The organism is Streptomyces sp. HNM0575 (assembly GCF_012726265.1).
GTDB lineage: Bacteria > Actinomycetota > Actinomycetes > Streptomycetales > Streptomycetaceae > Streptomyces.
In genome coordinates this window covers 113,097-169,857 of the sequence record NZ_JAASAG010000006.1, presented here as the reverse complement: position 1 = coordinate 169,857, position 56,761 = coordinate 113,097, and the positions used below count along the sequence as shown (strand labels likewise).

The 56,761-nt window shown below is 73.0% G+C and carries 49 protein-coding genes and 1 pseudogene (2 of these 50 only partly in view); 26 read left to right on the top strand and 24 right to left on the bottom strand.

Annotated elements, in window-relative coordinates:
• Nucleotides 1–783, top strand: partial view of an aldo/keto reductase gene (locus HCC61_RS16325; protein WP_169136193.1) — the 3' portion only. The gene continues 213 nt to the left of window position 1, outside the view; the window shows 783 of its 996 coding nt (coding positions 214–996); its start codon lies beyond the left edge, outside the window; the stop codon is at nt 781–783.
• Between the two features lie 383 nt (nt 784–1,166).
• Here HCC61_RS16325 and HCC61_RS16320 read toward each other — a convergent pair whose 3' ends face one another.
• The 4 genes from HCC61_RS16320 to HCC61_RS16305 all read right to left on the bottom strand — a co-directional run bounded on the left by HCC61_RS16320 (nt 1,167) and on the right by HCC61_RS16305 (nt 5,379).
• Nucleotides 1,167–1,883, bottom strand: a complete 717-nt coding sequence (locus HCC61_RS16320; RefSeq protein WP_169136192.1) for a 2'-5' RNA ligase family protein — start codon at nt 1,881–1,883, stop codon at nt 1,167–1,169.
• Between the two features lie 99 nt (nt 1,884–1,982).
• The gene (locus HCC61_RS16315; RefSeq protein ID WP_169136191.1) at nt 1,983–3,218 is read right to left on the bottom strand and encodes a phospholipase D-like domain-containing protein; all 1,236 of its coding nucleotides are present in this window, start codon (nt 3,216–3,218) and stop codon (nt 1,983–1,985) included.
• Nucleotides 3,219–3,241: 23 nt separating this feature from the next.
• A complete protein-coding gene (locus HCC61_RS16310) occupies nt 3,242–4,552 on the bottom strand; it encodes an MFS transporter (RefSeq protein ID WP_169136399.1) in 1,311 nt (436 codons plus the stop codon).
• A 449-nt stretch (nt 4,553–5,001) separates the two neighbouring features.
• A complete protein-coding gene (locus HCC61_RS16305) occupies nt 5,002–5,379 on the bottom strand; it encodes a MarR family transcriptional regulator (RefSeq protein WP_240969062.1) in 378 nt (125 codons plus the stop codon).
• A 250-nt stretch (nt 5,380–5,629) separates the two neighbouring features.
• Here HCC61_RS16305 and HCC61_RS30740 point away from each other — a divergent pair, with 250 nt between their 5' ends.
• On the top strand, nt 5,630–5,917 hold the full coding sequence (locus HCC61_RS30740) for a BrnA antitoxin family protein (protein WP_240969040.1): 288 nt from the start codon (nt 5,630–5,632) through the stop codon (nt 5,915–5,917).
• Here HCC61_RS30740 and HCC61_RS16295 read toward each other — a convergent pair.
• Nucleotides 5,877–7,301, bottom strand: coding sequence for an NCS2 family permease (locus HCC61_RS16295; protein ID WP_169136189.1), 1,425 nt, complete (start codon nt 7,299–7,301; stop codon nt 5,877–5,879). The genes HCC61_RS30740 and HCC61_RS16295 overlap by 41 nt on opposite strands.
• A 401-nt stretch (nt 7,302–7,702) precedes the next feature.
• Between HCC61_RS16295 and HCC61_RS16290 the strand changes: the two genes are divergently transcribed.
• From HCC61_RS16290 to HCC61_RS16275, 4 genes are all read left to right on the top strand, one after another.
• Nucleotides 7,703–7,978 carry a DUF2530 domain-containing protein gene (locus HCC61_RS16290; protein WP_206322581.1) on the top strand — a complete coding sequence of 92 codons (276 nt, stop codon included), beginning with the start codon at nt 7,703–7,705 and terminating at the stop codon, nt 7,976–7,978.
• Between the two features lie 180 nt (nt 7,979–8,158).
• Nucleotides 8,159–8,866: an antibiotic biosynthesis monooxygenase gene (locus HCC61_RS16285; RefSeq protein WP_169136188.1), complete on the top strand. Its 708-nt coding sequence runs from the start codon at nt 8,159–8,161 to the stop codon at nt 8,864–8,866.
• Nucleotides 8,867–9,116: 250 nt separating this feature from the next.
• Complete coding sequence (locus tag HCC61_RS16280) at nt 9,117–9,410, top strand: ANTAR domain-containing protein (RefSeq protein WP_169136187.1); 294 nt, start codon at nt 9,117–9,119, stop codon at nt 9,408–9,410.
• A 21-nt stretch (nt 9,411–9,431) separates the two neighbouring features.
• On the top strand, nt 9,432–12,005 hold the full coding sequence (locus HCC61_RS16275; protein WP_169136186.1) for an HAD-IC family P-type ATPase: 2,574 nt from the start codon (nt 9,432–9,434) through the stop codon (nt 12,003–12,005).
• A 4-nt stretch (nt 12,006–12,009) separates the two neighbouring features.
• Here HCC61_RS16275 and HCC61_RS16270 read toward each other — a convergent pair whose 3' ends face one another.
• The 4 genes from HCC61_RS16270 to HCC61_RS16255 all read right to left on the bottom strand — a co-directional run bounded on the left by HCC61_RS16270 (nt 12,010) and on the right by HCC61_RS16255 (nt 18,336).
• A complete protein-coding gene (locus HCC61_RS16270) occupies nt 12,010–12,912 on the bottom strand; it encodes an aminoglycoside phosphotransferase family protein (RefSeq protein WP_169136185.1) in 903 nt (300 codons plus the stop codon).
• Between the two features lie 146 nt (nt 12,913–13,058).
• Complete coding sequence (locus tag HCC61_RS16265) at nt 13,059–13,703, bottom strand: dihydrofolate reductase family protein (RefSeq protein ID WP_169136184.1); 645 nt, start codon at nt 13,701–13,703, stop codon at nt 13,059–13,061.
• A 91-nt stretch (nt 13,704–13,794) separates the two neighbouring features.
• Nucleotides 13,795–16,938, bottom strand: a complete 3,144-nt coding sequence (locus HCC61_RS16260; RefSeq protein ID WP_169136183.1) for a molecular chaperone Hsp90 — start codon at nt 16,936–16,938, stop codon at nt 13,795–13,797.
• Between the two features lie 435 nt (nt 16,939–17,373).
• Nucleotides 17,374–18,336 carry a DUF3027 domain-containing protein gene (locus HCC61_RS16255; protein WP_169136182.1) on the bottom strand — a complete coding sequence of 321 codons (963 nt, stop codon included), beginning with the start codon at nt 18,334–18,336 and terminating at the stop codon, nt 17,374–17,376.
• 365 nt (nt 18,337–18,701) lie between these two features.
• On the opposite strand from HCC61_RS16255, the gene HCC61_RS16250 reads away from it, so the two are divergent.
• The 3 genes from HCC61_RS16250 to HCC61_RS16240 all read left to right on the top strand — a co-directional run bounded on the left by HCC61_RS16250 (nt 18,702) and on the right by HCC61_RS16240 (nt 21,866).
• Nucleotides 18,702–20,096 carry an MFS transporter gene (locus HCC61_RS16250; protein ID WP_169136397.1) on the top strand — a complete coding sequence of 465 codons (1,395 nt, stop codon included), beginning with the start codon at nt 18,702–18,704 and terminating at the stop codon, nt 20,094–20,096.
• A 148-nt stretch (nt 20,097–20,244) separates the two neighbouring features.
• Entirely contained in the window at nt 20,245–20,910 is a 666-nt protein-coding gene (locus HCC61_RS16245; protein ID WP_169136181.1) for a futalosine hydrolase, read from the top strand.
• Nucleotides 20,907–21,866: a 1,4-dihydroxy-6-naphthoate synthase gene (locus tag HCC61_RS16240; RefSeq protein ID WP_169136180.1), complete on the top strand. Its 960-nt coding sequence runs from the start codon at nt 20,907–20,909 to the stop codon at nt 21,864–21,866. Before HCC61_RS16245 ends, HCC61_RS16240 begins: the two co-directional genes overlap by 4 nt.
• A gap of 71 nt (nt 21,867–21,937) precedes the next feature.
• Here HCC61_RS16240 and HCC61_RS31225 read toward each other — a convergent pair whose 3' ends face one another.
• The 4 genes from HCC61_RS31225 to HCC61_RS16220 all read right to left on the bottom strand — a co-directional run bounded on the left by HCC61_RS31225 (nt 21,938) and on the right by HCC61_RS16220 (nt 25,618).
• On the bottom strand, nt 21,938–22,321 hold the full coding sequence (locus HCC61_RS31225; protein WP_070019891.1) for a cold-shock protein: 384 nt from the start codon (nt 22,319–22,321) through the stop codon (nt 21,938–21,940).
• Nucleotides 22,322–22,669: 348 nt separating this feature from the next.
• Nucleotides 22,670–23,356 (bottom strand): HAD hydrolase-like protein, encoded by a 687-nt coding sequence (locus HCC61_RS16230; RefSeq protein WP_277349065.1) that lies wholly within the window; start codon nt 23,354–23,356, stop codon nt 22,670–22,672.
• A 46-nt stretch (nt 23,357–23,402) separates the two neighbouring features.
• The gene (locus HCC61_RS16225) at nt 23,403–24,323 is read right to left on the bottom strand and encodes a carbon-nitrogen hydrolase family protein (protein WP_169136178.1); all 921 of its coding nucleotides are present in this window, start codon (nt 24,321–24,323) and stop codon (nt 23,403–23,405) included.
• 119 nt (nt 24,324–24,442) lie between these two features.
• On the bottom strand, nt 24,443–25,618 hold the full coding sequence (locus tag HCC61_RS16220) for a hypothetical protein (protein ID WP_169136177.1): 1,176 nt from the start codon (nt 25,616–25,618) through the stop codon (nt 24,443–24,445).
• A 96-nt stretch (nt 25,619–25,714) separates the two neighbouring features.
• Here HCC61_RS16220 and HCC61_RS16215 point away from each other — a divergent pair, with 96 nt between their 5' ends.
• Complete coding sequence (locus tag HCC61_RS16215; RefSeq protein ID WP_169136176.1) at nt 25,715–28,264, top strand: helicase-associated domain-containing protein; 2,550 nt, start codon at nt 25,715–25,717, stop codon at nt 28,262–28,264.
• The gene (locus HCC61_RS16210) at nt 28,261–28,632 is read left to right on the top strand and encodes a DUF4326 domain-containing protein (RefSeq protein ID WP_169136175.1); all 372 of its coding nucleotides are present in this window, start codon (nt 28,261–28,263) and stop codon (nt 28,630–28,632) included. The genes HCC61_RS16215 and HCC61_RS16210 overlap by 4 nt, the downstream gene beginning before the upstream one ends.
• A 93-nt stretch (nt 28,633–28,725) precedes the next feature.
• Here HCC61_RS16210 and HCC61_RS16205 read toward each other — a convergent pair whose 3' ends face one another.
• Nucleotides 28,726–29,217 carry a hypothetical protein gene (locus tag HCC61_RS16205; protein WP_169136174.1) on the bottom strand — a complete coding sequence of 164 codons (492 nt, stop codon included), beginning with the start codon at nt 29,215–29,217 and terminating at the stop codon, nt 28,726–28,728.
• 225 nt (nt 29,218–29,442) lie between these two features.
• Here HCC61_RS16205 and HCC61_RS16200 point away from each other — a divergent pair, with 225 nt between their 5' ends.
• Nucleotides 29,443–31,119 (top strand): DNA repair helicase XPB, encoded by a 1,677-nt coding sequence (locus tag HCC61_RS16200; protein WP_346777231.1) that lies wholly within the window; start codon nt 29,443–29,445, stop codon nt 31,117–31,119.
• Here the strand turns inward: HCC61_RS16200 and HCC61_RS16195 are convergent.
• The gene (locus tag HCC61_RS16195) at nt 31,047–32,282 is read right to left on the bottom strand and encodes a glycosyltransferase 87 family protein (RefSeq protein ID WP_169136395.1); all 1,236 of its coding nucleotides are present in this window, start codon (nt 32,280–32,282) and stop codon (nt 31,047–31,049) included. The genes HCC61_RS16200 and HCC61_RS16195 overlap by 73 nt on opposite strands.
• A 585-nt stretch (nt 32,283–32,867) precedes the next feature.
• On the opposite strand from HCC61_RS16195, the gene HCC61_RS16190 reads away from it, so the two are divergent.
• Nucleotides 32,868–34,904 carry an AAA family ATPase gene (locus HCC61_RS16190; RefSeq protein ID WP_346777230.1) on the top strand — a complete coding sequence of 679 codons (2,037 nt, stop codon included), beginning with the start codon at nt 32,868–32,870 and terminating at the stop codon, nt 34,902–34,904.
• 334 nt (nt 34,905–35,238) lie between these two features.
• Here the strand turns inward: HCC61_RS16190 and HCC61_RS16185 are convergent, their stop codons facing one another.
• From HCC61_RS16185 to HCC61_RS16160, 6 genes are all read right to left on the bottom strand, one after another.
• Nucleotides 35,239–36,729, bottom strand: coding sequence for an FGGY-family carbohydrate kinase (locus HCC61_RS16185; RefSeq protein WP_169136173.1), 1,491 nt, complete (start codon nt 36,727–36,729; stop codon nt 35,239–35,241).
• The gene (locus tag HCC61_RS16180; RefSeq protein WP_169136172.1) at nt 36,726–38,234 is read right to left on the bottom strand and encodes an L-fucose/L-arabinose isomerase family protein; all 1,509 of its coding nucleotides are present in this window, start codon (nt 38,232–38,234) and stop codon (nt 36,726–36,728) included. Before HCC61_RS16180 ends, HCC61_RS16185 begins: the two co-directional genes overlap by 4 nt.
• Before the next feature lie 92 nt (nt 38,235–38,326).
• On the bottom strand, nt 38,327–39,145 hold the full coding sequence (locus HCC61_RS16175; protein ID WP_169136171.1) for a carbohydrate ABC transporter permease: 819 nt from the start codon (nt 39,143–39,145) through the stop codon (nt 38,327–38,329).
• Complete coding sequence (locus HCC61_RS16170; RefSeq protein WP_240969039.1) at nt 39,135–40,115, bottom strand: sugar ABC transporter permease; 981 nt, start codon at nt 40,113–40,115, stop codon at nt 39,135–39,137. Before HCC61_RS16170 ends, HCC61_RS16175 begins: the two co-directional genes overlap by 11 nt.
• Entirely contained in the window at nt 40,112–41,461 is a 1,350-nt protein-coding gene (locus HCC61_RS16165) for a sugar ABC transporter substrate-binding protein (RefSeq protein WP_169136170.1), read from the bottom strand. Before HCC61_RS16165 ends, HCC61_RS16170 begins: the two co-directional genes overlap by 4 nt.
• 14 nt (nt 41,462–41,475) lie before the next feature.
• The gene (locus HCC61_RS16160; RefSeq protein ID WP_169136169.1) at nt 41,476–42,555 is read right to left on the bottom strand and encodes a glycoside hydrolase family 172 protein; all 1,080 of its coding nucleotides are present in this window, start codon (nt 42,553–42,555) and stop codon (nt 41,476–41,478) included.
• Between the two features lie 292 nt (nt 42,556–42,847).
• On the opposite strand from HCC61_RS16160, the gene HCC61_RS16155 reads away from it, so the two are divergent.
• The 7 genes from HCC61_RS16155 (at nt 42,848) to HCC61_RS16125 (ending at nt 48,793) form a co-directional block, all read left to right on the top strand.
• The gene (locus HCC61_RS16155) at nt 42,848–43,858 is read left to right on the top strand and encodes a LacI family DNA-binding transcriptional regulator (RefSeq protein ID WP_169136168.1); all 1,011 of its coding nucleotides are present in this window, start codon (nt 42,848–42,850) and stop codon (nt 43,856–43,858) included.
• A gap of 176 nt (nt 43,859–44,034) precedes the next feature.
• On the top strand, nt 44,035–44,826 hold the full coding sequence (locus HCC61_RS16150) for a VOC family protein (protein WP_169136167.1): 792 nt from the start codon (nt 44,035–44,037) through the stop codon (nt 44,824–44,826).
• Nucleotides 44,827–45,025: 199 nt separating this feature from the next.
• Nucleotides 45,026–45,751: a hypothetical protein gene (locus HCC61_RS16145; protein ID WP_240969038.1), complete on the top strand. Its 726-nt coding sequence runs from the start codon at nt 45,026–45,028 to the stop codon at nt 45,749–45,751.
• 313 nt (nt 45,752–46,064) lie between these two features.
• Nucleotides 46,065–46,676 carry an RNA polymerase sigma factor gene (locus tag HCC61_RS16140; RefSeq protein WP_169136166.1) on the top strand — a complete coding sequence of 204 codons (612 nt, stop codon included), beginning with the start codon at nt 46,065–46,067 and terminating at the stop codon, nt 46,674–46,676.
• Entirely contained in the window at nt 46,666–47,373 is a 708-nt protein-coding gene (locus tag HCC61_RS16135) for a hypothetical protein (RefSeq protein WP_169136165.1), read from the top strand. Before HCC61_RS16140 ends, HCC61_RS16135 begins: the two co-directional genes overlap by 11 nt.
• Nucleotides 47,374–47,737: 364 nt before the next feature.
• Entirely contained in the window at nt 47,738–48,301 is a 564-nt protein-coding gene (locus HCC61_RS16130) for a TIGR03086 family metal-binding protein (RefSeq protein ID WP_169136164.1), read from the top strand.
• 198 nt (nt 48,302–48,499) lie between these two features.
• Nucleotides 48,500–48,793 carry a hypothetical protein gene (locus HCC61_RS16125; RefSeq protein ID WP_169136163.1) on the top strand — a complete coding sequence of 98 codons (294 nt, stop codon included), beginning with the start codon at nt 48,500–48,502 and terminating at the stop codon, nt 48,791–48,793.
• A gap of 115 nt (nt 48,794–48,908) precedes the next feature.
• On the opposite strand, the gene HCC61_RS16120 is transcribed toward HCC61_RS16125, so the two are convergent.
• Together HCC61_RS16120 and HCC61_RS16115 are read right to left on the bottom strand one after the other, a co-directional pair.
• Nucleotides 48,909–49,187, bottom strand: coding sequence for a DUF4031 domain-containing protein (locus HCC61_RS16120; RefSeq protein WP_169136162.1), 279 nt, complete (start codon nt 49,185–49,187; stop codon nt 48,909–48,911).
• Nucleotides 49,188–49,251: 64 nt separating this feature from the next.
• Nucleotides 49,252–49,608 (bottom strand): hypothetical protein, encoded by a 357-nt coding sequence (locus HCC61_RS16115; RefSeq protein ID WP_169136161.1) that lies wholly within the window; start codon nt 49,606–49,608, stop codon nt 49,252–49,254.
• 167 nt (nt 49,609–49,775) lie between these two features.
• Here HCC61_RS16115 and HCC61_RS16110 point away from each other — a divergent pair, with 167 nt between their 5' ends.
• From HCC61_RS16110 to HCC61_RS16100, 3 genes are all read left to right on the top strand, one after another.
• Nucleotides 49,776–50,858, top strand: a complete 1,083-nt coding sequence (locus HCC61_RS16110; protein ID WP_169136160.1) for a MurR/RpiR family transcriptional regulator — start codon at nt 49,776–49,778, stop codon at nt 50,856–50,858.
• Between the two features lie 460 nt (nt 50,859–51,318).
• Nucleotides 51,319–52,275 (top strand): N-acetylmuramic acid 6-phosphate etherase, encoded by a 957-nt coding sequence (murQ, locus tag HCC61_RS16105; protein ID WP_169136159.1) that lies wholly within the window; start codon nt 51,319–51,321, stop codon nt 52,273–52,275.
• 98 nt (nt 52,276–52,373) lie between these two features.
• On the top strand, nt 52,374–54,128 hold the full coding sequence (locus HCC61_RS16100; protein ID WP_169136158.1) for a PTS transporter subunit EIIC: 1,755 nt from the start codon (nt 52,374–52,376) through the stop codon (nt 54,126–54,128).
• A gap of 100 nt (nt 54,129–54,228) precedes the next feature.
• Here the strand turns inward: HCC61_RS16100 and HCC61_RS16095 are convergent, their stop codons facing one another.
• Nucleotides 54,229–54,957, bottom strand: coding sequence for a TetR/AcrR family transcriptional regulator (locus tag HCC61_RS16095; RefSeq protein ID WP_206322578.1), 729 nt, complete (start codon nt 54,955–54,957; stop codon nt 54,229–54,231).
• A 140-nt stretch (nt 54,958–55,097) separates the two neighbouring features.
• Between HCC61_RS16095 and HCC61_RS30225 the strand changes: the two are divergent.
• The 3 genes and pseudogenes from HCC61_RS30225 to HCC61_RS16080 form a co-directional block, all read left to right on the top strand.
• Nucleotides 55,098–55,211 (top strand): annotated as a pseudogene (locus HCC61_RS30225) (ATP-binding cassette domain-containing protein); the annotation flags it as partial.
• Nucleotides 55,212–55,318: 107 nt separating this feature from the next.
• On the top strand, nt 55,319–56,347 hold the full coding sequence (locus tag HCC61_RS16085) for a virginiamycin B lyase (protein ID WP_240969037.1): 1,029 nt from the start codon (nt 55,319–55,321) through the stop codon (nt 56,345–56,347).
• A gap of 252 nt (nt 56,348–56,599) precedes the next feature.
• Nucleotides 56,600–56,761, top strand: the 5' portion of a protein-coding gene (locus HCC61_RS16080; RefSeq protein WP_169136157.1) for an MFS transporter. 1,056 nt of this gene lie beyond the right edge of the window; the window shows 162 of its 1,218 coding nt (coding positions 1–162); its start codon is at nt 56,600–56,602; the stop codon falls past the right edge of the window.

Genomic DNA, 56,761 nt, shown 5'->3' with positions numbered 1-56,761 from the left:
AAGGGCGGCGGCCGGCGCGAGAAGACCGTGCTGGCCACCAAGGTGTTCGGCAGCATGGCCGCCGAGGGCGACGCCACCCCGAACCAGGACCGTCTCTCGGCGCTCAACATCCGCCGCGCCGTCGACGCGAGCCTCAAGCGGCTGCGGACCGACCACATCGACCTCTACCAGTTCCACCACGTGGACCGCAGCACGCCCTGGGACGAGATCTGGCAGGCCATCGACGTCCTCGTACAGCAGGGAAAGATCATCTACGCCGGCTCGTCCAACCACGCGGGCTGGCACATCGCCCAGGCCAACGAGACGGCGGCACGGCGCGGCACATACGGCCTCGTCAGCGAGCAGTGCCTCTACAACCTCGCCGAGCGCCGTGCCGAGATGGACGTGATCCCCGCGGCACAGGAGTACGGCCTGGGCGTCATCCCCTGGTCGCCGCTGCAAGGCGGCCTGCTCGGCGGCGCGATCCGCAAGGAGAGCGAGGGCGGCGGCGCACGCAGCACCACGGGCCGCTCGGCGGACCGGCTGGCGGACCCGCGGGTGCGCGAGCAGATCCAGCGCTACGAGGACCTGTGCGCCGAACGCGGCCTCGACCCGGGCGAGACGGCGCTGGCCTGGCTGCTGTCACGGCCGGGCGTGACGGGTCCGATCGTGGGCCCGCGTACGCCCGAGCACCTGGACTCGGCGCTGCGCGCGGTGGAGTTGAAGCCCGACGACGGTCTGCTCGCCTCGCTCGACGAGATCTTCCCGGGGCCGGGGCCGACACCGGAGGCGTTCGCCTGGTAGCGGCGGCGCGGTGACCGGCGGCCACGACCGCGACCGCGGCGGTGATGCGCGGTCGCGGCAGCGGTCAGGACAGCGGTCGCGGCAGCGGTCAGGACAGCGGTCACGACAGTGGTCACGGCGGGCAGTGGGTGTGGCCGGGGCCGTGGGCCCGGGCCACGGCCAAGCCCGTCGGCCACGGCCGGCGCGCCGGTCATGACCGGGCCCCGCTCGTCCGCGGTCGTGGACAGTGGCCGTACGGGACGGTCGGTGGGCCCTCGGCCCCCGGCCGCCCTACGCTCCGACCGCTGCCGCGACGGCCACCACGATGAGCATCAGCACGAGCGCACCGCTCACGATGCGCGTCCTCGTCTTGGTATTCACGGCTCCAACGGTAACCAAGTCCGTCACCCGCCCAGCGGCCAGGCCGCGATCCGCTCATAACGGGGCTGTTCGCCCTGCACGCCGCCCTCCGGCAGATTGCTTCGTACGAGCGCCAGTTCACCGGCGGTCCACGGCTCGCCCGCGAAGGCGTCGAGGGCGGCGGTGTAGGGACGCAGATCCAGCCGCGACGACCTGGAACGGGCCAGGGTCAGATGGGCGCGGAAGCGGCGGGGCTCGTCCGTGCCGAGCCCGACTCGCCGCCCCGCGGCGGCGGTGGTCGCGGCGAGCCTGCGCAGCCCCTCCGCGGCAGCCTCGCCCCGCACCGGCCCGTCCGTACCGTCCGTACCACCGGCCCCCTCGTCGGCGGACCCGTGCCCGCGGTCCCCGCCGTCCTCGCGGTCCCCGCCGTGTGGGCCGTCCTCGCCGTCCTGGCCGTCCCCGCCGTGCGCGCCCTCGACCGCCGCCCACAGCGACGTGTGCCCGAACTGCCCGCCGCCCGCGATCCGCAGCCGCAGCGGGCGCGCCCGCCGGGCCGCGCGCGAGAGGCGCTCTCGCAGTCCGTCCAGCTGCCCGTCGCCCACCTCGCCGTAGAAGGCCAGGGTGATGTGCCAGTTCGCGCGGTCCGCCCAGCGCAGCCGCCCCGCACGGTCCATGGCCCGCAACTCCGCGACCTTCTCCGCCAGTTGGGCCGCTCCGTCCAGTACGTGCGCGGGCGGCAGCAGCGCCGTGAAGAGTCTCATGCCCCCAGCATGGCCCGTGCACGGCCGCCGGACTCCGCGGGTCACCGCACCCCCGGCCGCCCACGCCGCCACCGTCGCCGGCCGGCCGGCGAGCCACCGTCACATGAAGCGCCGGAACGGCCTGACCGCCGCCTCCTGCATCCGCTGCCCCAGCGCCCTGCCGCGCCAGCGCTTCGCCCGTATCCCCGTACTGTCCGCGAGGTCTTCGGCGAAGTGCTCTTCCAGCGTCGCCGTGAAGGACTCGTCGAGCACCACGAGCATCACCTCCTCGTCGTGGTCGAGCGAGCGGCGGTTGAGGTTGGTGGAGCCGACCAGCGACACCGCCCCGTCCATCGTGATGATCTTGGCGTGCATCATCGTCGGCTGGTACTGCCAGATCCGTACGCCCGCCGCCATCAGATCCGAGTAGTAGCGCTGCCCGGCCAGTTGGCACACCCGCTTGTCCGTGTGCGGACCGGGAAGCAGGATGTCGAGCTCGACGCCCCGCCTCGCCGTGGCGCACAGCAGCTCGATGAAGTAGTCGTCGGGCGCGAAGTAGGCGGTCGCCAGCTTCACATGGCTGGTCGCCGACTCCAGTACGACCCGGAGCAGGGTCTGCATGTCCTGCCAGCCGAAGCTCGCGGAGCCCCGTACGACCTGCACGACGGAGCGCCCCTCGGCCTCGTGGGCGACGGACCGGTCGCGTTCGTCGAAGAGTTCACGCCGGCACTCGGCCCAGTTCTGCGCGAACGCCGCCGTGATGCCGTCCACCGCCGGTCCGCTCACCCTTATGTGGGTGTCCCGCCACTCCCCTTCGTGGCGTGCGTCGCCGCACCACTCCTCGGCGATGCCGACACCGCCGGTGAAGGCCACGGTCTCGTCCACGACGAGCACCTTGCGATGGCAGCGGTGGTTCTGCTTCACCGGCGAGATCCACAGCGGCTTGCGGAACCAGACCACGTCGACGCCCGCGCCGGACATCCGGTCCAGCAGCTCCTGTTCGATGAGCCGGCTGCCGAAGCCGTCGAGGAGCAGCCGTACGCGCAGGCCGTGGCGGGCGCGGTCGGACAGCGCGTCGGCGAAGTCCCGGGCGATCTCCCCCCGCCAGTAGACGAACGTCATCATGTCGACGGTGTGCTCGGCCGCCCGGATGGCCTCCAGCATCGCGGGGAAGATCTCGTCGCCGTTGCGCAGTACGCGCAGTGCGTTGCCTTCGGTGGCGGCGACGCCGATCAGCCGTTCCAGCCGCCGGCGTATCCGCCGGATGTCCTCGCCGCCGCCGTCCGCGGCCCGCGGTGCGGGAACGCCCTCGACGTCCTGTGCACCGGGAGTCCCCACCGGCCCTGCCGAATTCATGTGCGGAGCCTACGAGTCGGCCGTCAGGCGGCAGAAGTCACCCTTTCCCGGTCCGCACCGGTCGTCGCCCGCTCGGGACCGGGCGACGGCTCCCGCGGTACGAACGTCACGTGCCGGTGCCCGCGCCGCAGGTCCACGCAGAGCCGCAGCCCACCGGCCCGCGCGAGTGCCAGGCCCACGCCCACGGCGACGACCGCCGAGATCAGCCCGCCGGACAGGAAGCCGATGCGGGCGCCGAAGGTGTCGGTGACCCAGCCCATGAGCGGCCCGCCGATGGGCGTACCGCCCATGAAGACCATCATGTAGAGGCTCATCACCCGGCCCCTCATCGCGGGGTCCGAGGCCGTCTGCACGCTGGAGTTGGCGGTGACGTTGAAGGTCAGGCCCATGATGCCGATGGGTGCCATCAGCGCCGCGAAGAGCCAGAACGACGGCGAGAGTGCCGCCGCGATCTCCAGCACCCCGAAGAGCAGGGCGGCCCCCGCCATCAGCCGCATACGGGAGGCACCGCGCCGTGCGGACAGCAGCGCCCCCACCACGGAGCCCACGGCCATGAGCGTGTTGAGCAGCCCGTATGTCCCGGCGCCCTCCTCGAAGACCTTGTCCGTGAACGCGGTGAGCCAGATCGGGAAGTTGAAGCCGAAGGTGCCGACGAAGCCCACGAGCACGATCGGCCAGATCAGTTCGGGATGGCTGCGCACATACGTCAGGCCCTCGCGCAGCTGGCCCTTGCTGCGGGGCGCGCGCTCGCTGGGGTGCAGTTCGCCGGTGCGGATCATCAGCAGACCGGTGAGCGGGGCGATGAACGAGAGCCCGTTGAAGAGGAACGCCCAGCCGCTGCCGACGGCGGAGATCATCACGCCGGCGATGGCGGGCCCGACGAGGCGGGCGCTCTGGAAGTTCGCGGAGTTGAGCGAGACCGCGTTGCCTATCTGGCCGGGGCCGACCATCTCGGAGACGAAGGTCTGACGCGTCGGATTGTCGAGCACGGTCGCCAGGCCGAGCACGAACGCGAGGGCGTAGACGTGCCAGACGTGGACGTTGTCGCTGAGCGTCAGCGCGGCCAGGACGAGACCCGTGAGGCCCATGACGGACTGGGTGATCAGCAGCAGCCGGCGCTTGTCGCAGCGGTCGGCGACGACTCCGCCGTAGAGGCCGAACAGCAGGAGGGGCAGGAACTGTAGGGCCGTGGTGATGCCCACGGCGGTCGCGGACCCGGTGAGGCTGAGCACCAGCCAGTCCTGGGCGATGCGCTGCATCCAGGTGCCGGTGTTGGAGACGGCCTGGCCCATGGCGAAGAGCCGGTAGTTGCGTATCCGCAGGGACGAGAACATCGACGGCTTCGAGGCGGGCCTTCGCCCGTCGTCCGCGGCGCCTTCGCCCTGCCCGTCTGCGTCGGCGGGACCGCGGCGCCGCTCGCCGCTCCGGTCGTCCGCCGTCCCGTCGTCGTTCAACGGCCCGTCGTCGTTCAACGGCCCGTCGTCGTGAAGTGCCTTGCCGTAGTGAAGTGTCTTGTCGTCGTGAACTGTGTCGTCGTCGTTCAACGGCTTGTCATCGGGTGCGGGTGCGGAATCTGCTCCGTGGCCCGTACTCAAATCGCCTTCGCCTCCTCGTCTGTCCGCGTCAGTCGTCCGCGTCGTCGTCTTCCTTCGTCCGTCCGTCCGCTCCGTGCCGCCGCTGCCGTACCGCTGCGGCCGTGGCATCGCCGCCGTGCACCTGCTGCCGTACGGCGGACCGCCGTACCGTCGCTGCCGTCCGCGCGGAGCCCCGCGGGGCTCCGCCGCTACGAGTGCGCCAGCTTCTCCAGCACCGGGGCCGCGGCCCGCAGCCGCTCCCACTCGTCATCGTCGAGCCGCCCCGCCAGCTCTGCCAGCCAGGCGTTCCGCTTCTCGCGGCTGGCGGCGAGCATCGTCTCGGCCCGCCCGGTCTGCGTGACCGTCTTCTGGCGGCGGTCGTCGGGGTGCGGCTCCAGCCGCACCAGACCCTTCGCCTCCAGCATCGAGACGATGCGGGTCATCGACGGCGGCTGCACATGCTCCTTGCGTGCCAGCTCGCTGGGCGTGGCCGAGCCGCAGCGGGCGAGCGTGCCGAGCACGGACATCTCGGTGGGGCTCAGCGACTCGTCCACGCGCTGGTGCCGCAGGCGCCGCGACAGGCGCATGACGGCGGTACGCAGCGAGTTCACCGCGGCGGCGTCCAGCTCGCTCGCGGTGGCGGCACCCGCTCCTGTGGGGGCGGGAACCTTGGCGTAACGCTCGGATGTCTCCGGCATGTTGTTAGCGTAACTCATTACCTGGCCTAATGAACAGGCGAGGGCCGGGGTCACGGTCTGTACGTCTGCTCACACATACGAGTGACTTCGCACGGAAATCTGAGGCATCACCCCGGGCCCGCCCGGGACCGTTGGACGCATGACTTCGACGACCTCGAAGGTGCTCAGCCTGCGGATGGACAGCGACCTGTTCGAGCGGCTGCACGCCCACGCCGGCAAGCGCGGCATGAGCGTCCAGGACTATGTGGTCCGTGCGCTCGTGCGCCACGACTTCGACGAACGGCTCCAGACCTCGGTCGAGGAGACGGAGCGGTTCTTCGGCTCGCCGCCCGGCGGGCGGGACGGCGGGGCGGAGCGTTCCGGCTCGCCGTCCGGCCCGCAGCGGGTCACTTCACGCCAAGTGCCTGCTCGATCGGGTCGAGCATGAAGTAGACGAGGAAGCAGGCGCCGACGACGCCCAGCAGCCACGGCACTTCACGGATCCGCCCGGTCACGGCCTTCAGCAGGAGGAAGGCGAGCACTCCGAGGCCGATGCCGTTGGTGATGCTGTAGGTGAAGGGCATCGCGATCACGGTGAGGAAGGCCGGCACGGCGATGGTGGGGTCGTTCCACTCGATGGAGCCGACGTTCGAGGCCATGATCAGGAAGCCGACGACGACCAGGGCCGGAGTGGCCGCCTGCGACGGCACGATCGTCGCGAGCGGCGTGAGGACGAGCGCGAGCAGGAAGAGCCCGCCGGTCACGATGTTGGCCAGTCCCGTGCGTGCGCCCTCGCCGACGCCCGCGGTGGACTCCACGAAGCACGTGTTCGCCGAGCAGGACCCGACGCCGCCGCCCGCGACGCCCAGTCCGTCGACCATCAAGATCCGGCCCATTCCGGGCAGTTGGCCGTTCTCGTCGGTGAGCCCCGACTCCTCGCCCACGCCGATGATCGTGCCCATCGCGTCGAAGAAGCCGGACAGCAGCACCGTGAAGACGAAGAGAGAGCCCGTCAGCGGCCCCACCTCCTCGAAGCCGCCGAAGAGGCTGACCTGCCCGACCAGCCCGAAGTCGGGCGTGCTCACCAGCGAATCCGGCGCCCTCGGCACATCGAGGCCCCAGGCCGAGTCCGGGATGTCCGCCAGCGCGTTGATGACGATCGCGACCACGGTCATGGTGACGATGCCGATGAGGATCGCGCCTTTGGCCTTGCGGACGATCAGCACGAACATCAGCGCCACCCCGAGCACGAAGACCAGCACGGGCCAGCCCTTCAACTGACCGCCCTGTCCCAGCCCGAGCGGCACGGTGGTGTGCGCGGCGTCCGGATTGCGGGTGACGAAGCCGGAGTCGACGAGGCCGATGAGCGTGATGAACAGGCCGATGCCGATGGCGATGGAGCGGCGCATGCCGCTCGGGATCGCGTCCAGCACGCGCTGCCGCAGCCCGGAGGCGACGAGGATCATCAGTACGAGCCCGGCCAGCACGACCATCCCCATGGCGTCCGGCCAGCTCATCTCGGGCGCGAGCTGGAGGGCGACGACGGCGTTGATGCCGAGCCCGGCGGCGAGCGCGATCGGCGCGTTGCCGACGACGCCCATCAGCACGGTCGTGATCCCCGCGATCAGCGCGGTCGCGGTGACGAGCTGTGCGTTGTCCAGCTGATGCCCGAACTTGTCCTTGGCGGAAGCGAGGATGATCGGGTTCAGCACGATGATGTAGGCCATCGCGAAGAAGGTGGCCAGGCCACCCCGGAGTTCCCGGCCGACCGTGGAACCGCGCTCGGAGATCTTGAAGAAACGGTCGACCGGAGTGGTGGCCGTGGAGGGCATGTGCGACCTCGATATAGCGGTGCGGCCCGCGGGGGCTGCGGGCCGCCGGAACGGGCGGGCCCCTGCGGCCGGACGGGCCGATGTGCAACAACGATCAAAACTGGACGCGAGGCGAGCGATTCCGGCCAGGTCCAAGTGCTTGCAGTATGGGGAAACGTGCACGAAGAGCGCCATCTCCGCGCGTAGATGCGTCCCTTGGAGCCCGCCGGAAGAGCCGCCGGGCACCCCGACCATGCCCACCCCGGACCGCGGGCGCGTGCCCCGGACCCAAGCCGTATGTGCGACCGGCACCGGCTCCCGCGCTCGCGCCGTCCCTCGATAGGCTGACCCGGCTGTTCACCCCTGCCCGACGGCGCACCCCACGGGCGCCGGCACTGCGAGCGCGAGAGGAAGCTGCGGCGATGGGCCTGATGAACCGCTGGACCGACGGCCAGCGCGAAGCCCCCGAGCCCCTCGAAGGCCCGGTCAGGGGCACCGTAGTGGTCGGCACCGGCATCTGGTTCGTCCTCTTCCTCGCTCAACTGCCCTTCTACGGCTGGTACGAGGACCACGGGCACACCTGGTTCATCTGGACATGCGGCGCCGGCGGCGGCCTCGGACTGCTGGGCCTCTGGTACGTGCGGGCACGCGAGCGGGCCATGCAGCGGGAGCGGGACGCGCAGAACTCCGGTGAGTGAGCGTCCACGCGTGATCGGCTCCGCCTGAGCGGACCCTCCTCGGCCCGCGCCCCCTCCCCCGAACTCCCTTGACTTCAACGGAGCTTGAAGTACGAGCGTGGAGCGTGACGACGGCACCGCGCACGAGGCGCCGCGCCCGTCCGTACGCCCCTACACCCGTGCATCCGGAGGCAGCAGGCCATGACCGCGACCGTACGCACCACCGACCACCCCGACCCGGCACGCGAGGACTCCCGCATCGCCTTCTTCAGCAGATGGCGCCTGCCGCGGCCCGGGGACCGGCAGGCGGCCCTCGACGCGATCGCCGGCGCCTGGGAGCCGGAGCCCTGGCCGTCGCCGGGCCTTCTCGGCTATCACCTCTACACGGGCGAGGACGGCGTGACCCTGCTGCACCACTCGCAGTGGACGGGCGAGGACGCGTACGCGGCCTACGCACGCGAGCACCGCGGGACGCGGAACGACGCGATCGACGCGGCCGTGCCGGGCATCGAGCGCCTCGCCCTCGGGAGCTACCGCCACTACCGCGGCGGCCGGGCGGAGGGGGACGCACGGGTGCCGGGCTGCGTCGTGATCGTGTCGGTGGAGTTCGAGGGGCCGGACCCGGTCCGTCAACGGGCCTGGGTGGACGCGGTGTTCGAGGCACTGGGGACCGATCCGCAGCCGCCGGGCGGCGGCATCGCCGCCCACTTCCACGTCTCCACGGACGGCGAGCGCGTACTGAACTACGCGGAGTGGGAGAGCGCGCAGGCCCACGTCGACGCCCTGGACGCTCCGGGGCGCGGCATCGGCGGTCCGACGGAGCAGTGGCGGCGGGTGCAGCAGTATCCGGGGCTGAAGCGCAGCACCGTCGAGCGCTACCGGCACGCGTACGGGCTCGTGCCCGGCTGACTGCTCCCTCGCGCTTGCGACGTCGGCCGCCGCGACCAGGGCGGCCGGTCGCGGCAGCCGTCGCGACGGCCGGTCGCGGCGGCCGAAGTCCCCGGCGGGCGCGCAGCGTCCGCCCGCTGTGACGTGCGACTCCTGCCACAGCCCCCTTATGCGATTTTGCGTATCATCCGTCGTCAGGGCCTATGCCCGAACGCCCCGCCGTGTCGGCGGTGCGCCACCGGTCACCCTGAGCTGAACAAAAGGGGCAGGAATGGGCGACGCGGAGAATCCGCTTACCGAGCTGGAACAGCTTCGCCGAGCCATGGAGACGCGTCCGGTCATCGACCAGGCGCACGGGGTGCTGATGGCTGCCTACCGCTGCACGCCGGACAGCGCCTGGGACGTGCTCGTCGAGGTCTCCCAGCGCGCCAACGTCAAGCTCCACAAGGTCGCCGCCGCCCTGGTGGCGACCACGCAGGGGGACGCGCTGCCGGACACGCTGAGCGCGGCGCTGCGTACCGCGCTGGGGACCACGGAGACGGACGAAGCGGGGCGGGGCACGTAAAACGCCCGTAACGTCGGATGCATGACGGAGCGGACGGGGACCTCCGCCGGGACGCAGCCCGGGGACGGCGCCGGGCGCGGGCTGAGCGCCGCGGAGGTGGAGGCGCGGACCGCACGCGGTGAGATCAACGACGTGCCCGTGCGCAGCAGCCGTTCCCTGGCGGACATCGTCCGCGCCAACGTCTTCACGCGCTTCAACGCGATCATCGGCGTGCTCTTCGTGATCATCCTCTTCGTGGGGCCGCTCCAGGACAGCCTCTTCGGCTTCGTGATCCTCGCGAACACCCTCATCGGCATCGTCCAGGAGCTGCGCGCCAAGCGGACCCTCGACAACCTCGCCGTCATCGGCGAGACGCGGCCCGTCGTACGGCGTGATGGGCAGGGTGTCGCCCTCCCCGCCTCGCAGATCGTGCTGGGGGACCTCGTCGAGATCGGCCCCGGGGACAAGTGCATCGTGGACGGCGAGGTCGCGGAGGCCGACGGCCTGGAGATCGACGAGTCGCTGCTGACCGGAGAGGCCGACCCGGTGGCCAAGCAGCGGGGCGACCGGGTCATGTCCGGCAGCTTCGTCGTCGCCGGCAGCGGCGCCTTCACCGCGACGCGGGTGGGACGTGCCGCGTACGCCGCGCAGCTCGCCGAGGAGGCCTCCCGCTTCACGCTCGTCCACTCGGAGCTCCGCAACGGGATCAACGACCTGCTCAAGTTCGTGACCTGGGTGATCGTGCCGACCGGGATCGGTCTCGTGCTCAGCCAGCTCGTGGTCGGGCACAACGACCTGGCGGGGGCGGTACGCCGCATGGTCGGCGGCATCGCGCCGATGGTGCCCGAGGGTCTGGTGCTGCTGACGTCGATCGCCTTCGCCATCGGGGTCGTACGGCTGGGGCGCAGGAAATGCCTGGTGCAGGAGCTGCCCGCGATCGAGGGGCTGGCGCGGGTGGACATCGTCTGCCTCGACAAGACGGGCACGCTCACCGAGGGCGGGATGGACGTGGCCGAGGTGCGCGTCCTCGGGGACGGGAGCGCGTCGGAGGACGGGGGCGGATCGGGGGACGGGAACGGGCCCGCGGACGAGGACGGGAGCGCGTCGGGGGACGGGCGGGACGGCTCGCGTCCGGAGCCGTACGCCGGGCCCGATGCGGAGTCGTACGTAGAGCGGGTGCTCGCGGCGCTCGGCTCCTCCGATCCGCGGCCCAACGCGAGCATGCGGGCCATCATCGACGCCTATCCCGTGGACCCCGGGGGCCCGCGCGCGGACGGGGGACCGTGGCGGACCGAGCGGTCGCTGCCCTTCTCCCCGGCCCGCAAGTACAGCGGCGCCACCCTCGTGGAACCGGACGGCAACCGCCGCACCTGGCTGCTCGGCGCTCCCGACGTCCTCCTGCCCCGCGCCCATCCCGCCACCGGGGACGTCGAGCAGCTCAGCCGCGAAGGGCTGCGGGTGCTGCTGCTGGCCGCGGCCGACGGCCTGCCGGACGCTCCGGAGGCCGCCGACGGCGTCCGCCCCGCCGCTCTCGTCGTACTGCAACAGCGGCTGCGCCCCGACGCCGGGGACATCCTGCGCTACTTCGCCGACCAGGGCGTCGCCGCGAAGGTCCTCTCCGGCGACAACGCCGTCTCCGTCGGCGCGGTGGCGGGCAAGCTGCGGCTGTCCGGCGCGCAGAACCCCGTCGACGCCGACCGCCTCCCCCTGGACGCCCCCGGGGTGGTGCGCGCGCTGGAGAGCGGCACCGTGTTCGGCCGGGTCACGCCGCGGCAGAAGCAGACCATGGTCGGCTCGCTACAGGAGCACGGCCACCATGTCGCGATGACGGGCGACGGGGTCAACGACGTACTGGCGCTGAAGAACGCGGACATCGGCGTCGCCATGGGCACGGGTTCGGAGGCGACGAAGGCCGTGGCCCAGATCGTGCTGCTCGACGACAGCTTCGCCGCGCTCCCGTCCGTCGTCGCCGAGGGGCGGCGCGTCATCGGCAACATCGAACGTGTCGCCAACCTCTTCCTCACCAAGACCGTCTACTCGGTGCTGCTGGCGCTGCTGGTGATCATCTGGCAGGTGCCCTATCCGTTCCTGCCCCGCCACCTGACGCTGGTCTCGTCCCTCACCATCGGCATCCCCGCCTTCTTCCTCGCGCTCGCGCCCAACCGGGAGCGGGCCAGGGCGCACTTCGTACGGAGGGTGATGCGGTACTCCCTGCCGGCCGGGCTCGTAGCGGGCGCCGCGACCTTCGTGATGTACCTGGTGGCCCGTCATCACTACACCGGGCCGGGGGCGCTGGCCGCCGAGACCAGCGTGGCGACGCTGACGCTCTTCCTGATCGCGATGTGGGTGCTCGCGATCGTGGCCCGCCCCTACAGCTGGTGGCGGGTGGGACTGGTGCTGGCGATGGGCCTGGCCTTCGTGGCCGTACTGGCCGTCCCGGTCCTCCAGCGGTTCTTCGCGCTGAAGCTGGTCGGTACGGCGATGCCGCTCACGGCGGTGGCCGTGGCCGTCGCGGCGGCCGCGGCCATGGAGCTGATCTGGCACCGGGTGAGCCGCTGGAACTCCGGTTCCGGGACCAGCACCGGCACCCGCACCGGGACCGGCTCCGGGACCTGAGCCGTCAGAAGGCGTACCAGCGCACCGCCGCGTTGTCCTCCCGCAGCGACGCGACGCGGCGCGCGAACTCCCGCCGCGCCGCCGGGTTCGCGGGCGCGTGCTGCGCCACCCACGCGCAGGCCGCCGTCTCGCGTGCCCCGCGCAGCACCGCACAGCCGGGCCATTCCCTCACGTCCCAGCCGTAGGCCCGTACGAAGCCGGAGTAGTCCGCCTCCTCCAGCCCGTACCGGTCCAGGCTCAGGGCGAGCACCACGAGATCGTGCTCGCGCAGGTCGTCGGAGAAGGTCTCCAGGTCGACCAGGAGCGGACCGTACGGGCCGACGTGGACGTTGCGCGGCAGGGCGTCGCCGTGCAGCGGGCCCGGCGGCAGCACGGGCGTCAGCTCGGCGGCCGCGGCGTCGAAGTCCGCGCGGCGCGCCCGCAGATAGGCCGCGTCGGCCGCCGGTACCGCGTCGCCCGCCAGCCGCAGCCAGCGCTCCACGCCGGAGAGCAGATCGCGCCGCGGCAGTTCGAACGGCGGCTCGGGCAACTCGTGTACGAGCCGCAGCAACGCCCCGAGATCGGCCGGCACCGCCTCCCGTACGGGCTCCGCGAGACGCCGCCAGAAGGTGAGCGGATGTCCCTCGACGACGGCGACGCCGGAACGGGCAGCGCGCACGGCGGGCACCCCCTGCCGCTCCAGCCAGTCGGCGACGCGCAGTTCGCGCTCGGCGCGTTCGAGGAGCGAGGGGTCGCGTCCGACGCGTACGACGAGGGGCTCCGGGGCGCCCGGCGGGCCCAGTGCGAAGACGGCGTTCTCGCCGAGCGCCAGCAACTCCGCGCCGTCCGCCCGCTCGCCCGCGGAGGCGAGCAGCCGCCGGGCCCTCGCCTCCGTGAACGGCGGCGCGGCCGCGCCCGCAGCGGGCACCGGCGCGTGATGCCGCCGCCCCCGATGCCGCGTCCCCGCGTCGTGACCGTCGTGACCTTGCCGACCGTCCTGGCCTTCCCGGCCGTGGTGACCCATCGGGGCAGCGTATGCGCCCGCCCCGCGCCCCATCCCGCCGTGCGGCGCCGTCACTTGTCGTACGCGGCGTCCTCGTCGGGCGTCTCGAACGATCCGTACTCCGGCCGTCCCGCCCGCTCGTAGGTGTGGATCGCGACTCCGGTGCCGGTGGTCCTGGAGTCGACGAGGTTCATCGCCGTCGGCAGCGCGCCCTCGGCGAAGAGCCGTCCGCCGTTGCCGAGCACGACGGGGCAGACCAGCAGCCGGATCACGTCGACGAGGTCGTGCGCCATCAGGGACCGCGCGAGGACGCCGCTGCCGTGGATCTGGAGCTCGCCGCCGGACGGCTCCTGCTTCAGCTCGGCGACGCGCTCGGGGACGTCCGCGTCGATGAGCCGGGTGTTGTACCACTCCGCGGACTCCAGCGTGGTCGAGGCGACGTATTTCGGGAGGGTGTTGAGCCTGCTCGCGACCGGGTCGTCGGGGTCGGTGACCCCCGGCCAGTACGAGGCGAAGATCTCGTACGTACGTCTGCCGAGCACGAAGCCCTCGGCCTCGGCGAAGGTCTTCGAGACGAAGGCGCCCAGGTCGGCGTCCGCGTAGGGGACGATCCAGCCGCCCTGCTCGAAGCCGCCCGTGCGGTCCTCGTCGGGACCGCCGGGGGCCTGCATGACGCCGTCGAGGGACACGAACGCGGTGAGCGTGAGAGTAGTCATGCCCGTAACGACCGGGGCCCGGCGCGGAATTCATCGAGCACCGGGGGGCGGCGGGGCGCCGTCTCTCCCCCCGGCTCCCGGTCGACGCGGCTCAGTCGAACCAGCGTGCCCGTTCCAGCTCGGCCACCCGTTCCGGATCCTCCAGCAGCGCCGCCACCTCGAAGCGGCGGCCCCAGCGGCCCGCCGCCCAGGCCAGCCCCGCGGCGACGCCCTCCAACGTCGCCGCGTGCAGCACGCCGTCCGGTGTGCGGCGCCACTCCACGTCCGTGCCGTCGACGATCAGCTCGTCGTGTTCGCGGTACGTGCGCGGCGCCTCCGGGAGCAGCAGGCGCACCGCGTCCGGCACCTCCCGCTCCGTGCCCTCGCCGGACGCCGCGGCGTCGACGCGTCCCGGCACCGTCTCGCCGAGCCGCCGCACCTCCAGCACCGACGCGAGGGCCGCGGCGTGCGCGGGCGCCACCGGCAGCAGCGCCAAGTCGCCCGCCACCGGCACCAGATCGGGCGCGTCGGCGATCACGGCCTCGTCCCGCGGCACGACGTCGACGGCGCCCGTCGCGGCCCGTACGCAGCGCAACTCTTCGGGCAGCGTGACCTCTTCGGGGTCCAGCTGTGCCAACAGGCCGTAGAGACCGTGCAGTTGAGCGTGGCCCACCTCGGATTCCGGGTCGGCGAGCCGGCCCAGCAGCTCGGCGGCGCCGCCCGGTTCCTCCAGCAGCGCGGCCGCGGACGTACGGATGCCGAGCGCCCGCAGCACCTGGGCGTCCCCGAAGCCGGCCTCCGCCTCGTCGTACAGGCCGTCCAGCAGCGGATCGCCGCCGGCCGCGCGCAGACCGGCGGGGCGCCGGCCGCCCAGCACGGGGTGGCCGCGCAGCCACCACGCGGTGTACGGGCGTACGGTCTCCGTCACACCGTCGGGCAGCAGCACCCTCATGGGCTGGGTGAGCGCGTCACGCAGCGGCGGGCGCGCGAGCATCGCCAGCGCCTCCGGCCAGCAGTCGTCGTCCACGAGGTCCAGGTCGCGCACCGCCACCAGCTCCGAGGCGACGGGCGGCACGGCGACATCGGACTCGGGCAGCTGATCGAGCACGTCCTCGCACCACACGTCGACGGCGTCGAGCAGGCCCGCGTCGTCGGGTTCGGCGAAGTCGCCCTCGCGGGGCTCCAGTTCGTCCGGGTCGAGCACGACGTCCGTGGCCCGTACGAGGGCGAAGTCCGCCTGCACGCCGACCGCGGTCAGCGGCTGCTCGCCCCAGCGCTCGGCCAGCTCCTCGTCGCAGGCGGCCAGTTCGCCGTCGCGGATGACGCGCTCGAAGTCGCTGCCGGGAAAGACGAGTTCGCCCGCCGGTGCCGGCTCCCCCTCCTCGTCGGGCAGCGCCAGCGCGCCGAGCCACGGCTCCTCGCCCGGCGCCAGCCCGGCGTCCCGTACGAGCCCCAGCACGACCTCCGCCAACTCCTCGGCGTCCAGCGGCCCTTCGTCCCCGTCCCCGGCGAGGTCCCAGGCGTCGCCCTCGTCGAGCGACGCCGCGACCGCGGCCCTCACCTGCGGAGTGGTCAGCACGGCGCGCGCCGTGGCGCCCGTCGCACCGAGCTTCTCCAGCAGCGGATGCACCGCGTCCTCGTGCGCGACCTTCAGCCCGAGCCGCGCCAGCCGCCCCGCGCGCTCCGGCTCCATCGACGAGTCCGGCAGCGGCAGCAGCACCTGCCGGGGGCCGACCGTCGTACGCGTGCCGGGGCCGGCGAGCGGCACCGGCAGGCCCGTGAGCCGGTCGGGATCCACGCCGGCGAGCGAGTCGTACAGCCTCCGCCACCAGTCCGGGGTGCGCACCACGCCCGCGAGCCGGTCGATCACCTCGCCCAGCGGCACCCGCGCCACGTTCAGCGCGCGCAGCTCCGCACGCCGCTCCATCCCGGCGGGCAGCAGGCCCGGGAACAGCTCCGCCAGCACGCCGACCGTGGCGCCGCCCGCGCCCTCCGCGATCTCCGCCTCGCGGGGCCGCAGCACGACGGGGTCGCCCTCCTCGTCCTTCGCGGCACCCGCGAGGAACCGCGCGCCCGGCAGCTTCGACAGCAGCAACTGCCGTAGCCCGCCGTCGAGTTCACCCTTGCCCAGGGGGCCGGGGACCAGGTCCACGACCTCGGGCGTCACGGGCCGCCACTCGCTCAGCAGCCGCACATACGCCTCCGCGGCCCGCTCCAGCAGGAAGTCCGTCAGCGGGCCCGGTGCGACATGGCGCCGCGTGGGCTCCAGGGGAAAGCTCGCGATCAACAACGCGGGCAGGCCCAGCGGTTCGTCCGTCGGCGTCGGCGCGTGCACGCACGGGGCCGTCGGTGGCCGTACGGGAGCACCGTCCTCCACCGGCACGGCCCACGTCACCGACCACGCCGGGCGCGTCCGCTCCTCGACGGGCCGGTCCTCCAGCAGCGCCGCGTCCGCCACCCCGCTGTCCCGCACCACCCGCCAGCGCCGCACGCCGCCGTCGCCCCGCCGTACGTCCACGAACGGGCCGTCCTCGTGGCGCGTCAGGGTCCTGACGCCCTCCCCGGTCTCCACGACCACCTCGGACAGACCGGGCAGCGTCAGCAGCAGCGCGTCGTCGACCTCGGCCAGCAGCCGCTCCGCCAACTCCCGCGCGCCCGCGTCCCGCAGCGGCAGCACCACGGCCGTGTCATAGCTCTCGGGAGCCTCGCCCTCGGCGGGCAACGGCAGCCGCAGCAGCGGCGCGTGCCCTTCCCGGCGGCGCAACTCCTCACCGAGCGCGGGCAGTTCGCCCGCCGCCTCCTGCACCATCCGCCGCGCCTCGTCCAGCGACCAGCGCACGCCGCCCGTGGCACCCAGCACGGCGGGCTCGTCGCTGACGGCGAGCACGGCGGAGAATCCCACGCCGAACCTGCCCACCGCGGCGGCGTCCTCGTCGTCCCGCTTCGCGGAGGCGCGCAGCGTCGACAGCGACTCGACGCCCTCGGCGTCCAGCGGCGCACCGCTGTTGGACGCGACGAGCGCACCGTCGCGGAGGGTGAGCCGCAGCCGCCCGGGTGTGCCGGCGCGGGCGGCCGCGTCGGAGGCGTTCTGCGCCAGCTCGATGACGAGCCGGTCCCGGTAACCCCCGAGCGCCAGCTCCTGCTCGGCGTTGGCGTCCTCGCGGAACCGCGCGGGCGAGGCGATCCAGGCGTCGAGCACGCCACGCCGCAACCGCGCCGTCCCGAACGGATCCGCCGCCGCTTCTCCCTGCCCCATGACCGCCTCCTCCATCACACGGGCCCCTGGACCCCGCGTCGCGACGGTACGGCATCGCCCGGCGGCCCGGGCCCGGCGGTGTGCCCGTTCGGTGCGTGATTGGTGTCGCTTCAGGTGAGTTCGCGGGACCGCGGACCCAGACGCGGGTCAAGCCGTGGGTCGGGCCGTGGGTCGGGCCGTGGGTGGAGGAGGCCTCCCCGCCGAAGGCAGGGGATCTCCCGCCGAAGGCGAGGGACCTCCCGCCGAAGGCAGGGGATCTCCCGCCGAAGGCAAGGGACCTCCCGGCTCTCCCGCCGAAGGCGTTGCCCTACGGCCGAAGGCAAGGGACCTCCCGCCGAAAGCAGGGGAAGGAAAGCAAGCGAAGCGTCCGGGCATGTGCGCCGGAGCGGCCCGCGCCCGGAGCCGGAAGCCAACCGGACGCGCGCGCCCGGGTGTTCAGGACAGCTCGTCCGCCCGCGTCTCGTCGATCACCGGGGGCGGCGGCTGGGGCGGCTTCGGCATGACCGCCGCCTCCGAGTGGCCACCGCAGCCGTACGTCAGGGAGACCACATGGCCGTCCGCCGGGCTGTACTCGTTGGCGCAGACCCCGAACGCCTGCCGCAGCGACCCCGCGAGCGGCATCAGGAAGCCGCACGTCACGCAGCTCGCCGGTGCGGACTGTGCCATGGGCGTGCCCGCGCCGTACTCCTCGTCCCAGCGGTCGGCGGCCGTCTCCAGCCCGTACCGGGAGAGGACGCGACGGCGCCCCATGCCCAGCTCCTGCGCGACTGCCGTGATCGCGCCGCGCTCGGGCGGCGGGACGATCTCGCTCGGCGAACCCGGTTCGAGGTCGGCGTCCACCGCCTCGGCGACCTCTTCGACCTCGGGCGTCGCCACCGCCTCGGCGGGACCGGCGGCACCCTCCGCCTCCGTGCCGGCATCACCCCCGACATCGGCATCGGCACCCGCACCGGCACCGGAACCAGAACCGGAACCGTCGGCGCCCCCGGCGCCACCGGCACCGCCCGACACGAGCCGCAGGTCGTCCGCCTCCGTCGGCAGCAGGTCCCCCGGCCCGAGGTCGCCCGGCCGGAGCCGTTCGCTCCACGGGACCCACTCGGGGGCCAGCAGCGCGTCGGGCCCGGGCAGCAGCACCGTCTCGTCCAGCGTGACCGCCTTCGCGCGTGAGGCGCGGGTCAGGGTGGCCGCCCAACGCCAGCCGCGGTAGGCCCACTCCAGGCATTCGAAATAGTGCGTGACGACGCGGTCCCCGTCGGCGACGACCTCGATGTGGTCGCCGACCTCCCCGGGCCCGGCCGCGGCCTCGACGGCCTCGCGCGCGAGTGCGACGGCTTCGGCGCAGAGCCGGTCCGGGGCAGAGGCTCGGCGGGTACGGCTGCTCCGCGTCGCGGCGGTCATGCTGCACTCACAAGAATCGTGTCTCCTACGCCATAGCGCCTTTCCGGCGTGCACTCCCGTACGGCGGCCGCCACGGGGACGGTTCCCTTGCCCTGCCTTCGGCGGGGAGCCGCTCGGTTTGCGGACGGAGCGGGACCTGGGAGCCGCTGCGAACGTCCGCGCCCCGCTCGGGGCCGTGGGGAGCGCACCGGCGACCACGCTACCCCACGGATTCGGCGAGCCCTCCCGGAGGGATTCCGTACCGGCGCAGCGGCGGGCGGCCCCCGCCCCCGGCCGCCGCCCGACCGGCGTGGACTGTCCGCATCCGTCCCCGCACCTGGGGCAGACTGAAGCTCGTGGCTGCCGGGCAGGGACGCGCACGTCGTCTGCTTCATGGGGCCGCGCGTGCCGTGCGACGGCCACCCGCGGCGGTGGCCCGCCGCCTGCGGCGCTTCACGCACGGCGAGGGGGCCGGGGAGTCCGGTCTGGGCAGGCTCATCGAGCTGCACGCCGTCAACTCGGCGGGCGACATGCTGATCACGGTCGCCCTCGCCTCGACGATCTTCTTCTCCGTGCCGACGGGCGAGGCCCGTGGCCGGGTGGCGTTGTATCTGCTCGTGACGATGGCGCCGTTCGCGCTGCTCGCGCCCGTGATCGGGCCGCTGCTGGACAGGGTGCCGCACGGCCGGCGGGCCGCGATGGCCGCGTCGATGCTGGCGCGTGCGCTGCTCGCGCTGGCGCTGTCGGGCGCGGTGGGAACCGGTGGCCTGGAGCTGTATCCGGCGGCACTGGCGGTGCTGGTGTCGTCGAAGGCGTACGGGGTGGTGCGTTCCGCGGTGGTGCCGCGGCTGCTGCCGCCGACGTTCTCGCTGGTGAAGGCGAATTCGCGGGTCACGCTGGCGGGGCTGGTGGCGACGGGCGCGGCCGCGCCGCTCGGCGCGGTGCTGCATCAGCTGGGGGCGGCGCTGCCGCTGTACGGGGCGTTCGCCGTGTTCGCGCTGGGGATGTTCCTGTCGTTCTCGCTGAACGGCCGGGTCGACTCGGCGAAGGGCGAGCGGAAGGCGCGGCTCGCCCCGGCACGCCCCCGCACCGCGCGGGACCACGGCAGGGCAACCGGAAGCGAGTTCGGGAGCGGCACCGGGCAGAGAGGCAGAGACGGCACCGGGTACGGGAACGGCAAGCGGCCCGGGCTGCGGGCCGTGAGCCCGTCCGTCAGCAGCGCGCTGGTGGCCAACTCCGCGCTGCGCGGCCTGTCCGGCTTCCTCACCTTCTTCCTCGCCTTCCTCCTGCGCGACCAGCCGCTCACCGGTCTCTCGGGCGCCTTCTCGCTCGGGCTGGTGGCCGTCGCCGCGGGCGGCGGCAACGCGCTCGGCACGGCGATCGGCGCCTGGCTCAGGGCCCGCGGCCCCGAGGTCATCATCGCGGTGGTGCTGGCCGGAGCTCTGGGCGCCGCCGTCGCCGCAGCGGTGCTCTACGGAACGGTCACGGCCGCGGTCGTCGCCGCGGCGGCGGGCATCTCGCAGGCGCTCGGCAAGCTGTCGCTGGACGCGCTGATCCAGCGGGACGTGCCGGAGGAGGTGCGTACGTCCGCGTTCGCGCGTTCGGAGACGCTGATGCAGATGTCGTGGGTCGTGGGCGGAGGGCTGGGCATCTCGCTGCCGCTGGTCGCGCCGCTGGGGATGGCGACGGGCGCGGTGGTGATCGCGGCCGGCGCGGTCTTCTCCGTACGCGGTCTGCTGCGGGCCGCGAGAGGCGGGGCCCCGCACCCGCGCGTCGCCTGACCCGCACCGGACTTCGCGGGTGACCCCCGCCGGACTTCGCGAGCACCCGGAGCCCTCGCGCACGCCGGAACCCTCGCGCACACCGGAGCCCTCGCGCACACCGGAGGCCGTGGACGCCCGGGCATCCGCGCGCCGGTAGCCTGCGGCCATGTCCCCAGCGCGGATCCTGATCGTCACTGCCGTGACCGCCGAACGGGACGCCGTGACGGCGGGCCTGGAGCAGGCCGGACAGAACGCGGAAACCGAGGTGACCGCCGCCGGAGTCGGTCCCGCCGCCGCCGCTGCCCGCACTGCCACCGCCCTCGCCCGCGCCGCCTCCTCCGGCTCGCCCTTCACGCTCGTCGTCTCGGCGGGCATCGCCGGCGGCTTCGGGCAGCCGCTCGGCGGCACCGTCGTCGCCTCGTCGATCGTGGCCGCGGACCTCGGCGCCACCACCCCCGAGGGCTTCGCGTCCGTCGCCGATCTGGGTTTCGGCCGGGCGGAACACCGTCCGCCGCCCGCGCTCGTACGGGACGTGGCCGACGCGGCGGGCGCTGCGTCCGGACCGCTGCTCACGGTCTCCACGGTGACCGGAACGGCCGCCCGCGCAAGGGAGTTGGCGTCCCGCCACCCGGGCGCGGTCGGCGAGGCGATGGAGGGGTTCGGGGTGGCCGAGGCGGCGGCGTTGCACGGCGTACCGGCGATGGAGCTGCGCACCGTCTCCAATCCCGTCGGCCCGCGCGACCGTGCGGCCTGGCGGATCCCGGAGGCGCTGTCGGCCCTGGGGACCGGTTGCGCGGCGATGCTGCCCGTGCTGCGAGCATGGGAGCCATGAGCGACACCGACGACAGGAGCACGGACGACAGGGGCACCGACGGCAGGGACGGCGGCCGGGATTCCGCCGAGGCCCCGCTGAGCATCGCCTTCTCCCCGTGCCCTAACGACACCTTCGTCTTCGACGCCTGGGCGCACGGCCGGGTGCCGGACGCCCCTCCGCTCGACGTCACGTTCGCGGACATCGACATCACCAACGGCATGGCGGAGCGCGGCGAGGGCGACGTGCTGAAGGTGTCGTACGGGATCCTGCCGTGGGTGCTCGGTGAGTACGCCCTGCTGCCCTGCGGCGGTGCCCTCGGCCGCGGCTGCGGTCCGCTCGTGCTGACCCGGGAGCCGCTCGCCGGGGGCGCCACCGAGGCATCCGGCACCCAGGGGGTCTCGCTGAAGGGCGGGACGGTCGCGGTGCCGAGCGAACGCTCCACGGCGTATCTGCTCTTCCGCCTCTGGGCGGCCGAGCAAGTCCCGGGCGGAGTGGGCGAGGTGGTGGTGCTGCCGTTCGACGAGATCATGCCGGCCGTGCGGGACGGCAGGGTCGACGCGGGACTGGTCATCCACGAGGCGCGCTTCACATACCAGCGGTACGGGCTGCACAAGCTGGCCGACATGGGCGAGCACTGGGAGCACACCACGGGCCTGCCGATCCCGCTGGGCGCGATCGTCGCCCGCCGTTCGCTGGGCCGGGAGATGCTGCTGCGGCTGGCGGACGCGGCGCGCGAATCGGTGCGGGCGGCCTGGGCGGACCCGGAGGCGTCCCGCCCGTATGTGCTGGAGCACGCACAGGAGATGGACCCGTCCGTCGCGGACCAGCACATCGGGCTCTACGTCAACGAGTTCACCGCCGACCTCGGTGAGGACGGAATCGCCGCGGTGCGGGGGCTGCTTACCCGTGCCGCCGCGGAGGGCCTGGTGCCGGCCTTCCCCGAGGAGGCGCTCGCCTTCCCGCCGCGACCGTAGCGCCCCGGCCCGGCCCGGCGGCCGGTGCGCGGCGGACGGTGCGCGGTGGCCGGACGGCGGCCGGACACCGCCTAGACGTCGAGCTGGTCCGCTACCGCCCGCAGCATGCCGGCGATCTTGCGGCCGTGCTGCTTGTCCGGGTAACGGCCGCGCTCCAGACCTTGGGCGACGCCGTCGAGCAGCGTGGTCAGGTCCTGGACGATGGAGGCCAGTTCGTCGGGCTTGCGCCGCTGCGCCGCCGCGACCGAGGGAGCCGGGTCCAGCACGCTCACCGAGAGGGCCTGGTCACCGCGCTGCCCGGCGACGACGCCGAACTCGACCTTCTGGCCGGGCTTCAGCGCGTCCACTCCGCTCGGCAACACGGAGGAATGCACGAAGACATCGCCGCCGTCGTCGCGGGAGAGGAAGCCGAAGCCCTTCTCGCTGTTGAACCACTTGACCTTGCCGGTAGGCACGTCTGTCCTCGTCCTCGTACTGCCGGGCAGCCTCGGCTGCGTCCTGAAACCTGTGATCTCTTCTGAATCTGGCTCCGAAGAGCAAGCTGAGCGGGCCGAATGACCCGCTCACACCAAGGCTAATCCCCGGTGCCCGGTGACCATATGGCGCCGAGCGGTTCCTCCGCGTCCTCCGTATTGCCCACCGATCTACCCTCGCTTCGTCAACACTGAAACGTCCCGGCCCGGTGATCTTCTCGTACGATCCGGCGGGGCCGTCCCGCGTCGGCCGAGCCCTTCAGCGGCGCTTGCGCAAGGCCGCCCGGCCCGGAACTACGCCCAGGCCACAGGGGTCACAACGGGCCCCGCTCAGCCCGCGTTCCGCGAGCGCGAGCAGTGGCGGGCGAACCAGGCGGGGAAGTCGGGCAGGCCGCCCTCCAGTACCACTCCGGCACCGGCCGCGCGCAGTTCGTCCGCGTCGCAGGGCCCGGTCGGCACGGCGACGGAGAGCGCGCCCGCGGTCCTGGCTCCGCGTACGTCGCCGGTGTGGTCGCCCACGTACACGCTCGCGCCGAATTCCCGCAGCGCCTCCGCCTTCGCCTCCGCCCACAGCCATCCCGCAACGGCGTCGGGCTCGATGCCGAGATGTGCCAGATGGAGCCCGGCGTTGGGCTCGTGCTTCGCGGTGACGACGACGGCGCGGCCGCCCGCCTCGCGTACGGCGGCGACGGCTTCGCGGGCGCCGGGCAGCGCGGGGGACGGCTCGATCGCGTACCGCGGATACAGCTCGCGGTAGCGGTCGGCGGCCCACGGGATGTCGCCGTCGGGGAACCAGTGCGCCAACTCCTGTTCCAGGGGCGGCCCGAGGCGGGTCACGGTCAGCGCGGAGTCGATGTACGTGCCGGTCTCGGCGGACAGTGCCTCGTAGGTGGCCTCGATGCCGGGGCGGCTGTCGATGAGCGTCATGTCGAGGTCGAAGCCGACGGTGGGGACCGGGAGTCCGGCGGCGCCCGTGCCGTGCGGGGCGGCAGGAGGATGCTGGTCGTACGAAGCCATATCGGCCATTCTGCCCCGCGGCGCCGGACCGGGCGGGCCGCCCCCGCTAGAGCCGGGTGCGCTGCTCGGAGCGCGGATCGCGCACCGTGGTACCGCTGTTGAGCACTCCGTCCATCGCGCGTGCGCGCCAGTGCCGGGTGGAGTCGTACAGCGGGGCTTCGGTGTCGACCGTGGAGATCAGCACGCCGGAGCGGTTGCGCGGCAGCCGGCCCGTGGTGACGCCGTCGGCGCGCACGAAGAAGGCACCCCAACAGCTTTCCCTGGCCGAGGAGTTGGGGCAGCTGATCCATACGTGGTTCGCCGCCGCCTCGGCGGTCATCGTCGCGGGCATCGTGATGCCGGGGTACGTGTCGCCCGTGTTGAGGCGCAGCACGTCCTCGCCGATCGCCTCGCGGATGGCGGCGAGCTTGGCGGGCGACATGTGCCCGGCGTGGAAGGAGTGCAGGACCAGCTGCACGCCCTGCCGCTTGTACTCGCGGTACAGCTCGGGGAATCGGAAGTCGTAGCAGATCAGCGTGGCGCAGCGGACGCCGCCGACGGTGAAGACGACCGGGTGGTCGCCCGGTGTGTAGTGCGCCAGGTCGCCGGTGCGGGCCTCGGGGTCGCCGGAGCAGAAGCGCTTGTCGTAGCGGTCGACGAGGGAACCGGAGTCGTCGATGACGTACAGGCTGTTGTGCGGTTTGTGGTCCCCGGTCAGCGGATGCGCCGAGCCGAGCACCACCCACAGCCGCAGTTCGGCGGCGAGCTCCATCACGCGCCGGGTGCAGGATTCGAGCAACTCCCAGTCGAATCCGCGGTGATCGGCGAAGTCCACGCCCGCGTAGCCGGAGAGGGCGGCCTCGGGGAAGTGCGCGATGTCCGCGCCCTGTTCCTTCGCGTGTCTCAACTGGCGTGTGACATGGCGGCAGTTGCTGTCGATGCGGGCGTCGACGGGGAACTGGCAGGTCGCCACGGTGAGTTGAGCCATGACGCTCAGCGTCCCACGGCGGCCACACCCGCGCGCACCGCCACGAAGCCCGCCGTGAGCGCTGCCTCAAGCGATCGGCGCGGTTCGTACGGGCTCTGCGCGGGCGTCCTCCGACGTGCTCACGCCCGGGGCCGCCGGGCGCGCCAGACGAGGAACAGCGCGCTGGCGACGGCCGCGACGCGCAGCACCACGGGCCCCGCCTCCGTGAGCGCACGGCCCAGCTCCTTGCCGCCCTCGGCCAGCGGTTCGCCCCACCGTCGTTCGGCCCGGCCCCACAGCCACACGGCCGTGCCCGCGGCGACGAGTCCCGGCATGCCCGCCGCGGCCCACTTCGCCTCCGTACGGCGCAGGCGCGGCGACCACCAGGCCGCGAGCCAGCCCACGGCGAGCGCGATCAGCGAGCCGGAGACGGCACCGGCCACCAGCACCACGGCCGCGCCCCACTCCACGACGCCGCCCGCGCGACGGCCGGCACCCGCGAGGCGCGCACGCCCGGGCCACAGCCGCCGGGCGCGGCCCGCCGCGCCCGCACCGACGCCGCCCGCCGCGTCTTCCTCGACGGTCTCGTCGTCCGGCGCCTTGCGCGCCGCCGGAACCGGGCTCAACGGGCGGGCGCCCGCCGGGCGTTGCTCGCCCTCCTCGCCGCCGCCGGGCGGCGGCTTGAGCAGCTCGGGCAGCTCGATTCCGCCCACGAATCCGGGCACCGGCTCCCCGAACGTACGGCTGCCGCCGCCGTCGCCGTACGGAGTGGGGTCGACACGCCACCAGTCCGGGTCGGACTCCTCGGGGCCCAGCTCGTCCATGCCCGCGAGATGGGGCGCGGAGGCGCCGTACGAGGCGGTGGGGGCGGCGGGCGCCGGAGGCTCGGAGGGGCGCTTGCGCAGGGAGATCTTCGGGATCCTGCCGGAGGGTTCGCCATCGGATCCGGTGCGCGATCCAGTGCCCGGTCCGATGGGGCCGGAGCCGCCGCCTGCCCCGGAAGCGCCGGATCCGCCGAAACCACCGAAACCGCCGGACCCGGTGGACCCGCCGAAACCGGTGGAGTCACCGGAGGCCCCGGAGCCGCCCGAGCCCCGCGCCGCCACGACCTCCTCGGGCTTGCCGAGCCGCGCGAGGATCTTCTTCACCCCGGCCTTGGTCTCGACGCCGGCCTGCTCGGCCCGCATCCGGTCGATCTCGCCGCGCAGGCCGTTCACCAGGCGTGCCCGTTCCGCGGCCGTCATCGGCGTGCTGTGGGCCAGGTCGCCGATCCGGCTCAGATAATCGAATACGAGCTTGTCGCTCTCGATCCCCACCAATTCCCCAACGACTGCTAGCCCTTGGCGCCTGCCCTGCCGTTGCCAGGCTCGTCCCCGACGTTACCCTGCGCGGCCCGCGCTAACGTGGGCTGGATGAGCACCGAGCACAGCGGCGGCAGCGGCGCCGCACCCCGTACGCTCGCCGACGATCTGCGCGCACGCGACGACGCGGCGCTCGCCGAGCTGCTCCGCACCCGCCCGGACCTGCTCTCGCCCGTCCCCAACGACCTCACGCAGCTCGCCACCCGCGCCGGCACCCGTGCCTCCGTCGTGCGGGCGGTGGAGAGGCTGGACAGGTTCGCGCTCCAGACGGCCGAGGCCATCGCCGTGGCTCCCGACCCGTGCCCGTACGGGACGCTCGAAGCGCTGCTGGCCGGCGACCCGGAAGCGGACACGGGCGGCCCGGACACGGATTACGCGGATCCCGCGGGCGCCGCCACCCGCGAGGCCGTCGCCGCCGAACTGTCCCGCGCCCTGCGCACCCTGCGCGAGCAGGCGCTGCTGTGGGGCGACGACGACCGGCTCCATCTGGTGCGCACCGCAAGGGAGTTGCTCACTCCGTCCCCGTCCGCTCCGTCGCCCACGGGTCTCGGCCCGACGCTCGCCGAGGCGACCGCCGGGATGTCGCCGGGCCGGCTCCAGGACATCCTCGCCCACGCCGGACTGCCCGGGACGCACGACCCGGTGAGCGCGCTGGCAGCCCTCTCCGCGCTCTTCGCCGACCGCGAGCGCACCGACGCCCTGCTGGAGGGCGCGCCCGTCGAATCCCTCGCGATGCTCGACAGGCTGCGCTGGGGGCCGCCGTACGGATCCGTGCAGAGCGACATGCCCTCGGCGCCCGTCACTTGGCTGCTCGACCGCGGGCTGCTGGTGCGGACCGCGCCGCGCACCGTCGTGCTGCCCCGCGAGGTCGCCCTGCATCTGCGCGGCGGGCGTGCGCACCGCGACGTGGAGCCGCTCGCCCCGCCGCCCGCGGTGCGCCGCGAGTATCCGCCGGAGGCCGTCGACGAGACGGCCGCGGGGCAGGCGCTGGCCGCGCTCGGCACGCTGGAGGATCTGCTGTCCGACTGGGAGAGCGACCCGCCGTCCGTGCTGCGCGCGGGCGGCCTCGGCGTACGGGACCTCAAGCGCAGCGCCGCCGCGCTCGACCTGCCGGAGCCGACGGCGGCCTTCTGGGTCGAACTCGCCTACACCGCGGGCCTGTCGGCGTCCGACAGCGAGCCCGACGAGGGGTACGCGCCGACGCCCGCCTACGACGAGTGGCTGGCCCGCCCCGCGCACGAGCGCTGGTCCCGGATCGTGCTGCGCTGGCTGCACGGCACCCGCGTACCGGGCCTGGTCGGCACCCGCGACGCCAAGGGACGCGGTCTCGCCGCGCTCGGCCAGGGCCTCGACCGCGGCCTCGCCGCCGATGTGCGCCGCCGCACCCTGGAGCTGCTCGCCGCCCTCGAACCCGGCTCGGCCCCCACGCGCCACTCCGTCCTGGAGCGGCTGCGCTGGGAGCGCCCGCTGCGCGGCACCGGCGGCGCGGCGGGGGCGGCTTCGGGCGACCTGCGCACGCAGCTGGCCGAATGGGCCCTGCACGAGGCCGAGTTGCTGGGGCTGACGGGGCGCGGCGCGCTCGCCTCGTACGCGCGTGAACTGGTGGCGCCGGACGGCGGCAGCCGCACCGCGGCCGAGCTGGAGGCCGCCGCGGCCAGGGCCGCGGGCCGCCTCGCGCCGCTCCTGCCCGAGCCGCTGGACCACATCCTGCTCCAGGCCGATCTGACGGCGGTCGCGCCCGGCCCGCTTCAGCGCCCGCTCGCCGCCATGCTGGACGTCCTGGCCGACGTCGAGTCCAAGGGGGGCGCCACCGTGTACCGCTTCACGCCGGGCTCCGTGCGCCGCGCGCTCGACGCGGGCCGCACCGCGAGCGACATCCACGCGTTTCTCGCCGCGCACTCGCGAACTCCCGTGCCGCAGCCGCTGAGTTACCTCGTGGACGACGTCGCCCGCAGGCACGGCAGGCTGCGCGTCGGCGCCGCGTCCTCGTACGTACGCTGCGACGACGACGCGCTGCTCACCGAGATCACCGCCGACAGGCGCTCGGCGCCGATGCGGCTGCGGCTGCTCGCGCCCACGGTGCTCGCCTCGCCGCTGCCGCCGGACCAACTGCTCGCGAAACTACGGGAGATGGGGTACGCACCGGCCGCCGAGTCCGCTGAGGGCGATGTGCTGATCGCCCGCGCCGACGCCCACCGCACACCGCCGCGCACCCCGCCCGAGCCGGTGCCCGACGGGCCGCCCGTGCCGGACGCGGCGCTGCTGACCGCCGCCGTGCGGGCTATCAGGGCCGGCGACCACGCGGCGAACGCGGAGACCAGGGCGGCCAGGCCGCCGGGGCGCGGGCCCAAGACACAGGACGCCTCCGGCGGGCCCCTGCCGCGTACGACGTCGGCGGACACGATCGCCACGATGCGTTCGGCGGCGGTGTCGGGCGAGGCGCTGTGGATCGGCTACGTCAACGCCGACGGCGCCGCCAGCCGGCGCGTGATCGCACCGGTGAAGGTGGAGGGCGGACTCGTCACGGCGTACGACCACACCGCCGACGAGGTCCGCACATATCCGCTGCACCGGATCACCGGCGTCGCGGAACTGGCGTGAAACGGCGGCCCACGACGGTGGTGAACCTCAAGGGCCACCGCGACGACCCCGGCTTCGCCGACGTCGTCTACGTCGGCCGTCCCATGCACCGCGGCGGCTGGCACCTGGAGGGCTCGCCGCTGGCGAGCCCCTTCCGCCCGGGGCGCGACGGCACCAGGGACGAGGTCCTGGAGAGATACCGCGCGCATCTGCTGGGCCGCGAGGACCTGCTCGCGCTGCTGCCGGAGCTACGCGGCCGCAGGCTGGGCTGCTGGTGCGTCCCCGAGGCGTGCCACGCACAAGTGATCGCCGAACTCGCGGACGCCGAGGCCGACTTCGGGGAACGGGACGGCCCCGGGGCGGGAAGCACCCCCGGCGGCGGCGGTTGAAGAGGCACCCCCTCCCGGAGCCTCCGGAAGGGGGTGCTGGGTCGTCGGGTGGTGAGGGTTCGTGTGGCGGGGGTTCGTGTGGTGGGGGTCCGTTCAGCCGCGTGAGGCGCCCGCGGGCCACACGACGTCGACGGCGAGCCCGGCGTTCCGCGCCCCCGTGACGATGTCCGACGTCGTGCCCGCCTTCTCCTCCGAGCCCGGCTGGCCGTCCCAGATGGCGACCAGCCGGTCGGCGCGCTCCAGCAGCACCGCGTTCGCCGCCTCGTAGGCCTTGCGGTCGGCGTTCGCGTACGGCAGCACGATCACCTCGTCCGCCGCCGCGGTGAGCCGGTCGTAGGTCTCCGCGTGCTCCGGTTTCACGGTGGCCTGCCGGTAGTCGCGGCTGGGCAGCACCGCCACCAGCCGTCCGCCCGCCGCCAGGACCGACTCCGCGAAGAGTGAGTCCGCGCCCGCGGCCACACACGACAGACCCACGAGCCCCGAGGGCTCGAACATCCGCAGCAGGCGCTCCAGTTCCGCCCGTACCAGCGGCACCGTCTCCTCGGACAGCTCCATGTGCCCGGTTACCGCAACTTTCGTCGCCATCCCGGTCGCTCTCCTTCGTCAGTTCCGTTCAACGCGCCCCTCGGAAACGGTCACGCATCTCATACGGACCACTACACCTTGTGTGCGGACGTATAACCGTATAGGCGCTTGCACCTCATGCGTGGCCACACGCACGGCAGGCGCCCGTGTGGACCCATGGGGCACACTGGACGTTTGACCCGGACGCACCCGGAGCGAACGGCGCGCGAGACGGAGGAAGCACGAGTGAACGGTGGGCCGCTGATCGTCCAGAGCGACAAGACGCTGCTGCTGGAGGTCGACCACGAGCAGGCGGACGAGTGCCGCCGCGCCATCGCTCCCTTCGCGGAACTGGAGCGGGCGCCCGAGCACATCCACACCTACCGCCTCACGCCGCTCGGCCTGTGGAACGCACGTGCCGCGGGGCATGACGCCGAGCAGGTCATCGACGCGCTCGTCGCGCACGCCCGGTACCCGGTGCCGCACGCCCTGCTCGTCGACGTAGCCGAGACGATGGCGCGATACGGGCGGCTGCGCCTGCTCAAGCACCCCTCGCACGGGCTGGTGCTGGAGAGCAGCGACCGCCCGGTGCTGGAGGAGGTGCTGCGGTCGAAGAAGATCCAGCCGCTCACCGGTGCGCGGATCGACGAGGACACCGTCGCCGTGCATCCCTCCGAGCGCGGGCAGATCAAGCAGGTGCTGCTGAAGCTGGGCTGGCCCGCGGAGGACCTGGCCGGTTACGTGGACGGCGAGGCGCACCCCGTCGCCCTGGAGGAGGGCGACTGGTCGATGCGCCCGTACCAGCAGCAGGCCGTCGAGGGCTTCTGGCACGGCGGCTCCGGCGTGGTCGTGCTGCCCTGCGGCGCGGGCAAGACGCTGGTGGGCGCGGGCGCGATGGCGCAGGCGCAGGCGACGACGCTGATCCTGGTCACCAACACGGTCGCGGCGCGGCAGTGGAAGTCGGAGCTGGTGCGCCGTACGTCGCTCACCGAGGAGGAGATCGGCGAATACAGCGGCACCCGCAAGGAGATCCGGCCTGTCACCATCGCCACGTACCAGGTGGTGACGGTGAAGCGGAAGGGCGTCTATCCGCATCTGGAGCTGTTCGACTCCCGCGACTGGGGCCTGATCATCTACGACGAGGTGCATCTGCTGCCGGCGCCCGTCTTCAAGTTCACCGCGGACCTCCAGGCGCGCCGCCGCCTCGGTCTGACCGCGACGCTCGTACGCGAGGACGGCCGGGAGTCGGACGTCTTCTCCCTCATCGGCCCGAAGCGTTTCGACGCGCCGTGGAAGGAGATCGAGACGCAGGGCTACATCGCGCCGGCCGACTGCGTCGAGGTGCGGGTGAGCCTCACCGACTCCGAGCGGCTGGCGTACGCGACGGCCGAGACCGAGGAGAAGTACCGCTTCTGCGCCACCACCGACAGCAAGCGCCGCGTGACCGAGGCGCTGGTGCGGCGGCACGAGGGCCAGCAGACGCTGGTGATCGGGCAGTACATCGACCAGCTCGACGAGCTGGGCGAGCACATCGGCGCGCCCGTCATCAAGGGCGACACCACCAACAAGCAGCGCGAGAAGCTCTTCGACGCCTTCCGCACGGGCGAGTTGAGCACCCTCGTCGTCTCCAAGGTCGCCAACTTCTCCGTGGACCTGCCGGAGGCGACCGTCGCCATCCAGGTCTCCGGCACCTTCGGCTCACGCCAGGAGGAGGCGCAGCGGCTGGGCCGCATCCTGCGTCCGAAGGCCGACGGCCACGAGGCGCGCTTCTACTCCGTCGTCGCCCGGGACACCATCGACCAGGACTTCGCCGCACACCGGCAGCGCTTCCTCGCCGAACAGGGCTACGCCTACCGCATCGTCGACTCCCAGGACCTGCTGACCGCCCAGCCCGAGGCCGCGCCGGACAGCGAGACCGAGTAGCAGCGCACGGCCGCCGCGGCGAGCAGGCCCAGCGTCAGCAGCGCGTACGGCGAGGCGAACGGCTGGAGCCACCAGGCCAGCCGCAGATCGCCGTCGCCGTGCTTCGGTACGAGCCACAGCGTGCGGGCCGAGAAGACCGCCGCGAGCGCGAGCACCGCGCCCTGGCCGGCTCCGAGCCGTGCCCGCTCGGCCGCCAGCAGCACCAGCAGCGGCACGCACCACACCCAGTGGTGGGACCAGCTGATCGGGGAGACGAGCAGCGCCGTGAACGCGCTGACCATCAGCGCCCACGCGGGCTGCCCGTGCCGCAGGTGCACGTGGCGGGCCAGCACCAGGCCGCCCGCGGCGGCGGCAGCGGCGGGCAGCAGCCAGAGCAGGCCGGGGTCCGCGGTGTGCGCGAGCCGGGCGACGAGCCCCTGCAACGACTGGTTGTCGACGATCCACGCCTTGCCGACCCTCGCCGTCTCGAAGACCCGCCGGGTGAAGAACTCCCAGCTGGCGGACGGCAGTACGAGCGCTCCGGCCAGCACCGTGCCGGCGAAGCCTGCGAGCGCGGTGAGGCCCGCGCGTACCCGTCCGGTCAGCAGCAGGTGCACGGCGAAGACCGCGGGCGTGAGCTTGATGCCGGAGGCGACGCCGACGGCCAGGCCCTTGGCGCGGGCACCGTCGGGGCGTCCCATGTCCCACAGGACGAGGCAGACGAGCAGCAGGTTGATCTGGCCGAAGACGAGCGTCTGGAAGACGGGCTCCAGCCACAGGGCGACTGCGGTGACGGCGAGCAGCACGGCGGTGCGGCTCCAGCGGCGGGTGCGACGAGGGACCCCGGGTTTCGCGTCGGGCGGGGCGCCGGGCTCCGAGCCGGGCGAGGTGCTGGGCTCCGCTTCGGGCGGGGTGCCGTGATGGGTGTCGCGGGCGCCCTCGTACGGGACGTCCTCCGCGAGGCGCAGCGAGAGGTGGACGAGAAGCGCGAGCAGAAGGGCGTTGCCGACGAGGAAGGCGACCTTGGTGACGGCGGGGGAGAGCCACACCGTGGGCACGAACAGCAGGGCTGCGAACGGCGGATAGGTCGCCGGGAGATGCCAGGCGGTGACCGTGAAGCCGTAGAGGTCGCGCCCGCCTGCCACGGCCGCGCCCTCCGCGCGGTAGACCAGCAGGTCCGCCATCGGGTAGCGCTGCACGGCGCAGAGCACGGCTAGCGCGGCGAGCGAGAGTGCGAGAAGCCCCGCGGCGGCGAGCGTCCCGCCCCGTGTGCCGCTCCTGCCGCCGGTTCTCCAGCCGGTGCACTCGCCGGTCCTGCCGCCGGTGCTCTCGCCGGGTCTCCAGCCGGTGCTCCCGCCGGTCCCGCCGCCCCCGTTGGTGTCCGAGTGCCGGGCTCGTGCCTGCCCGCCGTCTGCGTCCGGCCGCCGTGTCACCTGCGCCGTCTCTCCCTTCCGAAGGTCCCGGGCCCCGTGGACGCGCCCCCGTACACGAACCCCTGCGCGTGAACCCTTGCACGAGCCGTGTCCGAGCCGTACACGGTCTCCCGGCGAGAAGTCCCTTCTCCGTACGGGAAATCCATTGGCCCGACCGGCCACGGCGGCACTAGGCTTCCGCGTCTGCCGCCTCCCGCCTACGGGCCCGGGAGGACTCCGACCGCTCGGCAACCGGTCGGCCATCCTTCCCCACCCGCACACACCGCGCACCGCGAACGCCGCTTCGTACCGCCGCTTCGTGCCGTGCCGCGCCGCACCGCGCCTGGAGGCAACACCGTGTCCGCCCCTGCCCACTCCGGCCACGCCCGCAATCCCCTCGACGGCGAACGGGCTCATCTGGCCGCTTCCCGCGCCGCGCTGCGCGCCATGCGCGCCGACGCCGAAGCCCTCGACATCAGCGACGTCACGGCCAACTGGGTCAACGCCGAGACGCTGCGCGCCGATCTCGAAGCACGCATCGACTCGCTCGCCGATCTCGCCCACGCCCCGCTCTTCTTCGGCCGCCTCGACTACGTGACGGACAAGAGCTTCTACATCGGCCGCCGTCACGTCCACGACACGGACGGCGACCCGATGGTGATCGACTGGCGGGCGCCGGTCTCCCAGCCGTTCTACCGAGCGTCGAAGAAGGACCCCCAGGACGTCGCGATGCGCCGCCGCTTCGGCTACGCGGGCGGCGAACTGACCGCGTACGAGGACGAGGACCTGACCGACCCCGCCGGGGCCGGGACCGCGTCCCGGCTGCTCCAGGCGGAGATCGAGCGCCCCCGCGTCGGCCCCATGCGGGACATCGTCGCGACGATCCAGCCCGAGCAGGACGAGATCGTACGGGCGGGGATCGAGGGCTCCCTGTGCGTGCAGGGCGCGCCCGGCACCGGCAAGACCGCGGTCGGGCTGCACCGTGTCGCGTATCTGCTCTACACGCACCGCGAGCGGCTGGCCCGCACCGGCACCCTCGTCGTCGGCCCCAACTCCTCGTTCCTGCACTACATCGAGCAGGTGCTGCCCGCGCTCGGCGAGATGTCGGTGCGGCAGGCGACGGTCACGGACCTGGTGGCGCACGTCCCGGTGCGCGGCGAGGACGTTGCCGCAGCAGCCGGCGTCAAGGGCGACGCGCGGATGGCGAAGGTGCTGCGCCGCGCGGTGCGTTCCGGGGTGAGCATGCCGCAGGAGCCGTGCGTGGTGGTGCGGGGCTCGCGGCGCTGGCGGGTCCCGGCGTACGAACTGACCGAGCTGATCGAGGAGTTGCTGAACCGCGACATCCGGTACGGGGCGGCGCGCGAGGCCCTTCCGCAGCGCATCGCGCACGCGGTGCTGGTGCGCATGGAGCAGGCGGGCGAGGCCCCGGACGACCGGGTGCAGGACGCGGTCGCCCGGAACGCCGCGGTGAAGGCCGTGGTGAAGGCCTGCTGGCCGGCGGTGGACCCGGCGAAGCTGGTGCTGCGTCTGCTCTCCGACGCGGAGTTCCTCGCCGAGCAGGCCGAGGGGATCCTCACGGAGGAGGAGCAGCAGGCGGTGCTGTGGGCGAAGCCGGCCCGCGGGGTCCGCTCCGCGCCCTGGTCGGAGGCCGACGCCGTGCTCGTGGACGAGGTCAACGACCTTGTCAGCCGCACGAGTTCGCTGGGGCATGTGGTGCTGGACGAGGCGCAGGACCTGTCGCCCATGCAGTACCGGGCGGTGGGCCGCCGCTGCTCCACCGGTTCGGTGACCGTGCTCGGCGACATCGCCCAGGGCACCACCCCGTGGGCGACGGCGAGTTGGGAGGAGGCGCTGCGCCATCTGGGCAAACCGGCCGCCGCCGTCGAGGAGTTGACGCTCGGCTTCCGTGTGCCGCGTCAGGTCATCGCCTACGCCTCCCGGCTGCTGCCCGAGATCGCTCCCCTGCTGAGGGAGGCCACGTCGATCCGCGAGTCGCCGGGGGACTTCTCCGTACGCGCCTGCCCGCAGGGCGAGTTGGACGCCGCCGTCGTCGAGGCGTGCCGTGCGGCGCTGCGGCGGGAGGGCTCCGTCGGGCTGATCGCGGCGGAGTCCCGGACGCCCGCGCTGGCCCGTGCGCTGGAGGCCGCCGGGCTGCCGCATCTCGCGCCGGGCACGGAGACCAGCGAGGGCTCCCGGCTCACCCTCGTACCGGCGACGCTGGCCAAGGGCCTGGAGTACGACCACGTGGTGCTGGACGAGCCCGCAGCGATCACCGCGGCGGAGCCGGACCTCCGTACGGGACTGCGCAGGCTCTATGTGTGCCTGACCCGCGCGGTCTCCGGTCTGGCGGTGCTGCACTCGGCGCCGCTGCCGGACGCGCTGGCGGAGGCGTGAACTCGGGGCACAGCGGGGCGGGTTGACGTCGCGGCGGCGGCCCGCCCTCCCCGGCTGAGGTTCCGCGGGCACCCCTTTCCTCAGGCGAGTTCCTCAGTTTTCCTCAGTCGAGCTGCCCCACCCACCCGATGACGAACAGCACGCCCGCCGCACCGCAGAGCAACACCACGGGCAGCACCCAGCGGCCCCTGCGACCGCCCCGCAGCGGTGCCGTCGCTGCCCCGCCCCGGGCCCACGCCCATACGCACGGCCGTACGCACGGCCGCGGATACCCGCACCCGCACCCCCACCCGTCCGCGGCGCGGATGCGGGCGCCACCGCCGCGCCGCGCCGCTCATCCGTCGGCGTGCTGACGCGCCGCCAGCGCGTGCACCACCTCGCGCGTCGAGGGATACAGCTCCAGGTAGTGCCCGTACAGCTCGTCGTAGATCCGGGCGCGATCCGGGTCCGGGACGACCGTCGAGCGGTGCGGATTCCACTCCGCGATGTCCTCACGGCGCGCGAGGCCCGTGCCGACCGCCGCCAGGAACGCGTCGCCGTGGGCCGCGCCGACGGTGTGGCGCGGTACGGACTGCTCCAGCCCCGTGACGTCCGTGACGATCTGCGTCCACAGGTCCCGTGCGCCGCCGCCGACCGCCACCAGCCGCCGCAGGTCTCCGCCCGCCTCCCGCATGGCGGCGAGGTTGTGCCGTACGCCGAAGGCCGTGGCCTCCAGCGCGGCACGGTAGAGATGGGCGCGGCCGTGCCGCAGCGTCAGCCCGGCGACGACGCCGCGGGCATCGGGGTCGAAGACCGGCGTGCGCTCCCCCGCGAAGTACGGGAGCATCAGCAACCCCTCGGCGCCGGGCGGCAGTTCGGCCGCCTCCTCAGTCAGGGTCGCGTACCCGGCGCCGGTCAGATCGCGCAGCCAGGCGGTGATCGCGCCGGAGGTGGCCATGCCCGCGGCGAGGCAGTAAGTGCCCTCGTACGCCCCGGCGGTGGACCACAGCCGCACGTCGGGCACCGGCTCGCCGACCACGTCGACCAGGAACATCGTCGTCCCGTACATCAGCATCAGATCGCCGGGGGCGGTCGCGCCGGCGGACGCCGACTCCGCCCACGCGTCGATCGTGCCCGCTACGACGGGCGTGCCCGCGGGGATGCCGGTCGCCGTGGCGGCGCCGGGGATCACCTCGCCCACCACCTGTGCGGGCCACACGAGTTCGGGCCATTCCAGGCCGGGCGCGACCTCCTCGCACCACTCCTCGATCCAGCCGCCGCCGCGCAGGTCGTGCAGCGGGTCGCACTGGCTGGCCGAGTGGTGGTCGAGCACATACGCGCCCGTGAGCCGCCGCACGAGATACGAACTCGCCATGTACCAGCGGCGCATGCGCCCGTACACCTCGGGCTCGCGCTGCCGCACCCAGGCGAACTTCGGGCCGAGGGCCTGGCTGGTGAGCGCGGAGCCGCAGCGCCGCATGATCTCGTCCGGGCCGTAGCAGGCGGTCAGTTCGGCGACCTGGTCGCCCGCGCGGGTGTCGACGCCGTAGAGGATCGCGGGGCGCAGCGGCTCGTCGGCGTCGCCCGCGGGCAGCAGGCACGGGCCGATGCCGCTGACTCCGACGCCCGCGAGGCGCTCACCGGCGGGCGCGTGGGCGAGCAGTTCGGCGGCCAGTCCGGTGAAGTCCCGCCACCACACCTCCTCCGCGTCGTGCTCGACCCAGCCGGGCCGCGGGCTGGAGGTGGCGTGCTCGCGCACGGCCTGTGCGACGAACTGCCCGTCGTCGCGGGTCAGTACGCCCTTGGAGCTGGAGGTGCCGATGTCGATGCCGAGCAGGAGGGTCATGGCACCACGCTCTCAGCATCCGCACCCCCGGGACCCGCCGCACCCCCGGGACCGGCCGCGCCGCCGGGACCGGCCGCGCCGCCGGGACCGGCCACGTCGCCGAACCCGTCGTAGCGGATGCCGAGTTGGCCGCACACGGCGCGCAGCTCCGCGACGTGGTCGCCCGGCACGGCGTGGATGTGGTTGGCGCCGAACCTGGAGAGGAACTCCTCGGCACCGCAGCCGAGCGACGCGAAGGCGTGCGGCCACTCCCACGTGGAGGCCCGCATCATGCGCTCGTTGGTCTCGTCGTCGTACGTCTCGAAGCCGCCCCGCATCACGTGCATCCGGTACGCGCCGTCCTGCCGGGTCAGCCGCGCGAAGGTCATGGGACCCGGGGCGGCGAGGTGCTGCACGGACGCGCCGCCCGCCGGGAAGTAGAAGACCTCCGGGTGCAGCGTGACGTGCCGCAGGTTCTCCGCCGGGTCGTCGGAGCGCGCCGCGTACCAGGTGGCGTGCTGGCCCGAGTTGCACAGGTCCCAGACGTCCTTGTCGGCGTGGTAGTGGCGCACGTCGGCGAAGAGCACCGGGTCGCCCGTGAGCAGCTTCAGGATCTGCATGGTCAGCGCGGCGTCCATGTCGGCCTCGGTGGAGGTGACATGGGTGTCCTTCGGGCCCTCCCAGTCGTAGGGGTCGTTGAGGAAGGCCTCGGCGATGTCCATCGTGCAGAAGTTCGCGGTCAGTTCGGGCTGGCCCTTGATCCCGGAGAAGTCCAGGTTCCATTCGTCGATCAGCTCGCGCATCGCGTAGTACGTGCGGATCTGCCGCTCCAGCAGCTGCGGGGTGAGGCGGTCGCCGTCGTAGCGGACGGCGGCGGCGTGCCTCTCCAGCCATTCACGGGCGGCGGTGACGCGCGACTGCCCGGCGTTTTCGCTGCGCCGTACGACCTCCCACTGGTCGATCTCCTCGACGTCGACGCCGAAGGTCCTCATCCACTGGTCGGTGTTCGCGGTGGCTGTGTACATCCCCATCGGGCGTCCGCCGATCCGGCCGAAGGTCGAGCCGCGCAGGCCGGTCACCGCCGCCGCGGCCCGCACGTGGCTCAGTATCCGCTCGCGTACGGCGGGGTCGTCCAGGTCGCCCCACGCGCGTGCGTGCGTACGGCCCAGCTGGTCGAGGGCGCCGCCGCCGGCCAGCATGCCGACCATGCCCGGGAATTGGGGATCGATGTTGGCCACGAGCAGCAGCGGCCCGGGGGTGGACTCGGCGGCCAGCGCGGTGAAGTGCGGGAAGGTCCACACGGAGTGGTGGAGGATCGTGATGTCCGGGTGCCGGTCTGCCAGCCAGCGCGCCTGTGAGACGGCGAGAGCGTTGCTGCCGACCTGCTCGGGGGAGACGAACACCTCGTGTCCCGCCTCCCGCAGCACGCCGGCGAGCCGGGCCGCGGACCGCTCCACGTGGTCGTGGACGTCGCGCTGCACATAGTCGCGGCCGTCGGTGACCGGGAGCAGACCGATGCGTGCCATGGAGTTCCTCCAGACGTCGTGCGGTGGATTCTTGCCAGGTGGGTGCTTGTCGGGTGGGTGCTTGCCGGGTGGGTGCTTGCCGTACGGGCCGCCTACTTCAGGCCGGACGTCTTCACGGATTCGACGATCTGGCGCTGGAAGCCGAAGAAGAGGACCAGCATCGGGGCCGCCGCGACCACGGCCGCGGCGAGTATGTAGTTCCAACTGGCCGCGTACTGCGACTGGAACGAGCTGATCGCGAGCTGCACGACCGTCAGGTCCGGGTCGTTGGTGGCGACCAGCGGCCAGAGGAAGGAGTTCCAGTTGGCGAGGAAGAAGAAGATCGCCAGCGCGGAGAGTATGGGCCGGGACAGCGGCAGCACGACGGACCGGTAGACGCGCCAGTGGCCGCAGCCGTCGATGATCGCGGCCTCCTCCAGCTCACGCGGCAGCTGAAGGTAGAACTGCCGCAGCAGGAAGATCCCGAACGCGTTGAAGATCGCGGGGACGATCAGCCCCGCGTAGCTGTCGAGCATCCCCAGCCGCCGTACGACGACGAACAGCGGGATCAGCACCACGGGCGCCGTGATCAGCAGGGTGGAGAAGATCACCGTGAAGACCGCCTCGCGGCCCGGGAAGCGCAGCCGCGCCAGCGCGTAGGCGGCCATCGAGTGCAGGAACAGCGCCACGACGGTGACGACGGCCGAGATCAGGAAGCTGTTCAGCAGGTAGCGCGCGAAGGGCACTTCGGTGAAGACGTACACGAAGTTGCCGAGGGTCGCGTCGTGCGGGATCAGGCGCCCGTCGTTGACGTCGTCGCGCGGCTTCAGCGAGGCCGAGACCATCCACAGGACGGGGAAGAACGCGGCCGCCGCCAGCAACGCCGTGAGCGCCGTCAGCCCCCAACGGGCCCGCACCGGGCTAGCCTTCATCGTCGAACCTCCCGCCCCTGGTCGCCTTGAAGATCAACGCCGAGCAGGCGAGCATCACCAGCACCAGGACCGTGCCCATGGCGGCTGCGTAGCCGTACTCCCCGAAGACGAAGGCCTGTTGGTAGATGTAGAAGATCGCCAGCGAGGTGCTGTTGGCCGGTCCGCCCTTGGTGAGCACGAAGATCAGCTCGAAGCCGCCGGTGATCGCGGCGACCGTCGACATCAGCAGCACGAAGAAGCTGGTCGGCCTCAGCAGCGGCCACGTGATGGTGCGGAACTGCGTCCAGGGCCCGGCGCCGTCGATGCGCGCCGCCTCGTAGTACTCCCTGGGGATCTCCTGGAGCCCCGCAAGGAAAATGATCATGTAGTAGCCCATCATCACCCAGACGAAGACGGCGATGACGGCGTAGAGCGCGGTGGAGGGGTCGCCCAGCCAGGCGTGCCCCTCGAAACCGGCCGCGCGCAGCGACTGGTTCACCACCCCGACCTGGTCGTCGAGCATGAACTGCCACAGCAGGCCGACGACGACGAGGCTGATCACATACGGCAGGAAGAACAGCGTCCGGAAGACGCCGACGCCCGGTATCCGCTGCCGGATCAGCAGCCCCAGCCCCAGGCTCACCACGAACAGCGTGGGTACGAGGACCACGACATAGATCCCCGTGATGCGCATGGACTCCCAGAACAGCGGATCGTCCATCATCCGCGCGTAGTTGCCGAGCCCCACGAACTCGTACGAGCCGAAGCCGCTGACCTGGAAGAAGCTCAGCACCACCGACAGCACCATCGGCACGCCGACGAAGAGCGCCAGCCCCAGCGCGTCCGGCGCGATGAAGAGCCCCGCGGCGATCCACTCGCGCTGCCGGCGGCTGAGCCGGCGGACGGGCGCACGGCCGCTGGGCGCCCGCCCGCCGGAGCTGTCGGTCCCGGACCCGGCGGCACCGGTCCGGGCCATATCGGACAGGGTCATATGAGGCTCGCCCCCTTGTAGCTGCGCACGTACGCCTCGACGGACTGCGCGGCGCGGTCCGCCTCCCCGCCGACGTCGCGGCCCGCGAGCATCGAGCCCTGGATGGCGTCCGACATCGCCTTGTAGACGACGGGCGGATAGCGCGGCTCGGGGCGGCCGCCGGGAAAGACCTCGTCCTTCATGTACTTCATGGCCCAGTCGTCGTAGCCGCCCCGGTCGGTGCCGCGCCGCAGCGCCGACTTGCGCGGTGCGATGTCGCGCTTGGCCCCGATGCACCAGTCGGTGATCCGGTCGACGCACTCGTCCTCCATCGTCCCGAGCGCCCAGCCGCAGAACTCGGCCGCGGCCTGCGGGTTGCGCCCCTTGGCGTTGGCGCAGAAGGACCAGCCGCCCAGCGCGGTGGTGTAGCGGCCGCCGGGCGGCAGCGGATGCTTGAACATCCCGTACTCGAAGTCCGGCGCGAACGCCTTGAGGCTCGCGATCTCCCAGATGCCGCTGTGCCACATCCCGGCGCGGCCGGCCTTGAAGCCGGAGACCATGTCGTCGCCCGCGGGCGCCGTCGTGGGCGTGATGCCGCTGCGCACCGCGTCCTGCCACAGCTGGAGGGCCTGGCGTACGGGGCGGGAGCCTGCGGTGACGTTCCCCTGCTCGTCGAGCACGTCGCCGCCGCCGAGCCACATCCACGAATACCAGAGGAAGTTCTGGAGGTAGCCGGGCAGCGTCTTGAGCACGAGCCCCGCCCGGGTCTTCGTCGTCAACTTCTCGCCGACGTCGAGGAGTTGGTCCCAGGTGGCCGGGATGTCGCCCTCCGAGAGGCCCTTCTTCTCCCAGACGCGCTTGTCGTAGTAGACGACCAGCGGCTCGACCTCCATGGGCAGGGCGTAGACCTTGCCGTCGACCGTGCGGCTGGCGAGCGTGTCGGGGTGGTAGTCGTCGAGGGCCCGCCTGTCCATGTACGGGGTGAGGTCGGCGAGCACGCCGCCGTTGTAGTAGCGCAGGAAGTCGCCGGGGCTGGCGAGGAAGATGTCCGGACCCTCGCCCGCGGCGAACGCGGTGGGCAGCTTCGAGCCGTTCTGATACGTCGGCGGCGGCATGTAGAGCAGCTCGATACGGGTGCTGTGCGTCCGGTTCCACTCGGCCACCAGGTCCGTGAACCACTTGCTCTGCGCGTTCAGCGCCGGATCCTCGGAGTGCTGCGGCGCGTAGAAGTTCCAGAAGCTCAGCGTGCCGCCGTCGCGGCCCGGACTGCCGCCGCCGCAGCCGGAGGTGAGGGCCGCCGCCGCTCCGGCGGCGCCGGCGGCGACCAGCCGTCGCCGGGTCATCGTCCCGAGGGGATTCGTCTCCATGGCCGTGACTCCCCCTAGTCCACTTCGAGTTCGAGAAGTCCGGGGGCGGCGGGCCGCCCCGACGAGACCGGCGCGTCCAGGTAGAACAGCGCGGTCGAGGCGATGTCGTCGCTCGTCGGCCGGTAGCGGTGCGGCAGCCCGTTGCCGTTGCCGGGCCCGATGCCGAGGGACTGGACGGTCACCCGCAGGTCCTCGGCGAAGCGGACCGGGTCGGGGACGTGCCACCGGTACATCCCGAACCGCTGCTGGCTCGCGTAGAGCCCGTCCGGCCGCAGGATCTGGTTCAGCCCCAGATACGGCGTGGTGTACGCGGTGTAGCCCTGCCCCTCGACGTCGAAGTTCCAGGCGCCGCCGAAGTAGTCCTCCGTGCCGGTGCCGCAGATCGTGGGGAAGTCCGTGTCCCCGTCGAGGTAGAACTTCACCTCGCCCTCGCCCCACCAGCCGGGGCTGTTCGCCGCCCAGGCCAGATACGTCCCCACGTACTGCCCGCGCCCCTCGACGCCCTCCAGCAGGGTGTGCGTCTGCCCGTGCGGCACGGGCCTGCTGCGGCGCCAATGGGCGTGCAGGTAGCAGGAGTCGGCGGGGACGGCGCCCGACTCGTAGTCGATCTGGTAGTAGAGCGTGACGGTCTCGGCGGAGAGGTTCTCCAGCGTGAAGCGGGCGCGGTCGTGAAAGGGCATCGGCCAGTACGAGTTGAAGCCGCCGTTCGGATTCGCGGCGACCGGCTGCGAGGAGACCTGGCTGAAGACGTTCCAGCCGTTGCAGAAGAAGTCGCCGAGCGGCACCTCGACCGCGGGGTCCGCGGCACCGTCCCAGTACGCCCGCAGCAGCGTGCCGCGCCAGGCCCGGTGCGGCGCCGTCGTGCACCAGATGTGCCGTACGGTGCCCGGCCCCGCGACGTCGGCCAGCTCGGCCGTCTCACCCGGGGCGATCTCGATGCTCGGCGATATCTTCCAGCCCCGGCCCAGCGCACCGGCCGCACGCGCGCCGGTACCCTCGGTGGCCCGGCCGCCCGCGCCCTTGGCGCCGGTGAAGTTCTCCGGACTGACGGAGCGGGTGATCTTGTCCGTACGCCTGGCCAGCTCGTCGAGCATGAACACTCCGTGTGTGAAAGCGCGGTGGCGGCGGTGCCATGGGATGTGAAATCGATTTCTTGTCTTGCCGTACGAGTCCCGTACCCATCGATGGGGGCGGCGGAGGGGTTCGAGTAGGACGAGCGGGAGGAAGACGGGGACAGCGGAAGCCGGATCGGCAGGCCTCAACAGGCCCGTTCCCGGCTCCTGTTGAAATCCATTTCACGCGAACGTAGGGTTCACCGCAGAAGGTGTCAAGAGGTTGGGCACAGCGGCTCCGGCCGGCCGGTGCGCAGCATGTGAAGGAGTCCCGGTGGCGAACATCAGCGATGTGGCACAGGCCGCCGGGGTCTCCCCCGCGACCGTCTCCCGGGTCTTCAACGGCGGCCGGGTCACCTCGGAGCGGGCCGAGCGCGTCCGCAGGGCGGCGGCCGAACTCGGCTTCTCGCCGAACCGGGTGGCCCGCTCGCTGCGCATGCAGCGCGCCAGCGTCATCGGCCTGCTCATCCCCGACATCGAGAACCCGTTCTTCACCTCCCTCGCCCGCGGCGTCGAGGACGCCGCGCAGCGCACCAATCTCTCCGTGGTGCTGTGCAACACCGACGAGGACGTGGACAAGGAGCGCCGCTACCTCGACATCGCCCTCGCCGAGCAGATGGCCGGCGTGATCGTCGCCGCCGCCTCCCGCAAGCGCACCGATCTGTCGCCGCTCGCCGCCCGCGGCATGCCCGTGGTCGCCGTCGACCGGCGCCCCCGCGCCGCCGCCGTCGACGCGGTCATGGTCGACAACCAGCACGGCGGCGAGGACGCCACCGCCCACCTCCTCGAACGCGGCTACCGCAGGGTCGCCTGCATCACCGGCCCCGCGGGCGCCTCCACGTCCGAGGACCGCCTCGCCGGGTACCGCGCCGCGATGCACGAGTCCGGCGTCCCCGACGAGTGGACTCGCGCCCACACCCGGCACGCCGACTTCCGCGTCGACGGCGGGTACGCGGCCATGCGCGAGCTGCTCGCGCTCCGTACGCGCCCGGACGCCGTCTTCGTCGCCAACAACCTGATGACCGTCGGCGCGCTCAAGGCCCTGCGCGAAACGGGCATCGAGCCCCCGGACTTCGGCATCCTCTCCTTCGGCGACGTCCCCTGGGCGTCCCTGGTCAGGCCGCCGCTGACCACCGTCCAGCTGCCCTCCTACGATCTGGGCGCCTCCGCCGCGGCACTGCTCCAGGACCGGCTGGCGGGCTCGGACAAGCCGTTGCAGACGGTGGTGCTGCGTACGGTGCTACAGCCGCGGGAGAGCACGCGCGGGCCGGGTTCGCGGAGCTGAGCGGGGCCGCCGGGCGGCCCGGTCCCCGGCGGGTCCGGGCGGTTGGGTGCCGGGCCGAGGGGCGGCGGGGGCCCCGAGCGAAGGGGGCCCCGTTCGCTCGGCGAGCGATTGTCAGTGGGCGGTGGGAGCCTGATTCCTGTCAGCCGTCATCGTGCGGACCTCCGAAGGGAATCACCATGATCACCACTGACTATTCCGTGGGCTCCCCGTGCTGGCTCGACCTCGGCGTGCGGGACTCGGCTGCCGCGAAGACGTTCTACGGCGGGGTGTTCGGCTGGACGTTCCAGCCCTTCGGTTCGGGCGAGGAGGAGTTCGGCTTCTTCAAGTCCGAGGGCCGCTCCGTGGCCGCTCTCGGCCCGCTTGACGAGGGCGCCCGCCCGGCCTGGATGATCTACTTCAGCACGCCCGATCTGGAGGCCGCGTCCTCGACGGTCCGCCAGGCGGGAGGCTCGGTCCGCGTCGACCCCTTCGACGTCAACGACCAGGGACGGATGGCGCAGTTCACCGATCCGCAGGGCGCCCAGTTCGCCGCCTGGCAGCCGGGCAAGACGGCGGGCCTGGAGGTCGTCGACGAGCCCGGCTCGCTGATGTGGGTGGAGCTGTACACGACGGACGCCGCCCGTGCGAAGGAGTTCTACAAGGGGCTGTACGGCTGGGAGTTCACGGACATGCCGATGCCCGGCGACCAGGGCGGCACGTACACGATCCTCGGCCCGGCAGGCGCCCCGCAGGAGCGGATGCACGGCGGTCTGATGGAGGTCCCGCCCGAGGCCCTCGCCCTGGCCGGGGGCAAGCCCTTCTGGCACCCGGTCTTCCACACCACCGACTGCGACGCGACCATCGCGAGGGTGACCGAGCTCGGGGGCAATGTGGTCATGGGCCCGGAGGACGCGGAGGGCGTCGGACGCATGGCGGTCTGCCTCGATCCGTTCGGCGCGGACTTCGTGGTCCTCAAACCGTCCATGTAGCCGCCGGCACGGACGCCGGGCGGTCGCTCGCGCGAGGCGCACCGTCGAGGACGCCTCGCGCGCTCCGCGGGGGATCCTCGCTGGTCACGGTCCCGGAAGGCCTCGGCGGCCGTCGGTTCCCGCCCCCGTTCGACCACCCCTACGGCACATGCGGCGTCACAAGGGACAATCGCGCCCATGACGACGACCGAGACATCCGATGACTGAGCCCGACGAAGGCCCCGGGAGCGGCGCCGGGCCGCCCGGTTCCGAGGGGCGGATCCGCGACCGGCGGATTCACGACCGCCTGCTCTCCCGGTGGAACGCGCTGCTCGTCAGCGCCCGCGACGGCGAGCCCGAGCCGGACCCCGATCCGTACGGCGTGAAGCTGATCGAGCGGTGGTCGGAGCCGCAGCGCCGCTATCACACCGTCGACCATCTCCTGGACGTGCTCAACCGCGTAGACGAACTCGCCCCGCACACGCCCGGAGCCGACGTCGACGCCGTGCTGCTCGCGGCCTGGTTCCACGACGCCGTCTACCGGCCCGACCGCAGCGAGAACGAGGAGCGCAGCGCCGCCCTCGCCGAACGCGCCCTGCCCGAGGCCGGAGTGCCGCGGTCCCGTACCGACGAGGTGGCGCGGCTGGTGCGGCTGACCGTCACTCACGACCCGGCGCCCGGCGACCTCAACGGGGAGCTGCTCTGCGACGCCGACCTCGCCGTGCTTGCGGGTTCGCCCGGCGAGTACGCGCAGTATGCTGCCGCGGTACGTCAGGAGTACGACTTCGTACCGGACGGTCCGTTCCTGGAGGGACGCGCCGAGGTACTGCGTCAACTCCTGGGCCTGCCGCGGCTGTTCCGTACCCCGTACGGTCAGGAGCGCTGGGAGCACGTGGCCCGCCGCAATCTGGAGACCGAGATGGAGCTGCTCGTCAGGGGCGGCTGACGGCCTGCGGACTTGCGACCGGACTCGGGACCCGACTTGCGACCGGATTTGGGACCGGAGTCGCGAACCGGACTTGCGGCCCACCGGCCTCGCTGGGCAACCTGAACCGGCTTGACCCGGTCCATGCCGATCCCCCACGGCCGGGACAGACGTGCCGGCGCAGGGCGTAAGGGCGGCGGCGGACGCGTGCGGATACGCGCACCCGCAGCCACGACGCGCAGCGCGAACGCACGGCCCGAACGCACAGCACCAGCGCCGCACCACATCTCCACATCAGCCAAGAGGCCACTCACCACAGAGGATCGCAGGCCACGTGGTCACTTCTTCCACCACCACCGGCAAGGACGCACGCTCTCCGGACCCGTCGTTCGACGACGTGTTCTGCGAGTTGCTGCACCGGCTCTACCGGCGGGCCGCCATGCTCTCCGGGACTCGGCAGTCGGCGGAGGACGCCGTGCACGAGGTCTACCTCAAACTGGCCGCGCGGCCCGAGAGGTTCCTCTCCCATCCCGAGCCCTACGCCTACGCCTTCTCGTCCCTGCTGAGCGTGGTGCGCGACAACTGGCGCAAGGAGCGGCGCCAAGTGCTCGTCGCGGACGTCGAGTTCGCGGGGGACGGCGGCGGCGGTTCGGGCGGCGCGGCGAGCCCCGGTGCCCCGCCCGCGGGGGCTCAGTGGGACGACGGGGGACTGGAGCGCAGGGCCTCGGAGCTCGAAACCGTCCGTCTGCTGCGGCAGTTGACGGTGCGGCAGGCCGGTGTGGTCGTACTCGTCGACCTGGACGGCTACACGATCGACCAGGCCGCGAAGATCCTCGGTCTGCACCGTGGCACCGTGGCACTGACCCGCAGGCGAGCACTGGACAAGCTACGGGGATCGCTGCGCCGGCAGCCCGGCCGTTCGGGAGGAGAACGCCATGCGTGCTGAGCGACGCGAGGAGACGGCCACGGCCCTCGGTGAGCAACTGCGGGCCGCCGACGCGGTGATCGACGTTCCGGACGGGCTGTGGGAGCGGGTGCGGGAGCCGCGTCCGGACGTCACTCCGGCCGCGCCCGGCACGGCGCGCACGAGCAAGGACCCCGCGTGGCGCCGCCGTCCGCTGCCCATGACGGTGATCGTCGTGGCCGCGGCGGCGGTGGTGTTCGTCGTCTGCGGTACGTGGTGGCTGGTCTCGCCCTCCGGGGGGACCGGGGCCGTGCAGGGCGGAGCGGCACAGAAGCCTTCCTCGGGCGGCCGGGGCGGTCCGGACGGCCAGGGGGACCCGGACTCCGGCCCCATCACGCTGCGGGTCCACAACGTCGAGAAGGCCTGCCAGAAGCTGCGCACCCTGGAGTGCGCGCTGCGGGTCGCGAAGAGCCCGTACGAGCTGTACGCGGATCCCGGCAACTCCGCGGGCCGCGTCTGGCACGGCGACAGCCTCACCGCGGCCTGCGTGATCACCGACGGGCAGCTGGTCACGGACGAGAAGGGCGTCTCCTCACGGCGCTGGTACCGGGTCGAGAAGAGCGGCGGCAGCGGAGACAGCAAGCGGGTCGAGGGCTGGCTGCCGGGCGTGCGCACCCGCAACTCGACCGAGGTCCGGCTGTGTTCGGGCAACGAGAAGCCTCCCGGGCACGGGAGTTGAGCACCCCGCGGGACGGCGGCGGCTCGCACCCCTCGGCCCCGGCCCTGGGCCCGTGCCGTACGCGGTGCCGATACGCGGTGCCGGTACGCGCTGCCGATACGCGGCGCCTGACTGCGGTGTCGGGACGCCGGGCGGGCGACGCACGGCCGGCCGACCGTCAGGACGGCGCCGGTCACGTCTCCCACCGCGGCGCCCCGGCACTCCCCCGAGTGCACGCGGTGCGGAATCCGCGCTGTGCGCCCTGCCGCTCGGGGCAGGACATCCGCTACACGTACGGGGCCGGCCTCCCGTATGACACCCGTCATTGAGATCTGGGTCACACGCTGCCCGTGCGTCCGCAGGCCCCCGGGCCCACCATTGGCGTATGGAACTCATCGACGCCTTCGAGACGGCCTTCAAGGAGTGGGACCGGCTCGTACACGAAGTCGGGGAGCAGCAGTGGGACGACCCCACCCCGTGCACCGACTGGAACGTACGGGACCTGGTCAACCACCTTGTCAGTGAGCACCTTTGGGCACCCCACCTGCTGAACGGCGAGACGCTCGCCGAGGTCGGCGACCGCTTCGACGGCGACGTGGTCGGCGACGCCCCGGTCGCGGTGTGGGAGGAGGCGGGCAGCGGTTCGCGCTCCGCCTTTCGCCGCAAGGGGGCGCTCCGCGGCGACGTGCACGTCACCGGCGGCAAGACCCCGGCCACGGAGTACGGCTGGCAGATGACGACCGACCTCACCGTGCACGGCTGGGACCTCGCGCGGGGCCTGGGCGTGCGTTCCCGGATGCCGGACGAGCTCGCCGACGCGGTCCACGACCACATCGCGCCCATGGCGGGCAGTTGGCACGAGGCCGGGATCTTCGATCCGCCGGTGCCCGTACCGGAGGACGCCGTGCCGCAGGACCGGCTGGTGGCGCTGCTCGGCCGTCAGCCCTGACACGGCCCCGTCTCGCGACGTGGGACGTGGGACGTGGGACGTGGGACGTGAGCGATCCTCGCGGCGTCCGGCCTTCTCGCGGATCAAGCGGGTCAAGTGGTGACGTATCGGTGACGTACCGCACTCGCATGGTCACGTACAGTGCTCGTCACGGACTGCGACCGACCTGAGCGGTCCGAGCACAGAGGAAGGAACACCATGCGACGCATCGCCACGAGCCTCGGCACCATCGCCGCGGCCGGAATGATCGCACTTGCCGCTCCCTGCTCCGCGCAGGCGGCGGACGGAACGCTGATCATCAACGGCATCCCGTACGACGAGCCCAGCGGCTGCAACGACGTGAGCGCCTACCCCGGCGCCTTCGCGGTGCACAACGGCACGGATGAGACCGCCTTCGTGTACTCCGGCCCGGCATGCACCGGACCGCTCAGTCGCGTGGTGCCCGCGGGGAGCGCTTCCGGCGCTTACGGCAGGAGCGTCTACATCCGCTGAACCGGCTTCCTGCCGGGCGCTCTCAAGCCCCCAAGTGCCCCCGCCCTCCAGGGCGGGGGCACTTCGCGTTTCCGTCCGCGCCCCGCGCCCCGTACCCCGTACCCCGCGCCCGGCGTCAGCCGTCCCGCGACGGCCCGCGCCTCTTGGGGCGCCGCAGCCCCGCGTCGGTGAGGCGCCGCAGCAGTTCCTTGCAGCCGACCTCGACGGCACCGGCGGAGACGGCCGCCGGGTAGCGGGCGCTCGGCACGTCGTAGTGGTCGCGGTCGAAGGCGCGGCGCGGACAGCCGATCGCGGCGGCGAAGGCGTGCAGTTCGTCGTACGAGACATCGCTGACCAGGTGCGACCACACGCGCCCGCCGCCCGGCCAGACGGGCGGGTCGATATAGACGGTCACGGTGCCGCGTCTCGCGCGCCGGGCACAGCCCTCACCACGGGCGTCCGCCCGCTCAGAGCCACGCTCAGAGCCACTTGTTCAGCGCCCCCACGCGGGCGACCGATGTCGTGGTCTTGCCGCAGACCCAGTGCGGGTCCTCGCCCAGCGGGGGTTCGATCTCCAGCGCGTGCGGATCGGAACCGAGACAGACGGGGCACAGCGGCCAGCGTCCGTACCGTTCGAGCAGCGCGTCCTGCACGTCCTGCGCTATCAGCCCGTTCACGAAGGCCATGCCGTCGGGCCACTGCTCGACCCACCACCTCCGGTGCGAGACCGCCTCTTCGACGAGCGAGACCACATCCGCCTCGGCCACCTTGCCCGCCTCCAGATCGGCGAGTACGAGAGCCCGGGCCGTGTGAAGTGTCTGCTCTAGCTGGTCCATGTCTCCATTGCACCAAACAGTCGTTGCCCGGTGCGCCGATTCGGGCCACACGCGGGCGCCGTACCGCAGAACCCGCGGAGAACGCGAGGAGGACCGGGAGAGGAATCATGGCGGACCGATGTGCGCGACTCTTGACGGGGACACGACGAGAAAAATACCTTCCACCGATGACCACGTACCTGAAGGAAAGTTTCGCCAGAAACGGCAGGACGCACACCAGACCCGGAGGCGGCAGCCCGGCCGCGAACACCCCCCACGGGGGCTCCCCCCACCCCACCGGCACGACCCGCGGCGCCGGTTCTCCCGCCCAGCAGCCGGCCCAGCCCGCCGCCCGTTCCGCCGCGCGCCCGGCGCCCGCGGCACGGCCCGGACCGCCCGGACCCGGCGCCCTCGCCGCCAAGGTCCGCACGATGGCCCCCTCCATGACGCGCTCCATGCAGCGGGTCGCCGAGACCGTCGCGGCGGACCCGGCGGGCTGCGCGCAGCTCACCGTCACCGGCCTCGCCGAGCGCACCGGCACCAGCGAAGCCACCGTCGTACGCACCTCCCGCCTGCTCGGCTACCCCGGCTACCGCGACCTGCGCCTCGCGCTCGCGGGGCTCGCCGCCCAGCAGGAGTCGGGCGCGGCACCGTCCGTCACCGCGGACATCGCGGTCGACGATCCGATCGCCGACGTCGTGGCCAAGCTGGCGTACGACGAGCGGCAGACCCTCGCCGACACGGCCGCCGGGCTGGACACCGTGCAGCTCGAAGCGGCGGTGACCGCCCTGGTCGGCGCGCGCCGCGTCGACGTGTACGGGGTCGGGGCCTCCGGACTCGTCAGCAAGGACCTCGCGCAGAAGCTGCTGCGCATCGGCCACGTCGCGCACGCGGAGGCCGATCCCCATCTCGCGGTCACCACGGCAGTTCAACTGGGCGCGGGCGACGTGGCGATCGCCATCACGCATTCGGGCCGTACCGTCGATGTGATCGAGCCGCTGCGCGCGGCCTTCGACCAGGGCGCCACGACGATCGCGATCACGGGACGCTCGGACGGGGAGATCGCGCAGTACGCCGACCACGTGCTGACCACGTCGACGGCGCGCGAGAGCGAGCTGCGGCCCGCCGCGATGTCCAGCCGTACGAGCCAACTGCTCGTCGTTGACTGCCTGTTCATCGGCGTGGCACAGCGTACGTACGAGAGCACGGCCCCCGCGCTGTCCGCCTCCTACGAGGCGCTGGCGCACCGGCACTCGCCACGGCCGCGCTGACGGCGCACGCCCGCGGCGGCGCATGCGGCGCACGCTCCGAGCGGCGCCGGTGAAGCAGGCGCACTGACCGGCACACGGCAGATGTGCTCTTCCAGCCCCGGAACCCGGCCCGGGCTGGTCTGCGGCACCGGCGGCGTCGCCCGAGGCACGCGCCGGACGCGCACGCCCGCGGCCCGGGCGGGACGGCCGTCCGCTCCGAGTCCGCGCCGCGCCGTCCCGAGCACGCGAGGTGCCGTCATGTGCGCAAGCCCGTGCCGGTGCCCGTGGTCGTCCCGTGTCGTGCCGTGCCGTGCCGTGTCGTCCCGTGCCGTGTCGTGCCGTCTCGGGGACGCGACCGTGTCCGAGACCCGTACGCGCCCGTTATCTGCATCCGAATCAGCATCCGGTCCCGAATACGATCCGAAGCTGAGTCCGCATCCGCATGCGCGTCCGCGCGAGTCAGAAAGAGCCGCACCTCCCCATGACCTCCACCGCCGACACACCGCCCTCCTACAGCGAGCTGCGCGCGCAGCTGGAGACGCTGACCACCGAGGCGTTCAGAAGCGAACTGTCCGAGATCGACCAGCTGCCCACCCTGGAGATCGCCCGGATCATGCAGGGCGAGGACGCCACCGTGCCCGGCGCGGTCGCGGCGCAGCTGCCGCAGATCGCCGCCGCCATCGACGCCACCGCCGAGCGGATGGCCCGCGGCGGCCGTCTCGTCTACGCCGGCGCCGGCACCGCCGGACGCATGGGCGTGCTGGACGCCAGCGAGTGCCCGCCCACCTTCAACACCGACCCGAACGACGTGCTGGGCCTCATCGCCGGCGGGCCCGGCGCGATGAGCAGGTCCGTCGAAGGGGCCGAGGACAGCAAGGAGTTGGCCGCGTCGGACCTCGACGCCCTCGGGCTGACGGCGGACGACACGGTGGTCGGCATCTCCGCCTCGGGACGCACCCCGTACGCGGTGGGCGCCGTCGAGCACGCGCGAGCCGCACACGGCGCGCTCACCGTCGGCTTCTCCTGCAACGCGGACTCCCCGCTCGGGGACGCCGCCGACATGCGCATCGAGGTCGTCGTGGGCCCCGAGCTGCTCACCGGCTCGACCCGGCTGAAGGCCGGTACGGCACAGAAGCTCGTCCTGAACATGCTGTCGACGATCACCATGATCCGGCTGGGCAAGACCTACGGGAACCTGATGGTCGACCTGCGCGCCTCCAACGAGAAGCTGCGCGCCCGCTCGCGGCGCATCGTCGCCCTCGCGACGGGCGCCGGGGACGAGACCATCGAGGCCGCTCTCACCCAAGCGGGCGACGAGGTGAAGAACGCCATTCTGATCATTCTGGCGGGCGTCGACGGCCCTACGGCGGCCCGGCTGCTCGACGAGGCGGACGGCCACCTGCGAGCTGCGCTCCGCGCGGCGACCGGCGAGGGCTGACAGTGGATGCCAAGCGGCTGGCCGCCGCCGGCTGCGGCTAGCTCGCTCGTCCGCACCACGTTCCGGGTCCCCCGGACCGCCAGAGAGCGACCCCGCCGATGAGCAGAGACAACAACCGCCAGACCGCCGAGGCCCTGCTCCCCCTCGTGGGGGGCCCGCAGAACGTCCTCTCCGTGACCCACTGCATGACCCGGATGCGGCTCGGCCTGGCCGACCGCTCGCTCGTACAGGACTCCGCACTGCGGGCGCTGCCTGAAGTGGTGGGCGTCGTCGAGGACGACGACACGTACCAGATCGTCCTCGGCCCGGGGAAGGTCGCCCGGGTCACCGCCGAACTCCGGGCGCTCACGCGCACACCGGACACGGCCGCAGGGCCCGTGCCGGGCGCCGCGGGCGGGCCGGTCGCCGCGGGCGGCCCAGCCGTCGCAGGAGCGCCGGGCACCCCCGGCGGCCCCGTCACGGCGGGCGAACTCGCCGACCGCGGCGCCGAGTTGCGTGCCGAGCGGAGACGTCGCAACGCCACCCCCGCGAAGCGGATGCTGCGCCGGGTCGCGAACATCTTCGTCCCGCTCATCCCGGCCCTCATCGGCTGCGGCATCGTCGCCGGGCTCAACGGCATCCTCACCAACCTCGTCAGCAGCGGCAGCGCCCAGTGGGCCGCCGGCATCGTGCCCGCGCTCACGGCGATCTCCACCGGCTTCATGTCGCTCATCGCCGTCTTCGTGGGCATCAACACGGCCGCGGAGTTCGGCGGTACGCCCGTGCTGGGCGGCGCCGCCGCGGCCGTCATCGTCTTCGCGGGCGTCTCGAAGGTGTCGGCGTTCGGGGAGAAGCTGGCCCCCGGCGAGGGCGGCGTGCTGGGCGCGCTCTTCGCGGCGCTGCTCGCGGTGTACGTCGAGAGGTGGTGCCGGCGCAGAGTGCCCGAGGCCGTCGACGTACTGGTCACCCCCACCGTCACCGTGCTCGTCTCCGGCCTCGTCACGCTCTTCGGGCTGATGTACGTGTGCGGCCTGGTCTCCGCCGGGATCGGCCACTTCGCCGACTGGCTGCTGCTGCACGGCGGAGGCGTCGCCGGTTTCGTACTCGGCGGGCTCTTCCTGCCGCTGGTGATGCTCGGCCTGCACCAGGCCCTCATCCCGATCCACACCACACTGATCGAGCAGAACGGCTTCACCGTGCTGCTTCCCGTACTCGCCATGGCGGGCGCCGGCCAGGTCGGCGCGGCCATCGCCGTCTACGTCAGGCTGCGCCGCAACACCTCGATCCGTAAGACCATCAAGTCGGCGCTGCCGGCCGGGGTGATGGGCGTAGGCGAGCCGCTGATCTACGGGGTGTCGCTGCCGCTCGGCAGGCCCTTCATCACGGCGTGCGTGGGCGGGGCCGTGGGCGGTGGCACCGTCGGGCTCTTCCATCAGCTCGGCACGTCCGTCGGTTCCACCGCCATCGGACCGTCGGGCTGGGCCCTCTTCCCGCTGCTGAAGGGGAACCAGGGGCTCGGCGCCGTCGCCGCCGTCTACGCGCTGGGAATGGTGGCGGGATATCTGGCGGGCTTCCTCGCTACGTACTTCTTCGGCTTCAGCAAACAGATGCTGACGGAACTCAACGCCGAACCGGAGGCGGAGGCGGCGCGCGCGGAGGCCCCGAGCACGGTGGTCGCCTCGGGCGGACGGCTCGCGGCGGGAGCCGCGGGTGCCGAGGGCGCGGGCGGTACGGGGGCGCACCGCGCGGACGGTACGGGGGCGCACCGGGCCGACGCGTCGGCCGCGCGGGTCGCGCCGGACCGAGGGAACCTGCCGGACGAGGACGACGACGGCGAGGGCGACGGGGAGCCGAGGCGCCCGGTCGGCGTCTGAGCCGCGGCCGCGAGCCGTCATCCGGCCGCTGCCAGGTGTCTGTGTCCGCAGCGGGGCCCGCGGGGTCCGGACCGGAACCCACGGGCCCCGCACCCGTCGCCTACCCGCGTACGAACACCCCGGCGCGGGCCGCCGCGAGAGCCGCGTCGGCGGCCCGCGCCGCCACGTCCGCATCAGCCGGCTCACCCGAGATGAACAACCGGTAGTAGAGGGGCGCGACCGCCGCGCGGACCGTCTCCGACGCGTCGGTCCCGTCGGGCAGTTCGCCGCGCTCCACGGCGCGCGCGACCAGGGGTGCCGCCTGCCGGTGGCGTCCGGCGAGGAAGCCGTGCAGGGCGCGGGCGGTCACGGGGTCGTGTACCGCGGCGGACACGAGGGCCCGTGACACGGCTCCGGCGTGCGGGTCCTCGAAGTGCGTGACCACGAGTTCGGTGAGTTCCCGCAGGTCACCGCGGACCGTGCCGGTGTCCGGGACGGGCCACGGCTCGGCCGACGCCAGGTCGAGGGCGTCGGCCGCGAGTCCGGCGGCGTTCCTCCAGCGTCGGTAGACGGTGGTGCGGTGGACACCGGAGCGGGCGGCCACGCCCTCGACGCTCAGACCGTCGTAACCCCGGTCGGCGATCTCGGCGAGCGTGGCCTCCCTTACGGCTTCGCGCGTACGTGCCGTACGGCCACCGGGACGTGCGCGCCCGGGGCCGGGACGGCTCTCCGCCACCGAAGTCCCCGCGTTCCGGCCGTACTTGGCGTCCGGACCGCCCTTCGGGTCGTGGCCGTGCTCCCGAGCGTCCCGTGCGTCCTTCGCGTCCCGGCGGCTCGGACCGTACGTCAAGGGCCGCCCTCCGAAATCTCGTTGCGCCGCCGGAATCCCCGTGCCAGGCTCGACCCGACCTTAACGCAACATTGTCGTGTTAGATCTCCGAGGGAGCGCAGCAAGATGGACCGAGCAGTCCGCGTTCCGGTGCCGCAGACCGGCCCGGCGAGCATGTCGCCGTCGTCGGTGACAACGGCTCCGGCAAGTCCACGCTGCTGCGCCTGATCGCCGGTCAGGAACCTCCCGACGACGGCACGGTGGTCGTCGTCGCCCACGACCGCACCCTCCGCCGCCGCTTCACGGGCAGCCACCTGCACATGCGCAGCGGAACCCCGGCCACGCCGACCGGGGTTCCCGTACCCGAGAGACGGAGACGGAGATGGAGACGGGAAAGACGGCGGAGACACTCCACGTCGAAGTGGTCGCCCTGCCCGAGGACGGCGGACCCGGCGCGGGCGGGCCCTACGGCATCACCACGGGTTCCGACGGCGCCCTCTGGTTCACCCTCGTCCACGCGGGCGGCATCGGCCGACTGACGCTGCCCGCAAGGGAGTTCACCTTCTTCGGGCTGGACGCCGCGGACAGCGGTCCGACCGTCATCACATCCGGTCCGGACGGAGCGCTGTGGTTCTGCCGTACCCACGACCACGGCATCGGACGGATCGGCACCGACGGCGGTGTCCGGCGGTTCGCCCTGCCCGGTCCGGGGCCGGGCTCGGAGCCGGGCCCGGAGCCAGAGCCGGGGCCGTACGGAATCTGCGCGGGCCCCGACGGCGCCCTGTGGTTCACCGAGACCACCGGGAACCGGATCGGCCGCATCACCCCCGCCGGCGAGACGACCCGCTTCCCGCTGCCGGTCCCCGGCGCCTTCCCCTCGGCCATCACCACGGGCCCGGACGGCGCCCTCTGGTGCACTCTGAATCAGGCCGACGCCCTCGCACGTATCACCACCTCGGGCGAGATCACGACCTTCCCGCTGCCGACGGAAGGCGCGGCGCCGGTGGGAATCGCCGCGGACACAGGGGGCCGCGTGGAAACACGGGGCCGCGCGGGCGCACCGAGGGACGGCTCAGGCGCACCGTTCGGCGCGGGAGCGCTGTGGTTCGCCGAGATCGGCGCGGGTGCCGTCGGCCGTCTCGCTCCCGACGGCGTGATCACCGAATTCCCGCTGTCCGGCCCGGAGTCGCGTCCGCACGCCGTTGCCGTGGACGCCTCGGGATCATGCTGGGTCACGGAGTGGGGCTCGGGCCGCATAAGCCGCCTCACCCCGGACGGGATCCGCACGGAGGCCGCCATCCCCCCGCCCGCCGGCGAACCCCACGGCCTGACCGTGGCCCCCGACGGCGCGGTCTGGGCGGCCCTGGAGTCGGGAGCCCTGGCCCGCGTCACCGTCTCCGAGCCGGAGTGACGTAGTGATGCCACACGTATGAGTGAACTGGCAGACGGGCGGGACGCATTGCGCCGGGAGCCGACGACGGCGATGCGGCATCACTGCGGCTCGGCGGAAGTTCACCGTCCCAGTCCCCACCCCTGGTCACCGTCCCCACCCCGCCCCCGTCCTCGTCCCCGTACCCCGTCGGCATCCGGCCTGTCCGAGGGTTGGGCGCGGAACGGCGGACCCGTTTCCCCGACAGCACGCCTCTCGCGGATCATGGGTCGCATGCGTGCAGAGAGCAGCGGCCTTGCAGGGCGTGGACGGCGGGTCGCCCCGCAGGGGTTGGCGTTCTGGGTGGTGGCCGCGGCCTTCACCGTGACGATGCTGGGTACGACCCTGCCGACCCCGCTGTACGTCCTCTACCAGCGGGAACTCCACTTCTCCACC

Coding starts and splice junctions, on each gene's coding strand:
- HCC61_RS16320 (WP_169136192.1), bottom strand. CDS start 1,883: ATGAGACTCTTCACGGCGCTGCTGCCGCCCGCGCACGTACTGGACGGA.
- HCC61_RS16315 (WP_169136191.1), bottom strand. CDS start 3,218: ATGAATTCGGCAGGGCCGGTGGGGACTCCCGGTGCACAGGACGTCGAG.
- HCC61_RS16310 (WP_169136399.1), bottom strand. CDS start 4,552: ATGTTCTCGTCCCTGCGGATACGCAACTACCGGCTCTTCGCCATGGGC.
- HCC61_RS16305 (WP_240969062.1), bottom strand. CDS start 5,379: ATGCGCCTGTCGCGGCGCCTGCGGCACCAGCGCGTGGACGAGTCGCTG.
- HCC61_RS30740 (WP_240969040.1), top strand. CDS start 5,630: ATGACTTCGACGACCTCGAAGGTGCTCAGCCTGCGGATGGACAGCGAC.
- HCC61_RS16295 (WP_169136189.1), bottom strand. CDS start 7,301: ATGCCCTCCACGGCCACCACTCCGGTCGACCGTTTCTTCAAGATCTCC.
- HCC61_RS16290 (WP_206322581.1), top strand. CDS start 7,703: ATGGGCCTGATGAACCGCTGGACCGACGGCCAGCGCGAAGCCCCCGAG.
- HCC61_RS16285 (WP_169136188.1), top strand. CDS start 8,159: ATGACCGCGACCGTACGCACCACCGACCACCCCGACCCGGCACGCGAG.
- HCC61_RS16280 (WP_169136187.1), top strand. CDS start 9,117: ATGGGCGACGCGGAGAATCCGCTTACCGAGCTGGAACAGCTTCGCCGA.
- HCC61_RS16275 (WP_169136186.1), top strand. CDS start 9,432: ATGACGGAGCGGACGGGGACCTCCGCCGGGACGCAGCCCGGGGACGGC.
- HCC61_RS16265 (WP_169136184.1), bottom strand. CDS start 13,703: ATGACTACTCTCACGCTCACCGCGTTCGTGTCCCTCGACGGCGTCATG.
- HCC61_RS16260 (WP_169136183.1), bottom strand. CDS start 16,938: ATGGGGCAGGGAGAAGCGGCGGCGGATCCGTTCGGGACGGCGCGGTTG.
- HCC61_RS16255 (WP_169136182.1), bottom strand. CDS start 18,336: ATGACCGCCGCGACGCGGAGCAGCCGTACCCGCCGAGCCTCTGCCCCG.
- HCC61_RS16245 (WP_169136181.1), top strand. CDS start 20,245: ATGTCCCCAGCGCGGATCCTGATCGTCACTGCCGTGACCGCCGAACGG.
- HCC61_RS16240 (WP_169136180.1), top strand. CDS start 20,907: ATGAGCGACACCGACGACAGGAGCACGGACGACAGGGGCACCGACGGC.
- HCC61_RS16230 (WP_277349065.1), bottom strand. CDS start 23,356: ATGGCTTCGTACGACCAGCATCCTCCTGCCGCCCCGCACGGCACGGGC.
- HCC61_RS16225 (WP_169136178.1), bottom strand. CDS start 24,323: ATGGCTCAACTCACCGTGGCGACCTGCCAGTTCCCCGTCGACGCCCGC.
- HCC61_RS16215 (WP_169136176.1), top strand. CDS start 25,715: ATGAGCACCGAGCACAGCGGCGGCAGCGGCGCCGCACCCCGTACGCTC.
- HCC61_RS16205 (WP_169136174.1), bottom strand. CDS start 29,217: ATGGCGACGAAAGTTGCGGTAACCGGGCACATGGAGCTGTCCGAGGAG.
- HCC61_RS16195 (WP_169136395.1), bottom strand. CDS start 32,282: ATGGCGGACCTGCTGGTCTACCGCGCGGAGGGCGCGGCCGTGGCAGGC.
- HCC61_RS16185 (WP_169136173.1), bottom strand. CDS start 36,729: ATGACCCTCCTGCTCGGCATCGACATCGGCACCTCCAGCTCCAAGGGC.
- HCC61_RS16180 (WP_169136172.1), bottom strand. CDS start 38,234: ATGGCACGCATCGGTCTGCTCCCGGTCACCGACGGCCGCGACTATGTG.
- HCC61_RS16175 (WP_169136171.1), bottom strand. CDS start 39,145: ATGAAGGCTAGCCCGGTGCGGGCCCGTTGGGGGCTGACGGCGCTCACG.
- HCC61_RS16170 (WP_240969039.1), bottom strand. CDS start 40,115: ATGACCCTGTCCGATATGGCCCGGACCGGTGCCGCCGGGTCCGGGACC.
- HCC61_RS16165 (WP_169136170.1), bottom strand. CDS start 41,461: ATGGAGACGAATCCCCTCGGGACGATGACCCGGCGACGGCTGGTCGCC.
- HCC61_RS16160 (WP_169136169.1), bottom strand. CDS start 42,555: ATGCTCGACGAGCTGGCCAGGCGTACGGACAAGATCACCCGCTCCGTC.
- HCC61_RS16150 (WP_169136167.1), top strand. CDS start 44,035: ATGATCACCACTGACTATTCCGTGGGCTCCCCGTGCTGGCTCGACCTC.
- HCC61_RS16145 (WP_240969038.1), top strand. CDS start 45,026: ATGACTGAGCCCGACGAAGGCCCCGGGAGCGGCGCCGGGCCGCCCGGT.
- HCC61_RS16135 (WP_169136165.1), top strand. CDS start 46,666: ATGCGTGCTGAGCGACGCGAGGAGACGGCCACGGCCCTCGGTGAGCAA.
- HCC61_RS16130 (WP_169136164.1), top strand. CDS start 47,738: ATGGAACTCATCGACGCCTTCGAGACGGCCTTCAAGGAGTGGGACCGG.
- HCC61_RS16125 (WP_169136163.1), top strand. CDS start 48,500: ATGCGACGCATCGCCACGAGCCTCGGCACCATCGCCGCGGCCGGAATG.
- HCC61_RS16115 (WP_169136161.1), bottom strand. CDS start 49,608: ATGGACCAGCTAGAGCAGACACTTCACACGGCCCGGGCTCTCGTACTC.
- HCC61_RS16110 (WP_169136160.1), top strand. CDS start 49,776: ATGACCACGTACCTGAAGGAAAGTTTCGCCAGAAACGGCAGGACGCAC.
- murQ (WP_169136159.1), top strand. CDS start 51,319: ATGACCTCCACCGCCGACACACCGCCCTCCTACAGCGAGCTGCGCGCG.
- HCC61_RS16100 (WP_169136158.1), top strand. CDS start 52,374: ATGAGCAGAGACAACAACCGCCAGACCGCCGAGGCCCTGCTCCCCCTC.
- HCC61_RS16085 (WP_240969037.1), top strand. CDS start 55,319: ATGGAGACGGGAAAGACGGCGGAGACACTCCACGTCGAAGTGGTCGCC.